We start from the raw sequence: 56,145 nt of genomic DNA, 5'->3' as shown, positions 1-56,145 counted from the left end.
ACCAAATATCCAACTCCTCGAGGCGTCGAGGAGTTTTTATTTTACTCCCAGTTAAATTCCTTAAAAATATAAAATGTCATGAAAAACAAATAAATTAAAAAAATAGACAGATATAAATTGTTTATTTCCATTAAATTCATTAAACTAAATATACAGAATTTTCGTTTAACTGTTTTATCAGTAGTACTACTATGGTTTTACAGAAAAGGGGAAAACGAACGCATGAAGAAGAAGATTGCACTTATGGCAGCCGTCTTAATGACGTCTTCCAATCTAGTCAGTGCGCAAGGTGCACTGTCGTCGCAAGACAAAGCAACGGGTCAAAAACCGCAAGCGCTCTCGCTGAAGAAATCGGGGCAAGAGAAGAACTACAAACAATCGGATAAAGTCCGTGTCGTCATCGAGATGGAAGAGAAGCCGGCGATTCAAATCGCCCAGGCTCAAAACAAGCGGTATAGCACATTGAGCAATGCCGAAAAAGAGTCGATCAAAGATCGCCTCGTCAACGTCCAAAAATCAGTCAAGTCAGCCATCGCTAAAAAGGCGATTCCCGTTACATATAAGGAAAGCTTCACAACCGTCATCAATGGATTCAGTGGTGAAGTCAAGTTCGGGGACATCGAAGACATTAAACAACTGAGCGGAGTCAAGAGCGTACATATCGCCCATGAATACGCGCGTCCGGAAGTTGCTAAAGGTGCAAAGCCAGACATGCTGTACAGCAAGGACATGGTCAATGCGAAGGAAACATGGCAGGACTATGGTTTTAAAGGGGAAGGAACGATCGTTGCCGTCATCGATACAGGAATCGATCCGTCGCATAAGGACATGGTCTTGAGCCCAGAGACGAAGATCGATTTGACTTCTTCAAAAGTCGATAGTGCGAAAGAAACAAAAGGCTTAAAAGGAAAGTACTTCACGGAAAAAGTACCGTATGGCTATAACTATGCCGATCACGATAGCGAAATCCGTGATTTAGGTGCGGGCGCATCGATGCACGGGATGCACGTCGCGGGTACGGTCGGAGCAAACGGCGATGAAGCAAACGGTGGTATCAAAGGGGTCGCACCGGAAACACAACTCCTCGCGATGAAAGTCTTCGGAAACGATCCAGGAATGCCATCGACATTCAGCGATATCTACATTAAAGCGATTGATGATGCGATTGCACTCGGAGCAGATGTCATCAACATGAGTCTCGGTTCGACGGCATCGTTCGTCAATGCAGATGATCCAGAACAACGCGCAATCGTCAACGCGATGAACAACGGCATCTTGTGTGCGATTTCTGCTGGTAACTCGGCATTCGCAGGTCATGGTGCAGGTAACCCGTACACAGCGAACCCGGATATCGGTGTCGTCGGTGCCCCAGGTTTAACAAGCCAAGCACTCCAAGTCGCATCACTCGAAAATACGAAATTGACACTCGAAGGCATGGCACTGACGATCGACGGTCAGGATGCTGGTTATTTGGCATACCAAAAACAAGATTCACCGAATCCGATTGCCGTCTTCGATAAAGAGAAGAAGGATGTCGTCTATGTCGGTGACGGTCAAGCTTCGAACTACGAAGGCAAAGACGTCAAAGGGAAAGTCGTCTTCGTCGTGCGTAACGGTGGTTTCAACTACGGTATGATCCAAGCAGAAGCTGAGAAGCAAGGGGCAGCAGGTGTCATCGTCCGCGGTCGAGTTGATCATGGGGATTACGTCAGTATGGCGCTCAACAATCCGACGATTCCACTCGTCACACTCAGCATCGCAGACGGAAACGATCTTGAAGCAAAAGCAAAAGAGGGCAAGGCAATCGCTGTCACGTTCGACGGAAAAGCAGTCTCAGCAGATAACCCGGTCGCAGGACAAATGTCTGACTTTACGTCTTGGGGTGTCACACCAAGCCTTGACTTCAAGCCAGAAATCACGGCACCAGGTGGAAAAATCTACTCAACGCTCAACGATAACGAGTATGGCGTCATGAGTGGGACATCGATGGCGGCACCACACGTTGCTGGTGGAACGGCACTCGTCATGCAACGAATCGCGAAGGACTTCAAAGTCGACGGTGCGACACGCGTTAAGCTCGCGAAGAACATCTTGATGAACACGTCGCGTCCGCAACTCGATCAAGGAAAATATAATGCGCAGCTAAAAACAGGCAACTTCTACTCTCCACGTCGTGAGGGTGCAGGGTTGATGGACCTTCGTGCTGCCATGAAGACACCAGTCGTCGTCACAGAGACGAAGTCGGGTGAAGGTAAGGCATCCTTGAAGGAAGTCGGCGAGAAGTTCACGTTCACACTTGATTTGAAAAACTACAGCAGTGAAAAAGTGACGTATAAGTTAGCCGGAACGGTTCAATCGGATCTCGGTGCAGAAGGATCGAACTTCCTCGAAGCAAACGGCATCTTTAAAAAGGGAACAATCGGTACAGTGGATGCAAACAAAGGCACATATCCGATCTCATTCGCAGTTGGCTCGAAGAAAGCAAGTTCGGTCTCGATTAATCCGAAGAGCTCAACGAAAGTCAGTGTATCGGTTGATCTGAAGGATACAACGGACTGGGCAAACGAACTTCCGCTCGAACAAGTCTTTGAGAACGGCTACTTCGTCGAAGGATTCGTCCGTCTGATCGATACGAAGAGTAAGAATCCAGAATTGACGGTTCCTTACGTTGGCTTTAAAGGGAAATGGGATCAAGCTCCGATTCTAGATGCCCCATTGTACGATGAAGATAACACATTCTACGGCTTGACAGGTCTAGCGACAGAAGTGAAGGATAACTTCGAATTCCTCGGCGCAAACGCTGCGGGAGATGTCGTCGCGAACAAAGTCTCGTTCTCACCAAACAACGATGGTAGCGCAGATGAAGCCTTCCCGATCATCTCGTTCCTCCGTAATGCGAAAAAAGTCGAGTACTCGATTCTTGACCGTAACAAAGCAACGCTTCAGAAGCTCGATACGCAAACGGACGTCGTCAAGAACTACTATGATAGCGGTTCAGAGGACGGATACACACCAGTCACAAGCGCAGCTTGGGACGGAACAATCAACGGGAAACCGGTCAAGGATGGTCTTTACTACTACAAAGTCAAATCCGTGATCGATTATCCGAATGCAAAATGGCAGTCGAACCTCTTCCCAGTCTATGTCGATACGAAAAAACCAGCTGCGACCGTGAAATGGGATGCGTCGAAATCCACGCTCTCGTGGACAGCAGGTGACCAAGGAACAGGTGTCGCGTCATACGATATCCTCGTCAATGGTAAGAGTGTCTTGAAACAACCACTTGCAGCAACAGAAAAAGCGTACACGTTGACGGATCTTCCAGAGCGCGCGAAGATTGCCTTCGTTGTGAAGGATTATGCTGGAAACAGTGTGAAAAAAGACGTCAACACGACAGGTGTCGATAAAGCAGTACCGAACGTTCAAATCGATACACCAGTCGCACTTGGTCTTGCGACATCAAAAGTCATCAACATCGCAGGTCACGTCTCTGATGAATCAGGTATCAAATCGTTCAAAATCAACGGTAAGTCTGTCAAACTTCGCTTCGATGCGGCGCAACAAAACTATGCCTTCAGCCACGACGTGACGTACACGACGGATGGCGTCAAGTCATTCAAGGTCGAAGCGTATGATGGTAAAGGGAACCGCGTTGCGTTCAATCGTCAAGTCATCATCGACACAGAACTACCGACGATTCGCGTCACTGCACCAAAAACCGTTTCAAGTAAAACAAAGACAGCTGAAATGAAGATCGTTCTTCGCGATAACTACAGCGAGTTACGTTTTGACTTCAACGGTAGCGCAGAATACCGCCGGACGTTCAAAGAGCCGTACGAGATGAAAGCCTTCAAAAAGACAATCACGAAAAAAGTGACGCTCAAGAAGGGGAAAAACACGTACAACTTGAAACTGAAGGACCTCGGTGGACACGTTGTTACGAAAACAGTCGTCATCACGAAAAAATAAGGAACAAAAGATATAGTCAGGCGGAAATCCGTCTGACTTTTCTTGCGTGCCGAAGCGCCTTGAAGGGTTTATGAGACGAGGAGAGGGGGAAATTTAAGAACAGAAACAAGTCAGAGGGGGAACAACCATGAATCCGTTCACGACCTTAATCGCCTTCATCGTAGGGTGTCTCGTCTTATATCTCGGTATCCGCGACAAAAACGGCTGGCTGATCGGTGTCGCGATGATACCGCTCGCGATTGTTGCCTATAGCGTCATCTATCTGATCATTCAGGTCAGTGCGTAGTCTCCACGGAAGATGTCTTACCCTAAGCGGTAGGACGTCTTTTTTTTCGAAAATCGTACTACAGATGAAACCGATCTAGTAAAATGTAAGTATATGACAGTATAGAGAGGTGGATGATCATGGAACACGTACATACACAAACGGATGCCTTAGCGGAGCTGTACGAAGAGATGCACCAGAAGACGAAGACGGGCATGTGGGTCATGCTTGCGGCATTCTTAGCGCTCAGTAACACACTCGAGAAACCAATCTATGCGATGATCGTCCCGTTATTGTATTTTGGCTATGACATGTTACTACAACGGAAGCGGTTCGCGCTTGTCGCGGAATATACATCAAAGGATTCAGCAAGACGGCTCTATCAGGTACATGTACTGATCGGCATCTTACAATACGGAGCACTCGCCGGTCTGATCGTCTGGGCAGCCAATCGACCGAACACGTCCTTTTTGATCGGTCTGATCATCGTCGTCATTCCGTTCTACTGGATCTGCCGAAAAACGTTAGAGTTCATTTCACGAAAGATTGATCCAACGTATATCACGGAAAAAGAAATTCAGAAAGCGCGCTAAAGGAGAAGGTACTATGCAAACGGCTCGTGAAGAACGTCTACAAAAACTTGCGCTCGCGTACCGGGACGTCGAATGGCTCGGTACACGTTGGTATTGGAACGTGCTCTTATTCATAACAGTCGGCATCTTAATTGAATGGACTGATATCCCCTTGTTGATTTTGACGATTCCAGCCCTTTTTCTCGGCTCTGATTTTCGCTACCAACTAAAAAAACGAAAAATTTTAGACGGCTACATCTCAAAAGCGCAGGTCCGTCGCCAATTTTTACTCCGCATTGGCAGTCACGTCCTGCTGTATGCGATCTTAACGATCGTCATCACCCAGACGATCGAGGGACCGTTCTGGCAGATGCTTGTGGCAATTTTTACGATTTTAACACCGCTCTATTTCATCAGCGAATGGATCATCCGACGCGACGGAGCGCGTGATCCCGATTATATCAGTGACGGAGAAGTAGCCCGCTTCGTCAGACAGAAAGGAACATCGCAATGGAACACCTATTCGAGCGACAAGCACGTCTGAATGTAATGAAACGACCGGTGCGTATCGTCACCTATTTCTTTTTGATTCCTGGATTGATTTTTGCAGTATCTGCTTGGTTTTTGCCGTCGATTGAATCCGTCTTCGGACAAGGGATGTTTTTCTGTCTTTGCGGGATTGGAGTCGTTCGGGAAATCGTTCGGCTCCGACTCATGAAGTCGTATTTAACACCGACTATCTATCAACAGACTGTTCAAAAAGTAGCCCGTCTGACAATCATCGGTTATGTTGTGGCGTGGCTGATTGCCTTCGTCATGCTGTCGATTCCAAATGCTCCCGGTTATTTATTCGTTCTCTTACTTGTCTGGAGCGGTGGAGTCGGTCTTGGCGTCACTCGAATGAACCGGTTAGCCAAACAAATCGATCCGGCGTACGTGACGATGGGGGAAATCGAACGTGCGTGGTGGAAACGTTAAAGCAAAAAGTCCGCATTAATCAGCGAAAGACGCTGATTGATGCGGACTTTTTGATTATTTCTTCAACAGTAGATAGATGAAGTATGGTGCTCCAATCAAGGCGACGACGATACCAGCCGGTACCCCGTCTGGTCCCGCGATGTTGCGTCCAATCGTATCAGCGAACGCAAGCAACCAGCCGCCGAGTAAAAGGGCGATCGGTAGGAAGAACTGATGGCGTGGTCCGACGAGCGCGCGGGCGATATGTGGCGCCATCAAACCGATGAAGGAAATCCCACCGGTGACAGAGACGGCAGCAGCGGCGAGCGCAACGGCAGTCAACAAGAGCTGGATGCGCTCTTTTTCAATCGCAACGCCGACACCGATTGCGACCGGTTCATTCAAGGCAAGCAGATTGAGCTTATTCGCTTTATAGAACGTCAGCGGAATCAAGACGAGTAACCACGGCAAGAGCGAGTAGACAAAGATCCAGTCCGTCCCCCAGATGTTACCGGCGAGCCACTTGGCGATGAAGTCGACCTTTTCACGACGCGTCGATGAAATCAGGATGACCATGATTCCGGACAGCGCCATCGAGAAGCCGACACCCGTCAAGATCAAGCGAATCGGTTGAAGTCCTTGGACACGGTCGTATGAGAATAGGTAGATCGCTGTCGCAGTGACGAGTGCACCGAGGAAAGCGGCAATCGGTAACAAGTAGATGAACGATCCGACATCAGTCGGGAAGTACAGGAAGAACAAGGCGACGGCGACGCCAGCTCCTGTGTTGATGCCGATGATACCAGGGTCAGCGAGTTCATTGCGTGTAATTCCTTGTAAGATTGCACCGGATAAAGCGAGTGCCATGCCTGCCATGACGGTGATGAGCAGTCGAGGCAAGCGGAGCGAATAGAGGACGAACTCCTCTTTGAACGATCCGTTTCCAAGTAATGTCGGCAGTAAACGATCATACGAGAGAGAAGCAGGTCCAAGACCGATGCTGACGACGAGTGTTGCGATCAATAGTGCCAGTAACGTCCAAAACGTCAGTTGCTGGCGACGGCGTAAACGAGATTCCATCATGAGAAAGCACGCCCTCCTTTCCGAACGATCAAGAGGAAGAACGGTAGCCCGAGCATCGAGACGATTGCGATGACTGGCGTCTCATACGGTGCGTATAGTGTCCGTCCAATTGTGTCAGCAAGCAACATGAATGTCGCACCAAAAATCGCGGTCATCGGCAGGATGAACCGATAGTCCGTCCCGACGATCGCACGGACGATATGCGGAATCATCAGCCCGATGAATGCCATGTTGCCGACGAGGGCAACAGCAGCACCGGCAAGCAGGATGACGACGACGTAAAGCACCGCCTTGATTCGCTGGATATTCTGTCCGAGTCCGAGCGCGACTTCTTCCGATAGACTGAGAATCGTCAATTGTCGTGAGAAGATGAACGCGATCACGATTCCAATTGCGATGACCGGAGCAATGATTTGTAGTTGTCCCCATGTCGACCCGACGAGTCCACCGGACGTCCATTGGGAGACATCTTGGGCAATCTTGAAGTAGATCCCGATTCCTTCTGCAATCGCGTATAGAAAAGCTGAGATCGCAGAACCGGCAAGGACGATCCGGAGCGGTGAGAAGCCACCTTTTTTTGAAGCCCCGATTCCAAAGACAAGTGCTGCCCCAAGCGCTGCTCCGACGAAACACGCGATCATGATGCCGAAGTAGTCAATTTTCGGGAACAGGACGATGACGAGCGCGAATGCCGCATTTGCACCTGCTGTCAGACCAAGCAGACCGGGATCCGCAAGTGGGTTACGAGTCATGGCTTGCATGATGGCACCTGAGACACCGAGTGCTGCACCGACGAGGATCGCTGCCAGTTCCCGTGGCAAGCGGATTTCCTGGACGATTTTTGCTTTTTCATTCAATGGTCCGAACGTCAAAGCGTTCCAGACTTCGCGCGTTGTCGTATCGGCAGCACCGAACGTCATCGCGATCCAGAACATCCCGAAAAAGAGGACGAGACCGAGTGTGATTTTAATGCCGAACGGAATTCGACCAGCTGACATGAATGTCGCCTCCATTTCTGATTCAGTGAGTGAGCCACAAAAAAAGGGAGGAATCCCGCAGGTTCCCTCCCTTATTCATTATGCGCCAAGGAAACTTTTCTTGAAGAACTCGAGTTGACGTTCGAGTGTGAGCGGATCGTTGAAGTAGAATTCCTTCGAATCGACTTCGAAGACACGATCGTTTTTGACGGCTGGAATGTTTTTGAACGTATCCGTTTTCGTGAATGAGTTGTCCGCTTCCGCACTCTTACTGAAGACGAGGTAGTCGCCTGCGTATTCAGGAAGGACTTCTGGTGACAATGCATAGTAGCCATCTTTTAATGCCATCTTCGTGACTTTATCCGGCATTTTCAATTTCATTTCCTGATAGAGAATCTCTGTTCCACGACCCCAGTTATCGCCGAAGACGTAGAGTTGTTTATCGAAGCTTTCGATGACAGAGACAGTAGCATCTTCACCGATTTTTGCTTTGATGTCTTTACCGGCAGCAGCAGCACGTGTTTTGAAGTCTTTGACCCAGTCGCGTGCTTCTTGCTCTTTGTTGAGCAATTTACCGATTTCGATATGTTGCGTCAAGTAGTCGACTTTTCCGTATGTGTACGTGACCGTCGGAGCAATCTTTTTGATTTTATCAAGGTTTTTCGTTGTCGAATAGCCGATGATCAAATCTGGTTCGAGTTCGATGATTTTTTCAACGTTCTCTTCAGATACTTCCGTTACATCTTTGAGCTTGTCGAACTTCGGATTCGCTTTTGACCACGAATCGACACCAACGACAGGTACGTCGAGCGCCATGACGTTGCCGGCAAAACCAGCGAGGACAACGACACGTTTTGGATTAGCCGGAACTTTGACGTCACCGTTCTCTGATTTGTACGTGATTGTCTCGTTTTTCGACCCAGATGCTGCGTCGTCTTTTTTCTCTGTATTTCCACACGCTGCGATGACGAGCGTGAGAATGAGTAGAACCGGTACAAGTAGTTTCTTCATGATTCAATCTCCCTTGATTAAGTTGTAGGTGATACACATCGGCTTGTTCGTCCGCGGATCGCGTCCGATTTCAGCATCGATATGGAATACTTCTTGTAAGACGTCTTTTGCGATGACTTCTTCACACGTCCCGGCTTTGACGACTTCGCCGTTTTTCATGGCGATGATATAGTCGGCGAACCGTGCCGCTTGATTCAAGTCATGCAGGACCATGACAATCGTTCGTCCTTCAGTCCGGTTGAGATGCTCGAGTAGCTCGAGCACCTCGAGTTGGTGGGCGAGATCAAGATAAGTCGTCGGTTCATCGAGGAAGATAATGTCCGTCTCTTGGGCAAGTGCCATCGCGATCCAGACCCGTTGACGTTGACCACCCGATAGCGCATCGACGGGACGATGTTTGAACGCCATCGTATCCGTTGCTTCAAGTGCCCAATCGATGATCTCATAATCGTGTTTCGTTAAGCGTCCGAATCCTTTTTGATAAGGGAAACGACCGTATGAGACGAGCTCTGCGACCGTCAGACCACTTGCACTCTCTGGAGTTTGTGGCAGAATAGCCATTTTCCGAGCAAGTAGCTTCGTGCTTTCCTTCGCGATATCGAGACCATCAAGCAACGCACGTCCCGATTGATGGGGAATGATCCGTGTCATCGCTTTCAATAAAGTCGATTTGCCACATCCGTTCGCCCCGATGATCGTCGTAATCTGACGATCGGGAATTTGGACGGACAAGTCTTTGACGATGGGACGATCACCGTAGCCGATATTGATTTCTTCTGTTGCTAGACGTACCATACGCGACGACTCCTTCGTTGTTCTCTCCGTTTTCAATGATAATGATTATCACTATCGTCTCATTAACCATACCAGTCCTGTAAAAACGCTGTCAACATTTTTTCTTGTGTTCAAGAGATGTTCACGTTATCATGAGGGAGTGAGAATGATAATCAATCGTAATCAAAGACGAGGAGTGAGTGAGATGAGGGAACAGGAGTTGTTCGACGTAACGATCATCGGCGGGGGACCTGCAGGGTTATATTCGACGTTCTATAGCGGTCTTCGGGGCATGAAGACGAAATTGATCGAGTATCAAGCAGAACTCGGAGGGAAACTACACGTCTATCCAGAAAAGATGATCTGGGACGTCGGTGGACAACCACCGATCACTGGTGAAAAACTCATGGCTCAACTCGTCGAACAGGGACTGACATTCCAACCGACTGTTCAATTGAATGAAAAGATCATCTCGATCGCAAAAGACGTCTTCGGCAACTTCGTCTTAGAAGCAGAATCGGGTCGGATCCATTATTCGAAGACGGTGATCGTCGCGGTCGGCGGCGGGATCCTCAATCCACAAAAATTAAAGGTCGAAGGTGCGGAGCGCTTTGAAGTGTCGAACCTGAACTATACGGTCAAATCGATTGAACGCTTTAAAGGAAAGACCGTCATCGTCTCAGGTGGTGGGAACTCTGCGATCGACTGGGCGAACGAGCTCGAACCGGTCGCAAAAAAAGTCTACGTCACGTATCGCCGGGATTGTTTCTCGGGGCACGAGGCGCAAGTCGATCAGCTCGTCAAAAGTTCTGCTGTTTGTCTCCTTAACACGACGATTCACAAGCTGATCGCAAGTCCTGATCATCAACGGATTGCATCAGTCGAATTGATCGACTGTCAAACAGACGAAATCGTCGAGATTCCAATTGATGAAGTCATCATCAATCATGGGTATGAACAGGATGCAGCACTGCTTGACGCGTGTGATCTCGATATCGCACGGGTCGATGACTTCTATATCGCGGGTAACGCGGCGAGCGAATCAAGTGTACCGGGACTATATGCTGCTGGAGATATTCTTTCGCACGACGGGAAGGTTCACTTGATCTCAGGTGCCTTCCAAGATGCAGCGAACGCCGTCAACCGGGCGAAACGCTTCATCGAGCCGGAAGCGCCAAAAGTAGCGATGGTCTCATCACACAATGAAGTCTTCAAAAAACGCAATCGAGCGTTGATTGAGGAACGCGTTAATCAACAATCTTGAATAATGTTTAAACGTCCAAAATGCTTGGAAACAAGCGGATTTTGGACGTTTTTTTGTATGAATTTCATTTTTGTACTATAACAGAACGATTTGACAACATACTGTATTTAGGACAAAATTCTACTTATGTTCCACTACATGTAGGATACAAGTAAGACGGATGTATAAGGAGGAAGGGTATGACAACTACGAAACGTAAGCCAATTGGCCTTGCCTGGCAAATTTTAATCGGCTTGATTCTCGGGATCACAGTCGGTGGTGTATTTTATGGGAATCCCCATGTCGCGGAGTGGCTTAAGCCAATCGGTGACATCTTTATCCGGATGATGAAAATGATCGTCGTTCCGATCGTCTTCACGACGATTGTTCTCGGTGTCTCATCAGTCGGTAGTCCGAAAAGTCTCGGACGTCTCGGCGTCAAGACGCTCGGTTACTTCACGATCGTGACGATGATCGCGATCTTCACGGGGCTGTTCGCAGCCAATCTCGTTGAACCGGGTGCTGGTATTAACATGTCGACACTCGACAAGACGGACATCTCGACGTATGTCGAAACAGAAGAGACGACACAAGATGCAGGACTCGTCGACAAGATCGTCAACATCGTCCCGACGAATATCTTGGACGCGATGGTCCGCGGTGATATGCTCGCAATCATTTTTTTCTCGGTCTTATTCGGACTCGGTGTCGGTTTTGCAGGAGAGAAAGGTCAACCGGTCGTTCGTTTCTTTGAAGGCGTCGCAGCAGCGATGTTTAATCTCGTCAATATCGTCATGAAATTCGCACCGATTGGTGTTTTCGCCTTGATCGGTGTCACGGTCTCGACGTTCGGAATTGAATCGCTCGGTTCATTGTTTAAACTGATTGCGACGTTATACGTCACAGCGCTTCTCTTCATGGTGATTGTCTTTGGCTCCATCATGAAATGGGTCGGCATTCGCGTTTCGGATTTCACGCGCATCTTTAAGGATGAACTCTTGTTGACGTATTCGACGGCGTCGTCTGAGACGGTACTGCCGCGCGTCATGGAAAAACTCGAACGGATGGGTGTTCCGAAATCAATCGTCAGCTTCGTCGTACCGACGGGTTATTCTTTTAACCTTGATGGATCAGCGCTTTATCAAGCGCTTGCTGCCTTGTTCATCGCACAGATGTACGGCATTGATCTCTCGATCGGAACACAACTGACGCTTGTCTTCGTCTTGATGCTGACATCAAAAGGGATGGCTGCCGTTCCTGGCGTCTCCTTCGTCGTCTTGCTCGCAACACTCGGTACGGTCGGTATCCCGGCAGAAGGACTTGCCTTCATCGCGGGGATTGACCGAATCATGGATATGATGCGCTCGGTCGTCAACGTGACAGGAAACACGCTCGCTTCACTCGTCATCGCGAAGTGGGAAGGTGTCCTGGATGAAGACCAACTCGAGACGTTCATGTCAACAGAAGGTAAAAAAGACGACGTCCGCAGTGCGTGATTGTCGTAAATACAAGGAAGGACTGAATCGTCAGTCCTTCTTTTTTTCGTCCCTGAAAATAGGTTAAAGTCGATTGTTTTTAAAGAAGACCTCTTATTTTTGATTATAGTTAAAATAATGTTGAATATTATTAATTTTAAAGTTAATATTATTGATATAATCATAGGGGAGAGGCGATAGGATGCAAACGGTAGGAATCGTCATTGGTATTGTCGCAGTCTGTATCGTACAATTTTACTTAGCAAGGCGTGGAAGAGTCTGGAGTTTCATCATTCCAGCCATCATCATCGGTCTCGGAATTTACTGGTATTTCGGAACAGGACCACACACGTCGGATCGAGAATCGGTGATTCGGATGGGAACGTTTGCCTGTTTATCACTCATGATCTCGATGGCCGAGATGGGAGTCAACTCACGCTGTAAGCAACTGAAGCGTGAAAAAGAACGAATGGAGATTCAAGATCTGTAAGAGAAGTGAGGGAACACGATGGAACGACAAGACGTGCCCGCTTGGGTACTGGCACTTGAACAGGAGCATCTCGAATTCATCCGGAAGTTCGTTTTGAGCTCCGGTTCGTTAAAGGATATGGCAACTGCCTATCAAGTGTCTTATCCGACCGTCCGGGCGAAGTTGAACCAGTTGATCGAGCGGATTGATTCGGTGCAACAGGAAGATGTCGAATTCGTCAACATGATCAAGAACTTAGTCTTAGATGAACGGTTGAGTCTCGATGTGGCGAAAACGATCATCGATTCCTACCGCAAAGGACAAGCGAAGGAATAAACCAAAAAAAGAGATTTCCGCATGACGGAAACCTCTTTTTTTTATTGCTTATCGTTCTTTTTGTCTTGTTCCTTCTTGATCATCTTCTTTGCTGCTGCGCGGAAGCGGAAGATCAAGTAGAGACGGTAGAAGTCGATCGCGGCGAACAACGTCAACAGGATCGTCCAGAAGTTGAAGACCGTTCCTGCCTCGACTGAATTGTTGTAAGCAAGGAACATGAAGAGAATACCGAATATGGCATAGAACACTGCCATGAAGTTCGAGCTTTGACGCATGAAAACACGACCTTTCGTAAATTAAGACATCGCGTAGATGGCGAGTACGACGATTCCGTTGTTAAAGACATGGATGGCGATCGGAGCAATGATCCGGCGCGTCTTGACGAAGACGAGTGAGAAGACGAAACTCATCGCGACATAGATTAAAAATTTGTTGTCTTGGTGAATCAGTCCGAACAAGGCACCCGTCAAGATGAAGCTGAAGAAGAAACCGAGCTTCGAGGAGAGATTCCCGAACAGGATATGCCGGAACAAGAACTCTTCCATGATCGGTCCGAGCAGGACGACCATGACTTGCAGGAGTGGGATGACTTGGATCGCTTGGATGATCTGATCCGTATTTTGCGATTTCGCGACATTCTCGATCCCGCCTGCCATCCAGGCATCGATCAAGTTGACACCGATCAAGAGCGCATACAAGAGCACGATCCCGATTCCGATCCATTTCAACGTATCCATCGGATCGGTTTGACGTCCCTCTGCCTTCCACTTCTGCCAATCGGGGCGCAAGCAGTAGTAGGAGACGATGACGGCGACCGTAAAGCCGATCGCAAGCCACCAACCGGCGACGTCAGCAATGATGTTCTTCGGAAGGAAGTACTGGAACGAACCCGGAACCAATTGGACGATCAGATAGATGATGATCGGGATGACGTGACGCTTTTGCCACTTCTCCGCCATCAGAAAAGGCAGACTGATTGGATTTTTCATCGTACAGGACACAACTCCTTTGTAATGAAGGTACTGTCCCGATTGTAACAAACAAACGGTCTTGGCGCACGATTGACGATGATTCAAAGGTGTCGATTTCGGGAAAACGGATAAAGGTTCAGGCTTGAATTCAGGAGAGAAAGCGTATAAGATAAAAATATGTTAGCACTCAATGAAAGTGAGTGCTAAAAAACAGTCATTTTCAAGGAGGATGTTTCGCATGTTAAAACCACTTGGTGATCGCATCGTGATCGAAGTCGTTAAAAAAGAAGAAACAACACTCGGAGGAATCGTTCTTCCTGGGTCAGCGAAAGAAAAACCACAAGAGGGTAAAGTCGTCGCTGTCGGTACAGGCCGTGTGACAGAGCAAGGCGTACGTGTACCACTTGAAGTGAGTGTCGGAGATCACGTCATCTATGCACAATATGCCGGTTCGGAAGTCAAAGTCGACGGCAATGAATACTTAATTTTACGCGAAAGCGATATTTTGGCAGTAGCCGAGTAATCTGTTCAATCATCTATAAGGGGGATTTTAGTCATGGCAAAAGAGATTTTATTCAGTGAAGAAGCACGTCGGGCAATGCTCCGCGGGGTCGACGCATTAGCGGATGCAGTCAAAGTCACGATCGGACCAAAAGGACGCAACGTCGTCCTCGAGCGGAAGTTCGGTTCACCGCTCATCACGAATGATGGTGTGACGATCGCGAAAGAAATCGAACTTGAAGATCACTTCGAAAACATGGGTGCAAAACTCGTCGCAGAAGTTGCCTCAAAAACGAATGAGATCGCAGGGGATGGTACGACAACAGCGACAGTCCTCGCACAAGCGATGATTCGCGAAGGTCTCAAAAACGTCACAGCGGGCGCAAACCCGATGGTCATCCGTAAAGGAATCGAAAAAGCGGTCCGTCGCGCTGTCGAAGAGTTGCATACGATCGCAAAACCAATTGAAGGTAAAGAAGCAATCGCTCAAGTCGCAGCGATCTCAGCAGCAGACGAAGAAGTCGGTCAATTGATCGCAGAAGCAATGGAACGTGTTGGTCAAGATGGTGTCATCACGATCGAAGAATCACGCGGCTTCACGACAGAACTCGACGTCGTCGAAGGGATGCAATTCGACCGTGGTTACGCATCACCATACATGATCACGGATTCAGACAAGATGGAAGCGGTCCTTGAGAACCCGTACATCCTCGTCACGGACAAAAAAATCTCGAACATCCAAGAGATTCTTCCGGTCCTCGAGCAAGTCGTTCAACAAAACAAACCACTCCTCATCATTGCAGAAGATGTTGAAGGCGAAGCACTCGCGACACTCGTCGTCAACAAACTCCGTGGTACGTTCAACGCGGTAGCAGTCAAAGCACCAGGCTTTGGTGACCGCCGGAAAGCGATGCTTGAGGACATCTCGATCGTCACAGGTGCAGAATTGATCACAGAAGACCTCGGTCTTGATCTGAAAGAAACACAAATCACGCAACTCGGTCGCGCGTCGAAAGTCGTTGTCTCAAAAGACAACACGACGATCGTCGAAGGACACGGACACGGCGATTCGATCGAAGCACGCGTCGGGACGATCCGTGCACAAATCGAAGAAACGACAAGCGACTTCGACCGTGAAAAATTACAAGAGCGTCTGGCGAAACTCGCAGGCGGCGTAGCCGTCGTCAAAGTCGGGGCAGCAACTGAAACAGAGCTTAAAGAACGTAAGCTCCGGATTGAAGATGCACTTAACGCGACACGCGCAGCCGTCGAAGAAGGTATCGTAGCAGGTGGGGGAACAGCCCTCATTCACGTCACGAAAGCCGTCGAATCGATTCTGTCGGTCTCAACGGGCGACGAAGCAACAGGTGTCAACATCGTGCTTCGCGCACTTGAAGCACCACTTCGTCAAATTGCGGAAAACGCAGGTCAAGAAGGTTCAGTCATCGTCGAACGTCTCAAACATGAAGCGCCAGGAATGGGCTACAATGCGGCAACAGATGAGTATGTCGACATGATTGAAACAGGAATCGTCGACCCAGCGAAAGTAACGCGTTCAGCACTTCAAAACGCAGCGTCGGTTTCAGCGATGTTCTTAACGACGGAAGCCGTCATCGCCGATAAACCAGAACCAGCCGGATCTGCTCCTGCAATGCCTGATATGGGCGGCATGGGTGGAATGGGCGGAATGATGTAAGCTATTTCATCTGTAAGTACCGAATCCTAATAAATAGGGTTCGGTACTTTTTATTTACGATAGTATACTTAATAGTTGAAAGAATTACATAAGCACCACTCATCAGTTTAGAAATAAAGATAATGAAAGAGGAGACGTCAAGTGAATGAAATTTTAAAAGGCATAGTAACATCAGGTACGCTTATCGTCGCAATCGGTGCTCAAAACGCTTTTGTCCTTAAACAAGGCTTATTAAGGAATAATATTTTCTGGGTAGCGCTAGTTTGTTTTTTATGCGATGTGTTGTTGATGTGCATGGGCGTACTAGGGATTGGTACCGTCATTAAGAATAATACGTTTGCAAATGTTGGTCTTGCGAGTGTTGGAGGACTGTTTCTTCTCTTGTATGGATTCAAATCTTTTCGTAGTGCATTTTCGTCATCACACACAATGGATGTTTCAACAGCTCCTAAAATCATGACCATTCCCAAAACAATCTTACTCACATTAGCGATTACACTTTTAAATCCACATGTGTATTTAGATACGGTCGTCATCATCGGTGGTATAGCTGGGACTTTGACATTTGATCAAAAAGTTAATTTCTTGATCGGAGCTTTGATTGCCTCCTTTGTCTGGTTTTTTGGTTTAGGATACGGGGCGAGATGGTTAATGCCTGTATTTAAAAAACCGATGGCTTGGAAAGTATTAGATTTTGGAATCGGTTGTTTGATGTTTTGGCTCTCGTATCAATTGATTCAGTTTGCACTAGAAGCAATTTAAAAAGACTTGAAGATTAATAATGAAACACAAATAGACCAACAAGCATGACTCCTCAAGAGACGTGAAAAAAGTCAGGCTTGTTGGCTTTTTAGAAAATTAGACACGATGCGATTACTTCAGCTCATTCTCTTCAATAATCTTATCCGATATCTTTAATTGTTCGCTCACATCTTTCACCTGATTGCGACAGAGCTTCATCTCGGTTTTTTTCTCAGTCGACACGTCATAGCAGGTGCCTTCACCGGATGCTTTCGTCAAATCCGCTTCATAATAATAGTCCTTATAGCGGAACGAACCATCGCGGAAACCCGTCAGATTCGGCTTGTCATCGACGAGGGATTGTCCCATCATATAGGACGTTTTGAGGTTCAACAAATCAATGATTGTTGGTGCAATATCGATTTGTCCGCCATTTTCTTTCATGACCCGACCAGTTTTCTGGTCGGGTTTTTTGATGAAGAGCGGAATGCGGCGCTCGAGCTCAAAGGCAGCAACCGGAGATGAGACATCCGCTTTTTTGCGCATCTCGCTTCCTTCATTGACGAGTCCACTATCGTGATCGCCATAAAAGATGACGAGGGACTGATCCCAAAGATCCCGTTGTTTCAACTCATCAATCATCTTTCCGACACCTATATCGACGTAATGGACGGTCTGGTAATACCGTTTCAACATCGGATCCTCATATCCGGACAGATCAAGCGTCTGATCTTCCTTGTCAATCTCATACGGTGTATGACTCGTCAGCGCAACTAAAAACGAGAAGAACGGTTCTTGTAACGTCTCCATGTGATCGATCGATTCGAGGAAGAACTGTTGATCGTTCAGCGCCATGCCGATTTTCTTCTCTTTTGAATAATCCTTTTGGCTGAAGAAGTGCTTAAAACCGATGTTCTTGTAGACATCGTCACGATTCCAAAAGCCTTTTTCGTAGGCATGCATCGCTGCCGTATCATATCCGTTTTTCTCAAGTAATGCAGGGAGCGGCTCGAATTCATTCGTCGGGTATTGTGTATAAACAGAGCCTGATTTTAATGGATAAAGTGAGGTGTTCGTAATGAACTCGGCGTCCGAAGTTCGTCCTTCATGCGTCTGGTGGTAGAGCGACGAGAAGTAGAGCGACTCCTTCTTCAGCTGATTTAGGTTCGGCGTCACTTCTTCGCCGTTGATGGTTTGGTCGATGACTGAAGCCTGGAACGACTCGAGCTGCACCAGAATGATATTCGGTGTCTGTTTCGGACCCGTCGGATTCGTCTGTTCCTTTTGATTGATGCGCTGTTGTTCCTGTGCGGTCAGTCCGTCACTCGGTCGTCCGGTCACACCTTTGAACACATCCCACCCGTGATAGCCCCAAAAGCCAAACAGATAGTAGTCACGCATATCGGAGATCGTTGCCGTCGGTTGACGATCTTCCGTTAGCGTCCGGTAGGTCAGCAGCGAGGCAGACAAGATGATGCCAATGACTGCAAGGATTCCAGCCGTCCGGCGGCGTGTTTGCTTCGTCGTCACTTCCGGTCGTTTGCGGAAAATAAAGAGCAGTAGGACGAAAATCAAACTATCGGCGAACAAAAGGAAGTCTTGCGGTACGATCAAAGCGGTGAAGCCGCTACTGACGTCACTCATCTGCGTCATCTGTGAGAGGAGCGAGACAGAGAGGAAGTCCTCGAAGTAACGGTAGTACCACATGTCGGAAGCCAGTAGAAAACTGTGCGCGAGCAGTAGACCGAGCCAGACCCAGCGGCGTTTATTCCACGGAATCAGTAACGTCCAGCTCGACAGGATCAGCATCCCGGCCAGGTTCATAAGTGTTAAATGGAGCGAAAGGTCAGTCTTTGTAAAGTAACTAAACAGCATGAACTTCAGCATGCCGAGTAACAGATAAAGGGTGTAGCGAATCGCCATTGTCAGTACTCCTTACGTGTGTCGTCACACGTTCTTTACCCTAAACGTTTGATGGTGGAACGCCCAGATGTGGACAGCCATGTGCGCTCGTTCCATGATGTAGTCGAAAAATTGGTCTAAATTTCCTCTTGAATTCAAACAATTGACGTTAATTTGCGCAGAAAGCGGGAATAGAAAGCGTGTACGTTCATCGTCCGTCACTGTCTTTTAAAAAAGGAGCGAAGTCATGTCAAACGTGAAACTAGCGGTCATTTATTACAGCGCAACCGGAACGAACCATCAACTTGCCTCATGGGCAAAAGAAGCGGGAGAAGCCGCAGGGGCAGAAGTCCGTCTTGCGAAAATCAAGGAGACAGCTCCAGCAGAAGCGATTGCTTCGAACCCATTGTGGCAAAAGCATGCAGATGCCACACGTGATATTGAAGAAGCGACACCGGATCTACTCGACTGGGCAGATGCGATCATCTTTAGTGTTCCGACACGTTATGGTCATGTCCCGGGACAATTCCAACAATTCCTCGACACGACAGGCGGACTGTGGGCACAAGGCAAACTCGTCAATAAAGTCGTCAGTGCGATGTCGTCGGCACAGAACCCGCATGGCGGTCAGGAAGCGACTGTTCTCGCGGTCTATACGACGATGTTCCACTGGGGCGCAATCGTTGCGGCACCTGGGTATTCGGATCCTGTTTTGTTCGCAGCAGGCGGAAATCCATACGGCACATCGGTCACGGTCGACCAAGAAGGCAACATGGTTGAATCGGTCGAACCAGCTGTTCGCCATCAAGCGAAACGGACGGTTGAAGTCGCGAGCCGTCTCAACTCATAAAATTACCTAATTTAAAAAGCGCCGGAATGCTGATTCGCATTCTGGCGCTTTTTCGTATGCATCATGTGTTTTGTGTTAACGGAAGTTCGACTGTGAACGTCGAGCCTTGTCCTTCGATCGACTCGACATGGATTTCTCCCTCATGTCCACGCGCAATTTCGCGACAAATCGAGAGCCCAAGACCAGTACCGCCGATTTGACGGGTGTCCGAATTGTCGACACGATAGAATTTTTGGAACAGGTTACTCATCGCAGAAGCTGGAATCCCGATACCCTCATCTTGAATCGCGACCGTGACACGTGACGCGTGTCGCGTCAGTTGAATATCGATCGTTCCACCAGCTGGTGAGTATTTGATCGCATTGTTGATCAGGTTACTGAACAATTGGCGAATCTTCTTCGCATCCCCTTCGACGATCAATGGTTCGACGTTTCGGAATATTTCAATCGCGTGGGAAGAAGACGACAGGCTATGCAACTGTTTCAAATCCCGAATCATCGCGACGATATCGAACGGTGCCATCTCATATTCCTGACGATTTGCTTCCATCCGTTGCAGGTCGAGGAAGTCATTGATCAACAGCGAAAGACGTTCTGTTTCCGAATGGACCGCTTCGAGATACTTCTTCTGTCGCTTCGGTGGCAGGTCACGCTGAATCATCAGCTCAGTAAAGCCATAGATCGACGAGAGTGGTGTCCGCAGTTCGTGCGAGATTGTCGAGACGAGTTCGTTTTTGATTCGATCAATCTCGACTTCGTTCGTCACGTCACGTAAGACGAGTAGAATCCCGCGGAACTGTCCACCATAATGAATGCTCTCGGAATACGTCTTGATGAAGCGTCGCTCGTGATCGATCGAGAAGGTGATTCCTTCACCGATTTCACGCTGAACGAACGTTTTTTTCAAGTAACGTTCGAATTCCGGTAGTTGGTCGACGCGATGCTTGAGTTGAACGACAGACGGAGTGATGTTCATCAGTCCGTTCTCATCGAGACTTTCATCAACCGGGTGATCGAACAGGTCAAGCAACGGTCGGTTGATCAATTGAATATCGCCTTCGGGTTCGATATAGACGATCGATTCACGAATCGAGTTCAATAGTCGCGCCGTTTTTTCCCGCTCGCGTTCAATCTCGTCGAACGTCCGCATCCGCAAGAGTGACAATGCCAGCTGGCGCGCGAAGGCGGCTAGTTCTTCCTGCTCGTAACGATCAAACCGATCCTGATCGCGGGACAAGAAGATATAGGCGATGATCTCATTTTGACTCGGATCAAGAACCGGTGTGACAGCGCGTGCGACTTCGTCCTCGAACTGTGTATGCGGTCGTTTATCTTGTCGCGACTCACGCAATAACGGCTCAATCGTTGGCATCCAATCCTCGACTGTGAGCGGTGTCTGTGGATAAAAGACGATATCGATGACTTTTGTTCCTTCTTTAAAAATCAGTGCGCCTTGATCAGACTGCGTGATCTCAACCATCTTTTGGATGACAGAAGGATAAGCACTGATGCTATCGCGCGATGCCAGTGTTTCGGTCAATTGGTTTCGCAGGCGCAAGTGGGACTCGTTCCGTTGCGTTAGTTTCAATGCATCTTCGAGATTGTTGTTCGTCGACATCAATTGGTGTTTATTTTCAATCAAGGCTGTCGCCATCTGATGGAACGATTTACTCAATTCACCGATCTCGTCAGCACGGTTGAGTGGAATGAGTGGTAACGTATGCTCACCGCTCGCAAGAAGCTTACTTTCTTTACTCAAGAGATGGATTTGTCGTGTCGTCCGTTCGATGAACGGGCGGACAATCAGCAAGATAACAAGGAACAATACGAGCAGATTGACGAGCCAAATCCACTCAGCGTACTTTGTCTGGGTGACAAGTTGTTCTTTTGCACCGAGTTCTTTCGCGCGAAGACTACTCCGATAGTTTGTGAATGTGCTCTCCATCGTGTTGACACTTTTACGCATCGTCTCACTGTTCGAGGCATTCATCTTGAATTTCCGATTCGGATCCCGTGGTACTTGTGGCATCATCGCCTTCAGACTGGGCATCTGCAAGAAACGTTCGTCAATCTTTCCTTCTTGTTTTGCTTGGACATATTTAATTAAGCTTGGCATGACGAAGTTCGTATAGGAGTTATAGAGCGACCGGATATCAGACGCATAGACCTCGTCCGCTTTATATAAGCGATTCTTCTCAAACCAAGCCGTTTGTTGTTCAAGTGATGCTTTTTTTTCATCAATCACGTCGAGCACGGCATCATCTCCGAAGACGATATAGCCCCGCATCTCGTATTGAAGGGACTGCCAATCATCCCAGAGTTTCGTCGCCCGATCTTCGCGCATGCTGATCGCATCGAGCTCTTGTTTGGCATCCATGACTTGGTGGTTCGTATAAAAATAAGCAGCCAAGGAGGAGACGGATAAGGTGATAAGAATGAGATAAAACGACGACATGATCTGTCGACTAATCTTTTGATTGAACCATTTTCGCATATGGATTATGGATGCTCCTTTGTATATGTGAGTCAAGCGTCGATTAGATGTATTACGTTGGAATATTTGTTACCGTAATCGTACATTTTTTAGACGAATAAATATAGTCATAATGCTTAAAATATCTTCAAAGTAAGAGATACAGGTTCACAAAGAAAACTTAGAACGACAAAAAAGCAGGACGGGATTTTACTCCCAACCTGCTCCGATGCCCATTAATGATGTTCGACGACAATCTTCCCAATCGTTTTTCCGCTCTCGACGAGACGGTGTGCTTCTTTCAGATTGTCAGCGTTCATGCCGATTAACGTCTGTGTCACCGTCGTCTCAAGTGTATGCTCTTCGATCCATGCTGCGACTTGCGTCAGAATCTCATGTTGGCGGATCATGTCCTCTGTCTCGAACAGCGGACGCGTGAACATGAACTCCCAGACGAACGTCGCACTCTTTTGTTGGAGCGCACTTAAATCGAGTTTTTGATCCGTCTCGACGATGCTACAGATTTTCCCTTGTGGTGCAATTACATCGACCATCGTCTCAAAATGTTGGTCCGTCGCATTGAGACAGAAGATATAGTCGACGTATTTGTAGCCGAGGGCTTCCAGCTGAGGACGGAATGCCTCGTGGTGATTGATCGTATGATGTGCACCGTGTTCCTTCGCCCAATCAATCGTCTCGTCACGCGACGCCGTTCCGATGACGGTCAGCCCAGCGTGATTCGCGAGTTGTGTCGCGATTGAACCGACACCACCAGCAGCTCCGATGATGAGGATCGTCTTCTCGAGATTCGACTTAGCATCAAACGTCAATCCGAGACGATCGGTCAATGCTTCGTAAGCTGTCAGCGTCGTCAACGGGAGAGCAGCGGCTTCGCTGAACGTCAACCGTTCCGGCTTTTTGGCGACGATCCGTTCATCGACGAGTTGGAAGTCACTGTTTGAACCGGGGCGCTGGATTGCACCGGCGTAATAAACTTCATCACCGACTTGGAAGAGGGAGGCATCATCGCCGACTTCAACGACGACTCCGGCTGCATCGTAACCGATAACCTTCGGGGCATCTTCGTCTTTCCCGTGAGCACGGACTTTCGTATCGACCGGGTTGACGGAGACAGCTTTAATCTCAACTAAGAGATCGTGTCCCGTTGCTTCCGGGCGTGGTAGTTCCAGGTCAATCAGACTTTCGTGTTCCGTTAGTGGTAAGTGTCGGTGGAAACCGACAGCGGACATATTCGACATCTACAATCATCCTTTCCAGATAGGAATCGCTTCTCTCCATCTGTTCCACGCCCGCTCGGTCTTAAAACCAGTTGCGAAACTTTGAAAACGGATTCCCCTTCTGTCGTCAACGGAAGAATGCTGGATAGATATGGTAGCATATGAGAGTAGCTATCATTTTTTGAGAAGGAGCGATTTTGTATGTATGACGTCATCTCTCTACCGGCAGGACCGACTCAAGTCACGATTGAACGTTACCTCGTCCATGCCCATCCGCATCCCCGTCCGTATCGACCTGCGCGTTTGATTGCCTTACGTCAAAGTGGTGGCGTCATGCATCGACTGTATCGTACGGAGCGGGAAATCGTGCTCTCTCCGCACGAGGCACTTGCGCCCCAAGTCCAGCGGCTCTCGTTCTCGCAACAGGAGCGTATCCTTGCGTATATTGAAGAACGGCGCGCGAGCTTCGGTTTTGATGAAGGGGAGGAATACAAGTTTTACTTACTCGAAGTGGCGTACGAACTCCGTCATCTACCACGAACAGATCGACCGATTCGGGCACATACGTACTATCAACTGGATGAACTGTTGTCGGGTCGACCGCTTGTCTTGCGAGCTAGAAGTCAAGAGCGCTCCACATGAGACAGAAAAACAGAACATGAAAAAGCAGTCCACCGTTTCTTGCGTCAATCGCGAGAACAGTGGACTGTTTTTTAGAGTGCCGGAGTTGGCGTCGGTGTGACACCAGTCTTTGCGTACGCTTGATCGATGGCAGTCCGGATTTCTTTGACGGAGCTACCTTTTTGATAAGCGACGATCGACTGTGCTGCGATATCGAGACACGTGCCGCACGTAATGCCGTGCGTCGTCCAAGTCGTGGAAGTAGCGGTCTGCTCTTCGATGAAGCAGTCGTAGTTGCTTGTATGACCAGCAGATGCACCGCAACCGCAATAGCACGGCATCTTCTTCAAGAGATCGGGATGTTTCGCGACGGAGCGATAAATCGTCTGGATCGACTCATCCTGTTCGTTCAGAAAAGCGGGTAACGTGTCTGGTCCTGCTGTCTTTTCGACTTGATCACCGGCACCGTGACTGGCATGGTCAGCATGATCTCCGTGATTCGCATGTTCTGTTTTTGGAGCACCTGTTTGATCAGCTGTTCCGCATGCAGCGAGCAACAGGCTGACACTTAGGGGAAAGGCGTAACGATAGAGTCGTGTTTGCATGATGTGCCTCTCTTTCATCTTCTTGCCTTCATTATAAGGAAAGACGTATCCAGAAGGCGTGACGATTTATTGACGCTTACTTGGCGAGTGCTTTCGTGATCGTCTCGATATTCACTTGCATCATGCTGTAATACGTATCGCCGTCCTTACCCGGTGCACCGAGTGAGTCGGTGAACAGTGTGCCACCGATTGGAACGCCCGTCTCCCTTGAGACAGTTTCCATGCTCCGCCGATCGACGCTCGTTTCGACGAATAAAACAGGGATATCTTGCTCCTTGATCGTATCGACGATCCGACGGACTTGTGCCGGAGTCCCTTGGTTATCCGAGTTGATTTCCCAGATGTAGTCGGCTTTGACGTCATAGGCAGTTCCGAAGTATTTGAAGGCCCCTTCGCTCGTGACGAGATGACGTTCTGCTTTCGGAATAGCAGCAAACTGCTTTTTCGCTTCCTGATCAAGTGTCTGCAATTTTTTAATATAGGCATCGGCATTTTTTTCGTAGTCGGCTTTATGCTTCGGATCTTCCTTGATAAATGCCTGCTTGACGTTTTCGACGTAGCGGATGCCATTGCTTACATCAAGCCACGCGTGCGGATCGGTTTCCGATTCCTTACCTTTCGTCGTCAGGTACTTCGGTTCGACGCCTTTGCTTAAACGATAGACCGGCGCGTCAGACGCGTCTTTGCCAGTCGTTGCCCGCAGTTTATCAAACCAGGCACCACCGGCTTCGAGGTTCAATCCGTTGTAGAAGACGACATCAGCATCTGCCATCGCTTGTACGTCTGCTGGAAGTGGATCATACTCGTGCGGGTTTGCCCCGATCTTGACCATGCTGTGGACATCGACGTGTTCACCACCGACCTCACGTGCGAGATCAGCGAGAATCGAATACGTCGCGACGACCTTCAGCTTTCCGTTATCTTCTGCTGGTGTCGAACAAGCAGCAAGCAATACCGTACTGAGGAGTACGAACAGAAAAAGTTTTAATTTCATACAGTAGACTCCTTTCGTTTCCGGTGACGCATCAGACCGTGACGTGGTGAGAAGACGAAGACGAGTGCGAACAACGTCGTCGCGACGAGGACGATCGACGCACCGGAAGATAGATTATAGGTGAAACTGAAATACAGTCCGACGATGGCGGACAACGTACCGAATCCAGCTGCTAGGAACAGCATCCGTGAGAGGCGGTTCGTCAGTAAATACGCGGTTGCTGCTGGTGTGATCAGCATCGCGACGACGAGGATGATGCCGACGGTTTGGAGTGAAGCGACGGTGACGAGTGTCAGTAACGTCATCAGTCCGTAATGAATCCAGCGCGTCGATAGTCCATAGGCTTGCGCCATCGTCGGATCAAACGAGCTGATCAATAACTCTTTGTAGAACAAGAAGATTCCGCCGAGGACAATCAGTCCGATGATGACGGTCATCCACATGTCGCTCGGACGGACCGCGAGGACGTTGCCGAACAGAATGTGATAGAGATCGCTGCTGCTACGCAAGAACGAAATCAGGATGATCCCGAGGGCGAAGGCGGACGTGAACATGATTCCGATTGCCGTATCGTTCTTGATGCGACTGTTCTGGCTAACGAAGCCGATTCCGAGCGCTGTCACGAGACCCGTCACGATAGCACCGATCAGGAAGTTGATCCCGAGTAGGTAGGAAATCGCAACACCAGGTAAAACGGCGTGCGAGATTGCATCCCCCATCAACGACATCCCGCGAAGGATGATGAAACAGCCGATCACACCACAGATGATGCCGACCATGACGGCGGTGATCATCGCTTTTTGTAAGAACTCATAATGAAGTAGTGCCTCGATGAACGTCATCCTTGTCCCTCCTTGCGTCGTTCGAATAGCGGTAAGCCATACGCTGGTTCGAGCCATTCCGGTGTCAAGATATCAGACGGTGGACCGACAGCGATCAGTTGTTTGTTCAACAGCATCAATGTGTCGAAGTAGTCCTCTGCTTTATGCAAATCATGGTGGACGACGACGATTGTCCGCCCTTCGGCTCGGAGTGTCCGTAAGAGTTCGATGATCATCTGCTCACTGGCGACATCGATGCCGACGAACGGTTCGTCCAGCAATAGCAGTTCTGCTTCTTGGGCAAGGGCACGTGCCAGAAAGACCCGTTGTTGCTGTCCACCTGACAGTTCACCGATTTGGCGTTCGGCATGATCCGCCATACCGACGCGCTCGAGGCACTCCATAGCGAACACTTTTTGTGCTTTCGATGGTCGTTTGAATAAGCCGAGCTTCGGATAACAGCCCATCAACACGACATCCTGCACACGAACCGGGAAGTCCCAATCAATTGCACTTCGTTGCGGTACGTAAGCGACGCGTGACCGGACGTCTTCGAGCGATTGGTCGAGCACGCGTAACTGCTCGATCCGAGCCGGAATCAGACCGAGGACAGCTTTTAAGAATGTGGATTTACCAGCGCCGTTCGGTCCGATGATGCCAATCAACGAAGCGACCGGGAGGCGAACGGACACTCCGTCGAGTGCATGCGTATCAAAATAAGAGACGGTGAGACGATCAACGTCAAGGGCGTACATGAATGATCACTCCTTTGATTTTGTGGTATATAGAAGGAAAGTTTCTTTAGGGCAAAAAACAGGGTAAAAAAATTAACTCCAGTCACTGGAAAAAGATTCGGTCTACAAATAATGTTTCCTTAAGGCAAACTTTAAAGCCGCGGGAAACAGATGTCAACTGTTTTTAGATATCGATTGCGAATCAACTCGTGCTAAGATGAAAAGGCAGAATGCAGGGGGTGAGGAGATTGCGTCAGACAGCAGAACAAGAATGGAAGTGGCTATTGCTCGATGCGCTCGCGAAGGAAAAACGGGAGCAAGCACAGCAAGTCATCGAAGAGGTCTATCCGTATGATATCGCGCAAGTGTATGAAGAGTTGGGCGAAGACGATCAGGCACGACTCCTCGACTATCTCGATCACGAGCGATTGGCAGATGTCCTCGAGGAGCTCGAAGGGGAGCAGCGTCTCGCCGTCTTACGTCGTTTAGACGTCGAGCGTGCCGGGCACGTCCTTGATTTAATGGAGAACGATGATGTCGCGGATGTACTTGAGGAACTGGGACCGGAAGAGACCGACCGTTTGCTTGGTAGCATGCGGACAGACGAGGCACTGATCGTCCGCAATCTCTTGACGTATCCACCGGAAACGGCAGGGCGCTTGATGACGAACCGGTTCATTTGGGTCGGAGAGGATTTCACGGTCGGTGAGACGGTCGAGAAGATGCGCGACTACATCGAATACTCGGAGACGATCAACTATGTCTACGTCGTCAATCAACTCAGTGAACTCGTTGGTGTCATCTCGTACCGGGATGTCATCTTAGCTGAAAACACGGAACGGATCAGTGACGTCATGGAGACGAAGGTGATCCGGGTCGCGGCGGAGACCGATCAGGAAGAGGTCGCGCAACTGTTCGAACGCTATGATCTCGTCTCGTTACCAGTTGTCGAGGGCGACATTCTCGTCGGACTGATCACGGTCGATGATGCGCTTGATGTCTTACGGGAAGAAGCGAACGAAGACATCGAGAAACTCTCAGCGTCCGGTAAATCAATCGATTTTGAGACGAAACCGTGGATTGCTGCGACTCGCCGTTTGCCATGGCTAGTCTTGCTACTCTTCATCGGGCTTGTCTCTGGATCGATCATCAGTCAGTTTGAAGAGACGCTTTCGAAAGTCGTCGCACTCGCCTTCTTCATGCCGATGATTGCTGGTATGACCGGAAATACAGGTACTCAATCGCTCGCAGTCGTCGTCCGGGGATTGATCACACGTGAAGTCGATAAGCGGGTTGCGACCCGATTGATCCTGCGGGAGCTCTGGGTCGGTTTGATCATTGGTGTCATTTGTGGCATCTTGATCGCGATCATCGCCTACGTCTGGCAAGGAAGTGCCGTCTTAGGTCTTGTCGTCGGCAGCTCGCTCGTCATTACGTTGATTTTCGGAACACTAGCTGGAACGATCATTCCGCTGATCTTACATCGTCTAAAGATCGACCCGGCAATCGCATCCGGACCATTGATCACGACATTGAACGATATCTTGTCGCTCCTCGTCTACTTCGGGATCGCAACGGCTTTCATTAGCCGTTTGATGTAAAAAAACCGAACCGATTCATCTTCGTCAAGAGGAAGGGAATCGGTTCGGTTTTTTCATGTGTGCTCATTCGCCGTGCGAATCCAGATCGCGAGTGGACCAACGTCGTCAAAGCCGGCTTCAAGCGCCGTGATTAGGTGATCGCCATACTCGTAACCGACGAGCGATTGACCGGGGAAATGTGCTGAACTCAAACGTGCGATATCATCCCATAAGCGCTCGTCGAGGTAATCGGAATTGACGTATGTCAGTCCAGTCGTCACTTGATTCGAGTAGGCGATGCAACTTGCTTGTTGCGCCTCCGAATAGAAGAAGCGAACAGCGGGATGTTGCCATAACGTTGTGGGCAACTCCGGTGTTGCCTGGATCGACTGGAAGCGAGCGAACTGATCGAGATCTGTCACGACGGACCAATCGACGGGAAGGGCACGACGATCGAGTATGGCAGGGCGGGTCATCCATTCCGCTGTGAACAGATGACTGAGACCGGCACTCGAGAAATCATAGCTTGCCGTGCAGTCCTTGATGCTGTAGATATCCGTGACACCAATTCGCTGATGGGGAAGTCGGACCATCAGTTCCGGATAATAGCTTGGTACGTTTCCCTGAGCATGCCAGGTTGAATCAGTTTCCGTCACCCGGCAACCGGCTGACTCACAGACGAGGCGACACCAATCGAAATTATTTTGGATGGCAGCTTGGCGCATGGATTTCCCCCCCTTATTCATCCTCCGGTTGTTTAATCAGAACGTACGATAACGTGGCAATCAGTGTTAAGAACAACCCGCAGCCAATTGTAATGTATGCCATCGTAAAGACCTTACCGAGCGTCGTCGTTGGAACGAATGTTGGATGCCCGACCGTACTTAGTGTCGTGATACAAAAGTAAAGTGCATCCACTATCGACAGGTTTTCTTCCGTGCTATAGAAGATCGTTCCAGAGACGAGCGTCAACAGGCAGAGAATCAATAGACCACGAAAGTAAGATAAGTGAAAGGCGCGGCGCAATCCCTTGAATAAGCGTGAAAAAATCGTCAGTACAGAAATCATGGAATCTCTCCTTTAGGATCGTTGCGTCGAGTCCATCGTATCATGAATGAAATAATCGTTCTTTCCGGCATGTTTGACGCGATACATCGCTTGGTCAGCATGCTGAATCAGCGTGTCGAGATCGACGCCATGATTGGGTGAGTAACTAAGTCCGATGCTCGTTCGGATTTCAATGGTTTCTTCAGCGAACCGGTAAGGGTTGTCTTGCAAGTACGTCAACAGATTCGCAGCATAGGCATGGAGTGTAGCGACAGACGGATGACGATAGAGTAAGAAGAATTCGTCGCCACCGACACGGGCAGCGAACCCATTTTGTTCCGCATGGTGTTCTAGTAGGCGAGCGATATGAATCAAGAAGGCGTCACCGATTTGATGTCCATACGTATCGTTGATGGCTTTGAAACCGTCGAGGTCGACGACGATGATCGCGATATGATCAAGCTCGAGTAACTCTTGTGCCGCTCGTTCGTAAAAGCTCCGGCGATTCGCAATCTTCGTCAACGGATCGTGGTAGGCGAAGAAACGAATCGTCTGCTCGGCTTCCTTGAAGGACTGGATATCACGAATCAACAGCATCCCGTGCAGCTCTTGTTCGATGAAGACGAAGTCGGCATCCATGACGACGTAGCGTTCTTGTTGTTGTGCTGTCAAAATCTTCGTTTCGAATTCGTTGAATTTGCGCTGTGATAAAAAGTGCGTCATATAATGCAGCGACCAATCGGCTTGTTTTTTATCCGGCAAGTAGGTCGAAAACGTACATGCCGTTAAGTCATCGGTCTCAAACAGGCGATGAGCGGCTGGGTTGGCACTCTCGATTCGTCCATCCCGGTCGAGCAGCAGGATTGCCGAAGGATTCAAATTGTAGAGCGTCGCGAAACGCTTTTGATAGGACGCGAGATAATCGAATCGGCGCATTGCGATCGCCAGTGCTCCTGCCCAGAACAAACCGCCATACATATAGGCATACGGTGGCATGATGGCGTAGAACGACCAGTAGCCGAAGACGATATCCCACGCGAGAACGAGAATCGCGACACTGAGTAAGACGTTGATGATGCCACGACGTGCATCTTTCAAGTGTGTCCGTGCGTACACGAGCAGACCGATGACGAGGAGATGGAAGATGTTCCCGACCGTCATCGTCACTAGATATTGTGTGTTGAATTCAGGGTAAATGAACTGTCCGACCTGTGTGAATTGCTGACTGTTGATGACGTTCGTCTGGAATACGTATGTCGTCAGCACGACGCCCATCGGAAGATAGAAGATCCATGGGTACAGTAAGCGTGGCATTCGTTTCCACAAATTCGAGACGCGAAAGATGAAGTGGAGCGATGTACTGAAGACGATCAGACCAGCATTTCCGAACCAGTAGGTCACGAATGCCGGACTCAACTCGATCGGGGAGGCATTCCGGAAAAATTCACCGAGGAACAACATCCCGTAAGCGAACGTGAATAAGCTAAGCAGTCGGTGTTGCGGACGTGATGGATTGCGTAAAAATATATCAATCGACATGTAGAACATGATGAAGGTCGGAATCAGATAGACGATCGTAAAAAGAAACAAGGATGGCATGGCGTTCCGCCCTTCTAGATAATTTTTAGGTAGATAGTCTCAGTATAGTGGGCGAAGATTGCTTAGGCGGATTGAAATTTCAAAAAAAGGGAAATCAGTCGAGATTTAATGTCAGCCGTCGTATTTTGGCAATCCCTTCGAGACCTGACGGATCATGATGCGTCTTATGGGCGACGAAATGTTCATCGGCTTCCGTCGTCCGGATTCGTAACGGACGTTCGTCACGGTGGACGACTTCGAAGATCACCTCAGCCAGAGCTTCTGCCGATTGGCGATCGGCATGTCGCGTCCGATAAGTCTGCAAATAAGCCGTGATGATTGGCTTGAAGTCGTCTTCGTGTAAGCCACCCGTCCGTTCAAGTTGATCGAGCACAGTTGCGGTAAAGTTCGTCTCGACGGCGGCTGGTTCAATCAGGGTGACGTCGATGTTGAAGTACGGTTTATAGTAGGTCGCAAGACTTTCGAACAGCCCTTCGATCGCAAACTTACTGGCACAATACAGTTCATTCATCGGTTGACCGACGAGACCACTGACGCTTGAAGTCGCAAGTAAGTGACTACCGTCCGGTGCTTGTTTGAGTAAGGGGAGACAAGCTTCGATCGTTCGGATGACACCGAAGACGTTCGTTTCGAAGAGTTGCTTGATTTCATAACTCGTCGCTTGACCGAGTGCGCGCAGCAAACCATGACCGGCATTGCAGAACACGACGTCGAGATGATCGATTTCTTGCTCGATTTGCCGGATGGCTGATTTGACGCTAGTTTCATCCGTCACGTCGAGCGGCAAGAAGGTGAGCGTCGGTAACGACACGGTTATTTCGTCCGGACTCCGGACACCGGCGTAGACGAACCATCCGGCTTCTGCAAATCGTTGCGCTGTCGCCAGACCGATACCGGAAGAAGCACCCGTGATTAATATCGTTTGCATATCAATTCCTCCGTTCTGAAAGTAGTTGTCTTCTATTATTTACCCGAATTGCCGTTGAACTATTTGCATTAAAATTGCACATTTTAATGAAAAAACTTAATATAAAGAAAAAGGAGGCAGGAATCGATGGGGCAAATGGAACGGTTGCAACAGATGCGGGAATGGATCAAGACGAGTCCTGAAATTTCGCTCGATCAATTGATGCAGGAGTATCAAATTTCACGAGATACTGCACGTCGTGACGTCATCGTCCTCGAACAAGAAGGGGAGATCATTCGCGTTAAAAATGGATTAGTCCGTGCTGGTGGAACACTTGCATATGAACAGCGGACAGAGAAACCGGAAAAACGGCGGATCGGGCAGCGTGCAGCGCGTCACGTCCATGCAAACGATCGCTTGTTGCTCGACGCTGCAACGACGGTATCTGAGATGGCACGAGCACTTCCGCCTTATCCATTACAAGTCATCACGAACTCCCTCGACATCGCAGACTATGTCGGAGCTCGCACGGATATTGAGCTGTATGTCACGGGAGGACGTTTCGACCGGCATGCGCGAAGCTTGAGTGGGATCAAGACGGCAGACGACATCCTGAACTATCAAGTCGATTGTGTTTTTCTTGGAGCATGTGGATTAACGGAAGAAGGACTTTTTGCGGAACAACTCGAAGAAGCGGTCGTAAAGACAGCGATGATTCGGAGCGCGACCCGTGTCATCGTCCTCGCAGACCATACGAAATTCAATAAACGTTTTTTGCATAAGGTCTGTGACTGGGAGCAAATCGATGTGCTCGTTACGGATCAAGTACCAGACGCAACGTGGCAAGAGCGACTACACCATTACAACGTTGAACTCGACGTGACAGAGGAGGAAACAACATGAAACCGATTCAAACGACGCTCGTCGGATTCGGCTTTTCAGCGGTGACGTTCCATGTCCCGTTCTTACAGGCATTACCGGCATTTGAAGTGACGCAAGTCGTCTCCAGTCGACCGGAACAGGTGGCACAACATTTCAGTAAGGCGACGGTCGTCACGACACTTACTGAAGCCTTGCAAGATGAGAACACAGAACTCGTCATCATCACGACACCAACGGCACTCCATTTCGAAATGGCAAAACAAGCGATTGAAGCAAAAAAGCACGTCCTACTCGAAAAGCCAGCCGTTGTAACGATCGAAGAAGCACTGGCGCTGCAAACATTAGCGAAACAACATGGCGTTCAGGTTGCCGTCTATCAGAACCGTCGCTTCGACGGGGACTTCCTGACACTTGAACAATTGATGGAAATGAACGAGATCGGCGACTGGCAAGTCATCGAATCACGGTTTGATCGCTATCGCCCGGTCGTTCGGGAACGCTGGCGTGAACAAGCGGGAAGTGGCGCCGGCATCCTGTTTGATCTCGGCTCACACTTACTCGATCAAGCACTTGCCTTGTTCGGAGAACCGGATGCATTGACGGGTGATGTTTACCTGCAACGTGATGGTGCTGTCGTCGATGATGGTTTCCATGTCACGCTTTATTACGGTACGCGTCGTGTCATTCTTCGTTCGACGTCTTTCATTCAAGGACCAACACCGCGTTTCGAGTTTCATGCGACACGTGGTAGTTACGTCAAATACGGAATGGACCCGCAAGAAGGTCGGCTTGCGAAAGGTCATCCTGTCGATGGACAGCTCGGTGAAGATGAAGTAGATTCCTACGGTTATCTCCAGATCGCCGATCAGCCAGTCGAGCGTCTCGCAACACTTCCGGGCAGTTATGCGACATTTTATGAACAGTTGGCGGAAGGACTTCGCGGGGGTCGAGTACCGGTCGATTTACGCGACGCTGAAAAAACAATGCGCTTGATTGAAGCAGTGCGCATCAGTAGTGATGAAGGACGACGCCTCTTACGAAAGGAATGGGATGCATGGAAGAATTAAAGGTATTGCTTGCGGAAGAGGAAGAACTCGTCCTAACGTCACTGACGAATACAGAAGCGATCGGAATGGGGCACGAATTGATCGGACGAGCGATGAAGGAGAACTTATCGATCGCCGTTGAAATCAAACGGAACGGACAACGCTTATATTACGCGGCGCTCGACGGTACGGCACCAGATCAGGAAGAATGGATTCGTCGGAAATCGAACGTCGTCTTACGGCACGGCTATAGCTCGCTCTATATGCGTCGGTATAATGAGAGTAAACATCGCTCGTATCATTCGATGTATGCGGTCTCGCCAGCCGATTATACCGATGCCGGTGGGTCGTTCCCGATTCGGATCGAAGGAGTCGGTGTCGTCGGTACGATCACCGTTTCCGGTCTATCGCAGGAAGCGGATCATCGCCTCGCGACGGAAGCGTTGCGCTTACTTAAGAGACAACAGCTGGAAAAGTGATATAGATACATGAGATGTCCTCACGATGTTCCACCCGCTTTTCTCGGGTCTTGTTCATCTCTGACAGCACGATAAATCGTGCTTTTTCCTGGAGGAGTCGTGTGGAGAAGTGAGGACTCTTTTATATAGACAATACCTTTGTAAAACCAAAAGCGTTAAACCTATCCCTTCATATCCTTGCACAGTGATGTATGATTTTATGTGAAAATCAGAAAGAACGAGAGGATGCATAAAAATAATGGACAAACGGTTCATCCTTAAATCAAAACAGCACTTAAGTGGTGGCATTATCAAGATTGTCGTAGACACTGAAACAGGCGTCAATTATTTAATGACAAGCGGGCTCGGATTGAACGGAATGACACCGTTATTAGACAAAGAAGGTAAAGTTGTTGTAGATAAGCCGGTGGGCTGAAAACGTACAATTTTTCTAGTTTGAGCGTTGCGCCTACGGAATCTAATCTATTCTACTTTGTCCGCAGGAGTCTTCGTCTTATACGTTCATCAACGGATCGTACGATAAGAAAAAACCGAGATGCTGAAGTAGATTCACTTCAGCATCTCGGTTTTTCTCTTTATTGCTGGATTCCGAGAAGTGCTAGGACTCACGTTGTTCACGCGACTCCTACAGGAAAAAGCGCAAGATTTTGCGCTGTCAGAGACAAACAAGACCCGTGTCGGCTGTCACTGACAGTCGAGACTGGCTTGTGTCTCGCCTGAGGAAAGCGCGTGAACGAATCGTGAGGACAATCGTCACGATGCCATCGAATCAGATGAAGCCGACACGTCTTTACGTGTGTTCCCGCGATAGACGAAGTAAAGCGCAACCAGCATCGCAAGCAGACCGAGCAGACGTTTTCCGTCGAGCGGGACGACGACGCCACCGAACGCACCGATGTGGTCGATGACCATTCCTGCTGCGAGTTGACCGATGACGGTCGCGATACTAGCTGCCGTGACACCGATTTGCGGGACAGCAAGAATCGTTAAGAATAGATAACTGACACCGAATAGGACGGCACTGAGTTGCCAACGTGGTGCTTCGAGCAAGAGTAAGACGTTTCCTTGACCAAAGAACAAAATGGCGAGTGCGAGAATCAGCATTCCGGTGAAGAATGTCAGGAACGTACTTTCCAGAGCCCCTGCCTTTTGACTGAAGGCACCGTTGATCGATGACTGCGCGCTCAGCATCACACCGCCAAGTAATGTAAAACCGAGTAATAGAATATTCATGAGCGAACCTCCTTAAAAGATGAGAAATAGAGCGACGAGCATCAAAGCTGAAGCCGTCAGCTTGTCACGATTGATTGGACGTTTCGGACTACCGAGCCAGCCGTAATGTTCGATGACCATGCTGGCAATCATCTGTCCGATGATGACACTGATCATCGCGAGACCGACACCGACGAGCGGGATGCTGATGATCAAGATCGTTAAGTAGATGCTACCGAGCAGACCACCGAGCAAGGTCCATTTCGGTGCGCGGAATGTATAGCCGAGTGAGCCTTTTCCGAAGAAGAGGACGATCAGTCCGATGATGATCGTACCGGCGAAGAAATTATAAAAGCTACTTTCGAGTTTTCCGACGAAGTTCCCGAGCTCACCATAGATGGCTCCTTCGACACTTAAAGCGATACCCGCAAGTAACGCGAGTACGTAATACACGATTTTCAACAGAATTCATCCTTTCACGAATCTAAATATCGAGAAATGTCGATATGTAAGGCAAGGAGAACGGATCAAAGTTCTCCTTTGAGGTACGTTGCGAGCTCTTGGATTTTTTCTTCATTTCGCCGGTAATACGTCCATTTGCCGTGACGTTCGGATTCGAGCAATCCGACTTTTTGCAACATCGCAAGATATTGGGAGACGGTCGATTGAGATAAGTTCGCCTTCTCTTGGATATCTCCGACGCAAATGCCTCCCTTGTCCGACAGATTCGTCGCGAGATGGGCCGTCGGCTTATTGAAATGAGTCTCGGGATCCTTGAGCCAGCGTAAGATATCAAGACGTACCTCGTTCGATAATGCCTTGAATAGATCCACTTGATTTGTCATATGCTTAAACTAATCGATGATTCCCGATATGTCAATTCAAGGCACTTATGGTTGAACAAACGCATGCTTGAGAAGACGATGTGTCACTTTGGTTGCCGTATAAGGCTCAAAGCCGAATCGTTCATAAAAGATACCGGCGTCATCCGTGTAAAGCCAAAGCTCGGAATACGTCAACAGCGCTTCCGGTACGATTTTTTCAAGCAGTTGTGTGCCGACGCCGTGATGTCGCATTTCCGGTAAGACATAGACATGACGGATGCGACCGACGTCATCTGTACCGGTTTGTTTCATATAACCACCGCAGGCGATGACGTGTCCGGAAAGGGATAGGGCGACGAACAATGCTTCGCCGTCCTCTTGGAACGTCTCGTCCCGTCGTTCGCGCAGCATCCGTTCAATGAAGGGATAGCCTTCTTGTGTACTCTTTGATAAGATCGGTAACCAGTTGAAGTCATCAAAATCGTTGACCCGTTCGATTGTCATCTCCATCTGTCATTCCTCCTTCTTCTCCCTTGGATATTCCTTTTTCGGGAGTGGGAAAAACACGAATCGAGAATCAATTCGAGCTTTTTTTAAATAGAGACTGGATTTTTAAAAGACGTTTTGCGTATAATGAGAAGTAATGGATTGAACGCAAATGAAAGGAAGTGGCCGTCACAATGAGCCTCAGCCGTTTAAGTAAAGAAGAGATTACTGATCTTTCGCTGATCGAATTCGTCAACGAAATGTTGCAAGAAGCTGGCGAACAGCCAATCACGTTCGATGACATCACGTCAGAAATCGAAAAGTATCATACGTTTACAGATGAAGAAGACAAGTTCGAGAAACTTGCTCAACTCTATACAGACATGAACATCGACGGAAACTTCGTCAACGTCGGAGCAAACCGTTGGTCACTCCGCGCTTGGTATCCGTTCGATAAGTCGGATGAGGATCTCGTCATCGAAGCGCGTCAACGTGGAGAACTCGATGAGTTTGAAGAAGAGTTCAACTATGATGCAGAAGAAGATGAGTTCGAGACGATTGAAGATGATCTCGATACATTCGCGAAGACAGCGGACTATGATTCAGCTGACGACAGCGAAGACGATGATACGTTCAAAAAAGTCGCAGCCATCGATGATCTCGATGACGATCTCGACGAAGAAGACTTAGAAGACTTCGAAGAAGAAGAGGAAGTCTAAGCACGATCAACCACAACTGTACAGCTGCTATTTCCCTATAGAAATGGCAGTTTTTTCGTTGACGGCTGACGAACGAGCACGGAAATTTTTCTTTGAAAAATTAGGCTTGACGAAGTTTTCCGAATGACGTAAGTTAGTCATGGGCTTCTTTAAGCAACGTGCTTATTTCAGCAAAAGTGTCTCCTATTCCAATGGGGGCACTTTTGCTTTTTTGTTTTTACCACCTCTGTATTGTTGAGATGTGAATTAGAGAAGGGAGCAATATTTAACATGACAAAGTATATTTTCGTAACAGGTGGCGTCGTATCGTCACTCGGTAAAGGGATCACCGCTGCATCGCTCGCTCGTCTCTTGAAAAACCGTGGTCTTAACGTCACGATCCAAAAATTCGACCCGTACATCAATATCGACCCGGGTACAATGAGCCCGTACCAACACGGGGAAGTATTCGTCACGGATGACGGCGCGGAGACAGACCTTGACCTTGGTCACTACGAGCGCTTCATCGATATCAACTTGAGCCAGAACGCGAACGTCACGTCTGGTCGTATCTACTCGACGATCCTCAAGAAGGAACGCCGCGGGGATTACAACGGTGGAACGGTCCAAGTCATTCCACACATCACGAACGAAATCAAAGATCGCGTCTTCCGTGCGGGCAAAGAAACGGGCGCTGACGTCGTTATCACAGAGATTGGTGGAACAGTAGGGGATATCGAATCGCTTCCGTTCATCGAAGCCATTCGTCAGGTGAAAAACGATATCGGGAAAGAAAACGTCATGTACGTCCACTGTACGCTCGTTCCGTATCTTGCAGCGGCAGGTGAGCTCAAGACGAAACCGACACAACACAGTGTCAAAGAACTCCGTAGCTACGGTATTCAACCAGACATCATCGTCTTACGTGCGGAGCACCCAGTCCCACAAGAGATGAAAGATAAAATCGCTCTCTTCTGTGACACACGTCCGGAAGCAGTCATCGAAGCACAAGATGCATCGACACTCTACGAAGTACCACTCAACTTGCAACGTCAAGGCATGGACCAACTCGTCTGTGATTACTTCAAGTTCGATACACCAGCTGCTGACATGACGGCTTGGAAACAACTCGTCCACACAGTGACACACCTCGAGAAGACGACGAAGATTGCACTCGTCGGGAAATACGTCGAATTGCGTGATGCGTACATCTCGGTCGCAGAAGCACTGAAACACGCTGGGTTTGCCTTCAACAGTGACATCGAAATCGACTGGATCAACGCAGAAGACGTGACGCGTGAAAACGTCAACGAATTGCTTGGTTCAGCAGACGGAATCCTCGTTCCTGGTGGATTTGGAGAACGCGGCATCGAAGGAAAAATCGAAGCGACACGTTTCGCCCGTGAAAACAACGTACCGTTCTTCGGTATTTGTCTCGGGATGCAACTCGCGACAGTCGAATTCGCACGTAACGTCCTTAACCTTGAAGGCGCACACTCAGCGGAAATCGACCCAGCGACACCATACCCGATCATCGACTTGTTGCCGGAGCAAAAAGACATCGAGGATCTCGGTGGTACGCTCCGTCTCGGACTTTACCCATGTAAACTCGAAGACGGAACGAAAGCACGTGCCGCGTATTCAAGCGAGCTCGTCTACGAACGTCACCGTCACCGTTATGAGTTCGGTAACGAATTCCGTGAGCAGTTCGAAGCAAACGGCATGGTCTTCTCAGGTACGAGCCCAGACGGTCGTCTCGTTGAGATCATCGAAATTCCAGAACACAAATGGTTCGTCGCGTGTCAATTCCACCCAGAATTGATCTCACGTCCGGAACGCCCACAAGCGCTCTTCCATGACTTCATCCAAGCATCACTCGGAGAGTAAGTCGTATCCAAATAAACCTGTCTTCTTCAAGAAGACGGGTTTATTTTCATTTATTCCTATCGTCAAAATACATATCTGCTATAATGGTAGCGGATTCATTCCTACAAATTTTAGATAGAGGGGGGAATATCATTGATTCCGAAGTATAAACATGTCGCTGAACAAATCGAGATCGAGATCAATGAGCACGTCTATCAACATACGAATAAACTGTTGACGGAAGACGAATACGCCCAAAAATTCGATGTCAGCCGGAACACGATCCGGAAGGCGATTGAGATTCTCGTCAATAAAGGGTACGTTTACCAAGTACAAGGGAGCGGCGTCTTCGTCCGTGATCATTATAAGAGTGATTACGTCAATCTTGAAAAACTACAAGGATTGACGAGTGACTTCAGTGGACGGAAGGTCGAGACACGCGTCCTTGCCTTCGAACAGACGAAAGCAGACGAAGAAGTCGCGGAACGCATGAAATGTCCAGTCGGTACACCGGTCTATTACGTCAAACGACTACGTCTCGTCGATGATCATCCGTTTTCGATCGAAGCGTCCTATTTCCGGAAAAATCTCGTCAAGTATCTCGATGAGAACATCGTTCAAAAATCGATCTATACGTATTTACGCAACGATCAAAATCTGTCGATTGGATTTGCGGATCGTGTCATCTATGCTGATTATTTGAACAGCAATGACGCCGAGTTGCTTGGATTAAAAGAGAACGATCCATCCTTACTCGTCGACAATACAGTCTATTTGACGAATGGAAAAATCTTCGACGTCTCGCGAGCGACGCATCATTTTCGCCACGTGAAGATGCTGAAGGTCTCGAATATTAAATAAGAAGGAAACACACGAAGCGAATTTCGTGTGTTTTTTTATTTAAATTTTTTAAAAAGAAAGGGTTTACACATTATGAAAGCGCATGCTATTATCGAACTGTAGAATTTGTACCTATGAATTCGAGTTATCCATACAACAAAGGAGTGACAACATGACTTCTGAGACGATTGAAATTACCCCGGAAGATATTTTTGGCTTAATCGCCTTGTCTGGCGACGCTAAAGCAAGCTACCACCAAGCAATGTTACTGATGCAAGAAGGCAAAGTTGATGAGGCACAAGCTGCTGTTACAGAAGGTGACGCGACACTCAAGGATGCCCATAGCATTCAGACGAAGTTCGTCACACTCGAAGCACAAGGCAAGACAGCAACCGTCGGTGTCCTGATGGTACACGCGCAGGATCACCTTATGAACACGATCCTCGTCAAGGAAATGCTCGGATATATGATGAACATGCAAAACGAAATCAACCAATTGAAGGGAATGGATCAATAATGATGAAAATCGGACTTTTTTGTGCGGCAGGTATGTCAACTAGTATGTTAGTAGAAAAAATGAAAGCGGTTGCCTCGGAGCGTGGCTTAGAAGCAGATATCGCAGCATACCCGGAATCAGAGATGGAAACATACGTCAACGAGCTTGACGTCGCTCTCCTCGGACCACAGGTGAAATACCTTCTCGCAAAAGGGAAACAAATCTGTGAACCAAAAGGTGTACCGATCGATGTCATCAACACGATCGATTACGGCATGATGAACGGAACAAAAGTACTCGACCAAGCAATCAAACTCGCAAACAAATAAGAGGTGAAGACGATGAAAATGCCAAAAGATTTTCTATTCGGCGCTGCTTCTGCTTCTTATCAAGTAGAGGGTGCTTGGAACGTAGACGGAAAAGGCGTCTCAAACTGGGATGTCTTCTCGAAGATTCCTGGAAAGACGTTTGAAGCGACGAACGGGGATGTCGCAATTGATCATTACCACCGTTACAAAGAAGATATCGGTCTGATGGCAGAGATGGGTCTTGAATCGTATCGTTTCTCGATCTCATGGCCACGCATCTTCCCGAACGGTACAGGTGAAGTGAACGAAAAAGGACTTGAGTTCTACAATAATGTGATCGATGAGTGCCTCAAGCACGGGATCGTCCCGTTCGTGACGCTTTACCACTGGGATTTGCCACAAGTTCTTGAAGAACAGGGCGGCTGGCGGAGTCCTGAAACAGCAGATGCGTTCGTGCATTTTGCGAAGACGTGTTTCGAAGCGTTCGGCGATCGTGTCCGCAACTGGATCACTTTCAACGAGACGGTCATCTTCTGTTCGCTCGGCTACTTGACAGGCGCACACCCACCAGGGATCACAGGTGATGCAAAAGCATACTTCCAAACGACGCACAACGTCTTCGTCGCTCACGCTCGCGCCGTCGAAGCGTTCAAGAAAGCGGGATATGAAGGAGAAATCGGAATCACGCACGTCTTCAACCCGGCGTTCAGCATCGATGAAGCGCCAGAAAACAAACAAGCCGAAGTACATGCGAATGAATACGCGACACACTGGTTCTATGATCCGATTTTAAAAGGTGAATACCCAGCATATGTCGTGAAGGATTTAGAAAAGCAGGGCTTGTTACCGGAATGGACAGAAGAAGAGCTTGATCTATTGAAACGGACAGCACCGCTGAACGACTTCATCGGACTGAACTACTATTGCCCACAACGTGTCATGAAGAATGATTCGGCACTCGTCATGGCAGGTGGTCGCGAAAACTCAACAGGACGTCCGGGGAACCCATCGTTTGATGGCGTCTACAAGACAGTCTTGATGGACGATAAAGTCTACACGAAGTGGGGCTGGGAAATCGCACCGGATGCCTTCCTTGAAGGAATGCGGATGCTCCAGGCACGATACGGCGATATCAAGATCTACATCACGGAGAACGGTCTCGGTGACGAGGATCCGATTGTCGGCGAAGAAATCATGGATACACCACGAATCGAGTACATCGAAAGTCACCTTCGTGCCGTTAAGCGTGCCGTCGAAGAGGGCATCAATGTCTCTGGTTATTATGCATGGTCCGTCATCGATCTACTCAGCTGGTTGAACGGATATAAAAAGCAGTACGGATTCATCTATGTCGATCATGCGAATGGTCTGGCACGGAAGAAGAAACAGTCGTTCCATTGGTATCAGGAAATCATCGCGACACGTGCTGCTGAACTATAAGGAGGAGTCGGAATGAACCGATTAGAAACCGTATTTGAAAAAGTCACTCCTGCCTTCGCACGATTCGCGAACGCTAAGCCCGTCCTTGCGATCAAGGACGGCTTCATCTTAACGATGCCGATGACGATCATCGGCTCGTTATTCCTATTGATTCTCGCGTTACCAATCCCAGGCTGGGAGAAGTTCATGACGGGACTATTCGGTGCCGACTGGACATTACCGCTGACGCAGGTCGTCGGTGCGACGTTTGATATCCTCGCGTTGATCGGTGTCTTCGGTATTGCCTATTCGTACGTTAAAAACGAGAAGATCGAAGGGGTTCCAGCCGGAATTCTTGGAATCATCGCCTTTTTGATCATCACACAATCATCTGTCCTGTCGAAGTCAGGGGAAGTCGTCACGGGTGTCGTACCGAAAGTATGGACGGGCGGACAAGGGGTCCTTGCCTCGATCGTCGTCGGACTCGTCGTTGGTTTCATCTACTCGCAGTTCATCAAACGGGGCATCCGGATCAAGATGCCAGACGGTGTACCACCGGGCGTTTCAAACTCGTTCTCGGCCCTTATTCCGGGACTTGCGATCATCACATTGTCTGTCGTCACGTTTGCCGTCTTCCAAGCGTTCGCTGACCGGACGTTCACGGAAGTCGTCTATGACGTCTTACAAGCACCGATTCAAAACTTGACGGATACGCTCGCGGGAGCAGTCTTGATCATGATCTTGATGTCTGTCATGTGGTGGTGTGGGATTCACGGTGCAGCAATCATCATGGGTATCATGGGACCGTTGCTGACAGCGAACGCTTTACAAAACCAAGCGATCATCGACTCCGGGAAAGAACTTGTCGTCGGTGACAACGCGAAGATCGTTACGATTCAATTCCTCGATGTCTTTACGAAGCTCGGTGGAACAGGGATCACGGTTGGCTTCATCATCGCGACATTGATCGTTGCCCGATCGGCTCACTTGAAGCAACTCGGGAAGCTATCACTCGCGCCAAGTTTGTTCAACATCAACGAACCGGTCATCTTCGGGATGCCGATCGTCTTCAACCCGATCATGTTCGTTCCGTTCGTCATCGTACCAGCGATTGCATCCTTCATGGTCTACTTCTCGATCCTCTGGGGTTGGGTCGAACCATTCAATGCGCTTCAAGTACCATGGACGACACCACCCGTCATCTCTGGCTTCTTGATCAGCGGATGGCAGGGAGCCTTGCTCCAGTTGGCGACGATTGCGATGTCGGTCGCGATCTATCTTCCGTTCGTCCGCATGCAGGATCAGCTGTCTTACGGTGAAGAACTAAAAGCACAAGAAGAACATGCTTCGGCATGATCAAAAAAAGGAAGCGCGAATGGCGCTTCCTTTGAGACTGAAGACAAAGTGCAATTTTTCTCTAACGAGAAGGATTGCGCTTTTTTGTTCGTTTCGAATCGTTTTCCTGGGACAAGCATCGCGCCGCTCTTGCTTGTGTCTCGCCTGAGGAAAGGGTGTGAAAAGACGCGTCATTTTTTGAGTCAGCCCTTTTTGTATAACGGTCATGAACGGTTTCGCTTTGATTCAATGAAGCTCGTAAGCTTAGTCAGACGCGGACACGTATCCAGTGAGCTTTATATTATAGAAGAAAAACGTCAATCCCACTCTTCCGTCATCTCTTGTAATTGCGTCAAGATATGCGTCAAGAGGAACGCACAAAGGGCAAGGCTCGGCAGGCCGTGGCGTGAACCGTCCTCTGCCGGAAGCAGCCCTTTATTGAACTTCAATGCGAGCGGAGCAATCGAACGCTCGAGCGTCTCCGTCACGTCACTGAGTGTGACGATCGCATAAGGCGTATGCCATGCATCGTAACGGGCAAGAGAAGCGAGGAGATCCGAGCGTTCCGTATCCGGCGTGAAGATCAAGATACGATCGACAGCGTGCAGGGTCTTTCGATCCTTGATCTTAGTAACGCGTTTCATCTGGTCCGGTCCTTCTGAGAGCATCGGATAGAGTCCTTCACATTCACCATAGGCGTCGACGTAGACCGTACCTTCCCCGACGAGCGCCTGTGCAAGTAAGCGGACGACATCGAATAGTTCTTCTTCCTGTTTTGCGAGCGTTTGCAATTTTCCGTTGAATTGTGTAGCTAAGATTTTCATCATTTTTCTTCATCCTTTCTATGTTTCTCTCAAGGACAGTATAAAGCAAGTTTTGCTTTAGTGTAGAATGGAAATAACTAGAGGGGGAGTGGCAGAGATGAAAGGCAGATTGTTGATCGTCGAGGATGAGCCGGGAATCCGGAACTTACTTGCACAATTGTTCCGGGCAGAAGGGTATGAAACGGACGTCGCCGTCGATGGAGAGGAAGCGATCGTCTACTTACAGGAAGCGGCATACGATTTATTATTGATGGATGTCAACATGCCGGGGCGGACCGGGATTGAGGTCTTGCGTCATCAGGACCGAATCGGACGACGTGTCCGGACGATCCTAATGACGGCACTCGGTGAAAAAGAAGCGATGGAAGAAGCGAAACGATTAGGGGTCGTCGCCTTCTTCGGGAAGCCATTTGACATCTTTGAATTAAAAAAAGAAGTGACTGTGCAAATTTCTCACGATGTAAGCGGTTAATCTTTCACGTCGCCGTCACAAACCAAAAAACCGAGCGAAATGCTGTACGTTCCGATGAATCAGTATGTTATAATCAGTCTGAAATTGCACGAGTTCGTGTAAGCAGCGATCAAAACAGAGGAGGATGTCATTATGCCATTAGTATCTATGACAGACATGTTAAACAAAGCTCTCGAAGGTAAGTATGCAGTAGGTCAATTCAACATCAACAACCTCGAGTGGACACAAGCGATTCTCGGTGCGGCTCAAGAAGAGCAGTCACCAGTCATCCTTGGAGTATCTGAAGGTGCAGCACGCCACATGGGCGGATTCTACACTGTCGTGAAAATGGTTGAAGGTCTCGTACACGACATGAAAATCACAGTTCCAGTTGCAATCCACCTCGACCACGGTTCGAGCGTTGAAAAATGTAAAGAAGCGATCGACGCTGGATTTACATCTGTCATGATCGATGATTCGCACAGCCCGATCGACACAAACATCGAAACAACTAAAGCAGTCGTTGAATACGCTCATTCTAAAGGCGTTTCAGTAGAAGCGGAAGTTGGTACAGTTGGCGGACAAGAAGACGACGTCATCGGTGATGTCATGTACGCGAAACTTGACGAGTGTGTACGCATCGTCAAAGAAACTGGAATCGACACGCTTGCTCCTGCACTCGGTTCTGTTCACGGACCATACAAAGGTGAACCAAACCTCGGATTCAAAGAGATGGAAGAAATCCGTGACGCTACAAACCTTCCACTCGTTCTTCACGGTGGAACTGGAATTCCGACACACGATATCGAAAAAGCGATCTCACTCGGAACTTCAAAAATCAACGTTAACACAGAGAACCAAATCTCATTCGCGAAAGTCGTTCGTGAAGTGTTAGCTGAGAAACCAGAAGCGTATGACCCACGCGTATTCATCGCACCAGGTCGTGAAGCAATCAAACAAACTGTCATCGGTAAGATGCGTGAGTTCGGTTCAAGCAACAAAGCTTAATCGACTCCTCTTTAAAGTGCGGTAGACTTCGGTCTACCGTGCTTTTTTCATATCATGTGAACGCGTATTCAATGGAAAACAGTAGGACTTCTCGTGAAAAAAACCTATAATAGAGTCGTAAGCGATTTCAAGGGATGAAAGGGGAACGAGAAAGATGAGATTTTTCATTGACACAGCAAACGTAGAGGACATCAAGAAAGCACATAAAATGGGGATTTTAGATGGTGTCACGACGAATCCGTCGCTCGTCGCTAAGGAAGGCGTCGATTTCCATACACGACTTCGTGAGATTTGTGAAATCGTCGGGGACGTCTCTGTCAGCGCTGAAGTCATCGCGCTTGATGCAGAAGGAATGATTCGTGAAGGGAAGGAACTTGCCCAGATCGCACCGAACATTACGGTTAAGGTTCCAATGACTCCGGCCGGACTCGAAGCGGTCGCAGCACTTTCAAAAGAAAAGATCACGACAAACGTCACATTGATCTTCAACCCGAACCAAGCATTACTCGCAGCACGTGCTGGTGCGACATATGTATCACCATTCCTCGGTCGTCTAGACGATATCGGACAAGATGGAATGGGACTCGTCGAGACGATTGCTCAAATTTTCGTCGTCCATGATATTCCGACACAAATTATCGCGGCATCGGTCCGGAATCCGGTACACGTGACGAACGCTGCTCTTGCGGGCGCAGACATCGCGACGATTCCATTCTCGGTCATCGAGTCACTCACACACCACCCACTCACGACGCAAGGAATTGAAAAGTTCCTCGCGGACTGGGAAAAAACGCAGCAATAATCGTAGCGAAGAGAAAGGTTGATGGAACGTGGACATTTTGCATATCGTAGGGCAACAACGCCTAGAAGGAACCGTATCAATCAGTGGTTCGAAGCAAAGCGCCATCCCGTGTCTTGCTGCAGCCCTCCTGACGGATCAGACGGTCGTTCTTGAAGGCGTGCCGGAGATTGGCGACGTCGCGACGATGATCGAGATTTTGGAGACGCTCGGCGCGGTCGTGACACGTCAAGGCGATATGGTGACGATTGATCCAAGTCGGGTCGAATCGATGCCGTTGACTGGTGCGGAGACGCGCAAGTTACGCGGATCGATCTACCTCATGAGCGTTCTGGCAGCCAGATTCAAACAAGGAGTCGTCGGTCTGCCTGGAGGTTATGCCATCGGACCACGACCGATCGATTTACACATCAAAGCACTAGAGCGTCTCGGTGTTTCTGTACGTAACGAGCAAGGCGTCCATTACATGCGCGTCGATCGTCTCGTCGGCAACCGGATTTACCTCGATCTCCCGTCTTTCGGAGCGACGATCAGTGCGTTACTCGTCGCTGTCTTCGCTGAAGGAACGACTGTCATCGAAAACGCTGCCTATGACCCGGAAGTCATCGACGTCAGTACGATGTTGACGAACATGGGGGCAAGCGTCAAAGGGGCAGGAACGGACGAGATTCGAATCAAGGGCGTATCGCAACTAAGTGGTTGCCGGCATACCTTGATTCCGGACCGGATGGAAGCAGGGACATTCTTGACGATGGGGGCGGCACTTGGACGCGTCACCGTCGACAACGTCATTCCGCTTCATCTCGAGAGCGTCATCCAAAAACTCGAGCGGTACGGTGCGTTGATCGAAGCAACGGATGATTCCGTCACGGCGACGTTTCAGGAGGCGAAGCCGGTCGATATTCGTGTCTTCCACTATGGTGGATTCCCAAGCGATCTACAACCTGTCATCTCGGCAGCATTGTTGCAAGCAAAAGGAGCGAGTATCGTCGTCGATAAATTGTATCCGCAACGTTTCCGACATGTACAGGAGCTACGGCGCTTGAACGCTCGGATCACGCATGAAGACGCCTCAATCATCATTCGTGGTGGAGAAACCTTACTTGGTACGGAAATCGAGGCACCGGACCCACGCGGTGGCGCAGCACTTGTCTTGGCGGGACTTCTCGCTTCAGGGGAGACGACGTTGCACCACGCAGAAGTGCTTGACCAGAGTTACGAACGATTTGATCAGAAGTTGAAGGAACTAGGCGCCCTCGTATGGCGTGAAACGATTTGACCGATTTGTAACAAGGGAGAGGGGACATACACATGGAGAGAAGTCTATCAATGGAACTTGTACGCGTTACGGAGGCAGCAGCGCTTGCCTCTGCGCGTTGGATGGGAAAAGGATTGAAGAACGAAGCGGATGATGCGGCAACAAGCGCAATGCGTGACGTCTTTGATACGATTCCGATGAAAGGAACCGTCGTCATCGGGGAAGGCGAGATGGATGAAGCACCGATGCTTTATATTGGAGAAAAGCTAGGAAATGGGTATGGACCACGACTCGACGTCGCCGTCGATCCGCTTGAAGGAACGAACATCGTCGCAAAAGGAACATGGGGCGCACTTGCTGTCCTCGCGGTCGCGGATGCAGGCGATTTGCTTCACGCACCGGACATGTACATGGATAAGATCGCAGTTGGTCCGGAAGCAGCAGGACACATCAGTCTGGATGCGACAATCGAAGAAAACATCGCAGCAGTCGCGAAGGCGAAGAACAAGGAAATCGAAGACGTCGTCGTCTCGATCCTTGATCGTGAACGTCATGAAGAGATCATTCAACGAATTCGGGCAACAGGGGCGCGGATTCGCTTGATTGGTGACGGTGACGTCGCTGCTGCGATTAATACGGCATTCCCGCACACAGGGATCGATATCTTACTCGGTTCAGGTGGTGCACCGGAAGGCGTTCTTGCTGCCGTCGCCTTGAAATGTCTCGGTGGTGAGCTCCAAGGACGCTTGTTACCAGCAGACGAGGCGGAAGTCGCACGCTGCAAGAAGATGGGCATCGAAGATCCATCGAAAATCCTCATGATGGACGACCTCGTTGCCGGAGATGACTGTATCTTTGCTGCGACAGGCGTCACGGACAGTGAATTGATGAAAGGTGTTCAGTTCACGGCGCAAGGCGGTCAGACGCACTCTGTCGTCATGCGTGCGAAATCCGGAACGGTTCGTTTTGTCGAGGGTATCCACTCGTTCAAGAAGAAACCGAAGCTTGTCATTAAGTAAAACAGACCGATTCCCCAAACAGGACGTCTGAATCCACATAAAAAGAGTTGGCGTTCCGGAGATAATCCAAAACGCCAACTCTTTTTTGCTATGTTTCAGGGAATCAAGACGTTCGTCTTCAACTTCTACAGGAAAGTGAGGATTTGAACATTGAGTGGTAAATGAATCGTTATTTGACGATTACCGCGGACGCTGGACTTCTCCTGCTTGTCGGGTGACGTACCGACGCGGTAGAAAACGCGTCGAAAAGATGTACCAGGCATTGCCGAAGCCAGGCACGATGAACGTTTTCCCCTTCATATAGCCGCGGTAGGCGATACGCGCAACCGTCGGAGCATCCATGACACCCGGTCGCAGGAACAGCCGAGATTGTTCAAGGTTTGCTGCCGATTCGAAACCGGTATGTGTCGCGCCCGGACAGACGACGCTGACTTGAATTCCGTCGTGTGCGAGCTCTTCTGTCAAGCCTTCCGAGAAATGAAGGACATAGGCTTTCGTCGCGTAATAGACACTCAGCCATGGACCACCTTCAAATGCAGCCGTTGACGCGAGATGGACGATCCGTCCTTTGATTCCCTGTTCTTTCATGCGAGAGGCATAGACCTTCGTTACGTGTGTTAATGCTTCGATGTTCAAGGCAATCATCCGAGACTCGTCTTCAAACGAGGTCTCAAGGAAAGAACCGAAGACACCAATCCCAGCGTTATTGATGACACAGTCGACCGGAATCTGTTCCGTTGCCCGAAACAGTGCCAGTCGATGCGTTCGCTTCGTTAAGTCATACGGAAAGACGGTTGCCGTTCCACCGAGTCGCTCGACATGGAACTTCGTTTCGAATAGAGCTGTCGCATCGCGTCCGACGAGCAGGACGTGATCACCTTGCATTGCGTGCAGATAAGCGAATTCGCGACCAAGACCTCTTGAAGCACCTGTGATTAAGACATGCATCTTGTTTCCTCCTTATGAATGAGATGAAAAAAAGCGATCGAGCCAATGCTCAACCGCTTTGAGATGATGAATTATAGGTAAGATCCAGCGCCGACAAGGCGTGAACCCCAGTACCCTGATTTGAAGCTTGAGTATTTAACGCCACCTGTTTCTGAGTTAACCATGCTTGACTTGCTCGTTGCGATCCCGACGTGTTGAATGCCGCTACCGTGTGAGAAGAAGACAAGATCTCCTGGTTGTACTTTTGAAACGCTGACTTTCTTAGAAGAAGAATATTGTGAAGAAGACGTACGTGGCAATGTTTTACCAGCCGCTTTCTTGTACACGTAGCTTGTGAAACCAGAGCAGTCGAATCCACGAGTCGTTGTTCCGCCCCATACATAAGGTGTACCTTTATGTTTTGCTGCTTCGTTCAGGATTTTCGTCCGTTTAGAAGAAGAGCTTGTTGATTTTTTAACGCTTGAAGATGATTTGTATGTCTTTGTGTACTGTGAGTAGACATAGCGTGTTTTACCGCCGTATGAGATTTTTGTCCAGCTGCCTGATTTGCCTTTGTATGTAAAGACTTGACCAGCGTTGACTTTCCCGACGATGCTTGCTTTCGTAGAAGGTGCTGTCCGAACACGAAGACCGTTGTCCGTGATCTTGACTTTCGTGACTGTCGCTGCTTCAACTTTACCTGTACCCACTGATGTAAAACCTGAAACCACTAAGGCTGCTGTCGCGATCGATGCTAGAAAACGTTTCATGTTAAGAATTCCTCCGTTTAATGTAGTGTGTTGCGTCCGTAAGTTATATGATGAAATCATTAAGTGTGTGATTAAGCAGTCTACCTTACAACTGTGTAAGAATTTTGTCTGCAGGAATATCTTAGCACGAGCACACTTGAAAACGTTTTTTCAGTTAGAAGACAAAACAGATGTTTTTGTAACATAACTGAAATAATATCTTTGAATATTACAAAGTAAGAAACGCAAAGGATTGTTGACGACGAATCAAAAAAAATATGATACCTTTAGTTCACGAATAAAATTACATACCTCCTGCTGTATGTATGGAAGTATGCTGAATGCAGTTGAATTTATAAAGAATAGGTGAAGAACATGCCAACAACTGATAAAAAAGATAAACCAGAACGTTCCTATACACTGGCTCAATTGAGTCAACTGACATTAAAAGAACTCTATGAAATCGCAAAGACAAAAAATGTCCCACAATACCGGGAAGCCCGTAAACGCGAGCTGATGTTCAAGATTTTAAAAGCACAGGCTGAATCGACTGGTCTTTATTTCCTCGAAGGGGTACTCGAAGTCATCCCTGGCAACCCACAAATGCAAAACGATGGTGGCTTTGGCTTCCTTCGTCCTATCAATTATTCCCAATCCTCTGAAGATATTTATATCGCAGCATCTCAAATCCGACGCTTTAATCTACGTAATGGTGATGTCGTCACAGGTAAAGTCCGTCCACCGAAGGAAAACGAACGGTTCCAAGGATTACTTAGCGTGGAAGCCGTTAACGGTGAAGCACCGGATACAGCCCGTAATCGTTTGTTCTTCCCGGCATTGACACCGATTTATCCGGATCGTTTGATGCGTCTAGAGACAGAGCCGCGCCATTTATCCGTTCGTGTCATGGATATGATTGCACCGGTTGGGTTTGGTCAACGTGGTTTGATCGTCGCACCACCAAAAGCAGGGAAGACATCACTCCTCAAAGAAATCGCAAACTCGATTCAGGAGAATCATCCGGATGTCGAACTGATCATTCTCTTGATTGATGAGCGTCCTGAGGAAGTCACGGACATCGAGCGTTCAGTTCCGGGAGCAGACGTTGTCAGCTCGACGTTTGACGAAACACCAGACAACCACGTCCGGATTTCTGAACTGGTCCTCGAGCGGGCGATGCGACTCGTCGAACACAAGAAGGATGTCGTCATCCTGATGGATTCGATCACGCGTCTGACACGGGCCTATAACTTAACGGTGCCGCAAAGCGGACGAACGCTCTCAGGCGGGATTGACCCAGCTGCATTCCATAAACCAAAACGGTTCTTTGGGGCGGCGCGAAACATCGAGCACGGTGGTAGTTTAACGATTCTTGCGACGGCGCTTGTCGAGACGGGATCGCGCATGGATGACGTCATCTATGAAGAATTCAAAGGAACCGGCAACATGGAACTGCATCTTGATCGGAAGTTGTCAGAGCGTCGAATCTTCCCAGCGATTGACATCCGAAAATCGGGTACGCGGAAGGAAGAACTGTTGCTTCCAAAAGAGCAGCTCGATGCGCTCTGGACGATTCGCCGGACGATGAACGAGTCGAACGAGTTCGTCGATACGTTCCTGCGTAAGATTCGTGACACGAAAAACAATGAAGAATTTTTCGTTGAACTCGAGAAAGAAAAGAAGAAGGCGGTCCGACGCGCACCAGCAAAACCGCGTACCGTCAAGAAGGAAACACCGAGCGAAAAATAACTATTGCGACGCATAAAAAAATCGTTTAGTATAGGAAGGTAACTTACTCTGGCTCAGCAAATGAACCAGGGCGGAAGGAGAGAAATCAACCATGAAACAAGGAATTCACCCTAACTACAACAAAGTAGTATTTATGGATTCAACGACTGAGTACAAATTCTTAAGCGGTTCTACTCGTTCTTCGAACGAAACAATCACTTGGGAAGATGGCAACGAGTACCCACTCATCCGTGTGGATGTGTCTTCAGACTCGCACCCATTCTACACAGGTCGTCAAAAGTTCAACGCGGCAGATGGTCGTGTCGATCGCTTCAACAAAAAATACGGCCGCAAGTAATTTCTTGTCGGTTCTTAAAAAACAGCCTGCCTCCATTACGGAAGCAGGCTGTTTTTGTATAGACTGAATTGTGAACGGTAAGCGAGATACGTCTTCAAGACGAACGAGAAGGCGATTCCACCAGCAATCCCGATTAGGTACGGCATGACTTCAGGATGTGCCAAAATATAATCCATGACTTTGTGGAACGAGAGATGACGACCGACGAAATAACCGGCACCTAAGAACACGCTGATCCAAATCAACGCACCTGTATACGCGTAACTTGCAAACACGCGAAATGGCATTTTCGAGACACCTGCAAAAAAGGCAGATAGTTGGCGGAGACCGGGTATGTAGTAACCGATGATCAAGACCGATTTTCCGTAACGACGAAATCCGGCTTCAGCGGAAAGAATATGTTTTTCTGAGATGCGCATTTTCGGTCCGACACGATGCAGTAGTGGCATACCGAGTTTTAAACCAAGTAAATAACTGATCGTCATCCCGATACAACTACCGGCGTAAGCGGCGAGAATCGTACCGACAAGTGGTAGATTGCCTTGATGCATCCAAAAACCGGACAGAACGAGCAGGGTCTCATCAGGAACCGGCAATCCCACGATACCACCTGCGAGAAGGACGGAGAGACCAAGGGCACCATATTGGTGCAGGATATCATGTAAGAGATGATGAATCGGGGACACCTTCTTTCGTGAGAATCTTCTTCTTCAGTGTACAGGAAATAGGGGACGGTTGGAATGAAAGGACAAAAATTCTAGGGAAAGAAAAAATGAATTTTGATTTCCGGAAGTCAACCCTTTTTCTCGATACCGTTTCGAGCTATACTCGTTAAAGTGACTATTTTTAGAGGACGGTGTCGGACGATGATGCATGTAATAAATCAGTACGGCTGGATCGAAGTAATTTGTGGCAGTATGTTTTCCGGGAAATCGGAAGAGTTGATTCGTCGTGTCAGACGGGCGCAGTACGGCAAACTGCCCGTTCAAGTATTCAAGCCGGCAATCGACGACCGGTACCATGAAGAGCATGTCGTCTCTCATATCGGCAACTCCGTCGTGGCGATTCCGATGGCGACGAGTCGTGATCTCTACGCAGCAGTAGCGGAGGAAACACAAATCGTTGGAATCGATGAAGTTCAATTCTTTGATGATGAGATCGTACAAGTCATCGAAGCACTTGCACAAGACGGAAAACGTGTCATTTGTGCGGGTCTTGATCAAGATTTCCGGGCAGAGCCATTCGGCAAGATGCCGGAATTACTGGCGCGCGCAGAATTCGTAACGAAGCTGCAAGCCATCTGTCTTTCGTGTGGTGATCCGGCTTCCCGGACACAACGGTTGATTGATGGAAAACCAGCGAACTACGATGATCCGATCATCCTAGTCGGCGCTTCAGAGTCGTATGAGCCACGGTGCCGCCATTGTCATGAGGTGCCTGGAAAACCGAAGCCGCTCCAATCGGTGCAGCATCAAGAAAGATAAATAAAAAGACGAGCCGATGATGGTCGTCCTTTGATCTCACAGCTATTCGCTTCTACTTGGAAACGAATAGCTGTTTTTTTTATTATCCTGTTTCCTGTGAGAATCGGCTTGAGCGTTCGATGAAGCGGATCGTCTCACGAACGATCAAATCCTGATCATGATCAAGGGTTGCGACGTGATACGAGTTGAGTAAACAGTAGCTGCGTTTATCATTCGTTCCGATATGTTGATGCAGATAATCCGAGCTCGACGGTGGAACAACGTGATCGGTCGCTGAGTAAAGAATCAATGTCGGAAGAAGGATCGATCCAAGGCGTCCTTTCGTCTCATCCATCAGACGGACGAGTTCGAACGCACAACGGCTCGGAACGAGATCATAGATGATTTCAAAAGCAGACCGCTTGATGTCCGGTGCCCCTTCCGGTAAATACTGTGGACCGTCCTCGAACGAAAGTGCTTCATAGGATGGAACGGAGAGTGCAGCATTGATCGTAATGATGCCGGCAAACGGAATCCTGTCAGCGGCGAGCGACAGTGCGAGCGTTGCTCCCATTGATTGACCGATGACGAAGACTTGGTCGCATGTTTCTTGTAAACGTTCATAGCCGTCTTGCAGGCTTTGCTTCCAACATCGAGCAGTCGATTGTTCGAACTCGCGGACGTTTGTTCCATGTCCACGTAAGCGCGGGGCATAGACGGTAAAACCTTCAGCGGCGAATGCCTCACCGACGTCCCGGACACTTTGTGGGGTCGCGTTAAAACCATGACAGATTAGAATACCAATCGGTCCACCTTGAAGATAAAACGCTTCGGCACCAGTCAATACAGGATAGTTCATCATTACTCTTTTTCCTCCATTCATGAAAAAAACTCGTCGACGTCACTGCTTGGACGCCCACGAGTTTTTCACCGTATCATCCAAAGCCGCGCTTTGCTGGTCGGAGCACCTTACAAATTGCAGGTTGCCGTGAAGTCATAGAGCCAGGTCTCTCGTTCACTCTTGATAAATATCATATTGGAATTGTCGGATTAATCATTGAAACGATGGTAGCACGTTCGAAAATGACTTGTCAAATCGTTCTTGACGAATCACGATTCGTTCATTAAGCTAATCCATAACTTGTCAATCAATCGATATGCGACAAATGGATTATTTTTGCAAAGTTGGTTGACTTTTAAAGGTTCGACCCGTAATGTAAAAATTAGTTTTACGACATAAGCAACAACGCAACACCACA

60 protein-coding genes and 1 riboswitch are annotated in these 56,145 nt (G+C 48.7%); of the genes, 34 read left to right on the top strand and 26 right to left on the bottom strand.

The features are described from left to right. Positions 1-222: 222 nt before the first annotated feature. The 5 genes from ACZGCQ_RS11665 to ACZGCQ_RS11645 all read left to right on the top strand — a co-directional run bounded on the left by ACZGCQ_RS11665 (position 223) and on the right by ACZGCQ_RS11645 (position 5,784). Entirely contained in the window at positions 223-3,969 is a 3,747-nt protein-coding gene (locus ACZGCQ_RS11665; RefSeq protein WP_481266352.1) for a S8 family serine peptidase, read from the top strand. A 127-nt stretch (positions 3,970-4,096) separates the two neighbouring features. Further along, positions 4,097-4,255 carry a hypothetical protein gene (locus tag ACZGCQ_RS11660; protein ID WP_014971497.1) on the top strand — a complete coding sequence of 53 codons (159 nt, stop codon included), beginning with the start codon at positions 4,097-4,099 and terminating at the stop codon, positions 4,253-4,255. A gap of 119 nt (positions 4,256-4,374) precedes the next feature. Continuing rightward, entirely contained in the window at positions 4,375-4,827 is a 453-nt protein-coding gene (locus ACZGCQ_RS11655) for a hypothetical protein (protein ID WP_481266351.1), read from the top strand. Positions 4,828-4,840: 13 nt separating this feature from the next. Continuing rightward, positions 4,841-5,350: a hypothetical protein gene (locus tag ACZGCQ_RS11650; protein WP_290721724.1), complete on the top strand. Its 510-nt coding sequence runs from the start codon at positions 4,841-4,843 to the stop codon at positions 5,348-5,350. Next, positions 5,317-5,784 carry a hypothetical protein gene (locus ACZGCQ_RS11645; protein ID WP_481266350.1) on the top strand — a complete coding sequence of 156 codons (468 nt, stop codon included), beginning with the start codon at positions 5,317-5,319 and terminating at the stop codon, positions 5,782-5,784. Before ACZGCQ_RS11650 ends, ACZGCQ_RS11645 begins: the two co-directional genes overlap by 34 nt. A 54-nt stretch (positions 5,785-5,838) precedes the next feature. Here ACZGCQ_RS11645 and ACZGCQ_RS11640 read toward each other — a convergent pair whose 3' ends face one another. The 4 genes from ACZGCQ_RS11640 to ACZGCQ_RS11625 all read right to left on the bottom strand — a co-directional run bounded on the left by ACZGCQ_RS11640 (position 5,839) and on the right by ACZGCQ_RS11625 (position 9,629). After that, positions 5,839-6,843: a FecCD family ABC transporter permease gene (locus ACZGCQ_RS11640; RefSeq protein ID WP_029342818.1), complete on the bottom strand. Its 1,005-nt coding sequence runs from the start codon at positions 6,841-6,843 to the stop codon at positions 5,839-5,841. Beyond that, positions 6,843-7,844 carry a FecCD family ABC transporter permease gene (locus ACZGCQ_RS11635; RefSeq protein ID WP_481266349.1) on the bottom strand — a complete coding sequence of 334 codons (1,002 nt, stop codon included), beginning with the start codon at positions 7,842-7,844 and terminating at the stop codon, positions 6,843-6,845. The genes ACZGCQ_RS11640 and ACZGCQ_RS11635 overlap by 1 nt, the downstream gene beginning before the upstream one ends. A gap of 78 nt (positions 7,845-7,922) precedes the next feature. Continuing rightward, positions 7,923-8,834: an iron-hydroxamate ABC transporter substrate-binding protein gene (locus tag ACZGCQ_RS11630; protein ID WP_481266348.1), complete on the bottom strand. Its 912-nt coding sequence runs from the start codon at positions 8,832-8,834 to the stop codon at positions 7,923-7,925. 3 nt (positions 8,835-8,837) lie between these two features. Next, positions 8,838-9,629: an ABC transporter ATP-binding protein gene (locus ACZGCQ_RS11625; protein ID WP_023469594.1), complete on the bottom strand. Its 792-nt coding sequence runs from the start codon at positions 9,627-9,629 to the stop codon at positions 8,838-8,840. Positions 9,630-9,813: 184 nt separating this feature from the next. On the opposite strand from ACZGCQ_RS11625, the gene ACZGCQ_RS11620 reads away from it, so the two are divergent. From ACZGCQ_RS11620 to ACZGCQ_RS11605, 4 genes are all read left to right on the top strand, one after another. After that, the gene (locus tag ACZGCQ_RS11620; protein ID WP_029342814.1) at positions 9,814-10,872 is read left to right on the top strand and encodes an NAD(P)/FAD-dependent oxidoreductase; all 1,059 of its coding nucleotides are present in this window, start codon (positions 9,814-9,816) and stop codon (positions 10,870-10,872) included. Between the two features lie 179 nt (positions 10,873-11,051). Then, entirely contained in the window at positions 11,052-12,347 is a 1,296-nt protein-coding gene (locus ACZGCQ_RS11615; protein WP_481266347.1) for a cation:dicarboxylate symporter family transporter, read from the top strand. Between the two features lie 181 nt (positions 12,348-12,528). Next, positions 12,529-12,816, top strand: coding sequence for a hypothetical protein (locus ACZGCQ_RS11610; RefSeq protein ID WP_481266346.1), 288 nt, complete (start codon positions 12,529-12,531; stop codon positions 12,814-12,816). 18 nt (positions 12,817-12,834) lie between these two features. Continuing rightward, positions 12,835-13,131, top strand: a complete 297-nt coding sequence (locus ACZGCQ_RS11605) for a DUF2089 family protein (protein ID WP_023469590.1) — start codon at positions 12,835-12,837, stop codon at positions 13,129-13,131. 41 nt (positions 13,132-13,172) lie between these two features. Here the strand turns inward: ACZGCQ_RS11605 and ACZGCQ_RS11600 are convergent, their stop codons facing one another. Further along, positions 13,173-13,406, bottom strand: coding sequence for a DUF4305 domain-containing protein (locus ACZGCQ_RS11600; protein WP_023469589.1), 234 nt, complete (start codon positions 13,404-13,406; stop codon positions 13,173-13,175). 21 nt (positions 13,407-13,427) lie between these two features. Further along, positions 13,428-14,120 (bottom strand): CPBP family intramembrane glutamic endopeptidase, encoded by a 693-nt coding sequence (locus ACZGCQ_RS11595; protein WP_481266345.1) that lies wholly within the window; start codon positions 14,118-14,120, stop codon positions 13,428-13,430. A 220-nt stretch (positions 14,121-14,340) separates the two neighbouring features. Here ACZGCQ_RS11595 and groES point away from each other — a divergent pair, with 220 nt between their 5' ends. From groES to ACZGCQ_RS11580, 3 genes are all read left to right on the top strand, one after another. Further along, the gene (groES, locus tag ACZGCQ_RS11590; protein WP_023469587.1) at positions 14,341-14,625 is read left to right on the top strand and encodes a co-chaperone GroES; all 285 of its coding nucleotides are present in this window, start codon (positions 14,341-14,343) and stop codon (positions 14,623-14,625) included. A 33-nt stretch (positions 14,626-14,658) separates the two neighbouring features. Then, positions 14,659-16,299: a chaperonin GroEL gene (gene groL, locus ACZGCQ_RS11585; RefSeq protein WP_029342811.1), complete on the top strand. Its 1,641-nt coding sequence runs from the start codon at positions 14,659-14,661 to the stop codon at positions 16,297-16,299. A 141-nt stretch (positions 16,300-16,440) separates the two neighbouring features. Next, positions 16,441-17,061: a LysE/ArgO family amino acid transporter gene (locus ACZGCQ_RS11580; protein WP_214728429.1), complete on the top strand. Its 621-nt coding sequence runs from the start codon at positions 16,441-16,443 to the stop codon at positions 17,059-17,061. Between the two features lie 111 nt (positions 17,062-17,172). Here the strand turns inward: ACZGCQ_RS11580 and ACZGCQ_RS11575 are convergent, their stop codons facing one another. Further along, complete coding sequence (locus ACZGCQ_RS11575) at positions 17,173-18,963, bottom strand: LTA synthase family protein (protein ID WP_481266344.1); 1,791 nt, start codon at positions 18,961-18,963, stop codon at positions 17,173-17,175. Positions 18,964-19,189: 226 nt separating this feature from the next. Between ACZGCQ_RS11575 and wrbA the strand changes: the two genes are divergently transcribed. Next, a complete protein-coding gene (wrbA, locus tag ACZGCQ_RS11570; protein ID WP_456125681.1) occupies positions 19,190-19,792 on the top strand; it encodes an NAD(P)H:quinone oxidoreductase in 603 nt (200 codons plus the stop codon). Between the two features lie 61 nt (positions 19,793-19,853). Here the strand turns inward: wrbA and ACZGCQ_RS11565 are convergent, their stop codons facing one another. Both ACZGCQ_RS11565 and ACZGCQ_RS11560 read right to left on the bottom strand, forming a co-directional pair. Further along, positions 19,854-22,286, bottom strand: a complete 2,433-nt coding sequence (locus tag ACZGCQ_RS11565; RefSeq protein WP_481266343.1) for a HAMP domain-containing sensor histidine kinase — start codon at positions 22,284-22,286, stop codon at positions 19,854-19,856. A 215-nt stretch (positions 22,287-22,501) separates the two neighbouring features. Then, positions 22,502-23,515 carry a zinc-binding alcohol dehydrogenase family protein gene (locus ACZGCQ_RS11560; RefSeq protein ID WP_197484509.1) on the bottom strand — a complete coding sequence of 338 codons (1,014 nt, stop codon included), beginning with the start codon at positions 23,513-23,515 and terminating at the stop codon, positions 22,502-22,504. 189 nt (positions 23,516-23,704) lie between these two features. Between ACZGCQ_RS11560 and ACZGCQ_RS11555 the strand changes: the two genes are divergently transcribed. Beyond that, complete coding sequence (locus ACZGCQ_RS11555) at positions 23,705-24,145, top strand: hypothetical protein (protein WP_214805644.1); 441 nt, start codon at positions 23,705-23,707, stop codon at positions 24,143-24,145. Between the two features lie 71 nt (positions 24,146-24,216). On the opposite strand, the gene ACZGCQ_RS11550 is transcribed toward ACZGCQ_RS11555, so the two are convergent. The 4 genes from ACZGCQ_RS11550 to ACZGCQ_RS11535 form a co-directional block, all read right to left on the bottom strand. Further along, positions 24,217-24,729: a PCYCGC motif-containing (lipo)protein gene (locus tag ACZGCQ_RS11550; protein ID WP_481266342.1), complete on the bottom strand. Its 513-nt coding sequence runs from the start codon at positions 24,727-24,729 to the stop codon at positions 24,217-24,219. A gap of 76 nt (positions 24,730-24,805) precedes the next feature. Then, positions 24,806-25,723 carry a metal ABC transporter substrate-binding protein gene (locus ACZGCQ_RS11545; RefSeq protein ID WP_481266341.1) on the bottom strand — a complete coding sequence of 306 codons (918 nt, stop codon included), beginning with the start codon at positions 25,721-25,723 and terminating at the stop codon, positions 24,806-24,808. Further along, positions 25,720-26,565 carry a metal ABC transporter permease gene (locus ACZGCQ_RS11540; RefSeq protein ID WP_481266340.1) on the bottom strand — a complete coding sequence of 282 codons (846 nt, stop codon included), beginning with the start codon at positions 26,563-26,565 and terminating at the stop codon, positions 25,720-25,722. The genes ACZGCQ_RS11545 and ACZGCQ_RS11540 overlap by 4 nt, the downstream gene beginning before the upstream one ends. After that, positions 26,562-27,299: a metal ABC transporter ATP-binding protein gene (locus ACZGCQ_RS11535; protein WP_481266339.1), complete on the bottom strand. Its 738-nt coding sequence runs from the start codon at positions 27,297-27,299 to the stop codon at positions 26,562-26,564. The genes ACZGCQ_RS11540 and ACZGCQ_RS11535 overlap by 4 nt, the downstream gene beginning before the upstream one ends. A gap of 227 nt (positions 27,300-27,526) precedes the next feature. Here ACZGCQ_RS11535 and mgtE point away from each other — a divergent pair, with 227 nt between their 5' ends. Continuing rightward, a complete protein-coding gene (gene mgtE / locus ACZGCQ_RS11530) occupies positions 27,527-28,879 on the top strand; it encodes a magnesium transporter (RefSeq protein WP_481266338.1) in 1,353 nt (450 codons plus the stop codon). A gap of 53 nt (positions 28,880-28,932) precedes the next feature. Here mgtE and ACZGCQ_RS11525 read toward each other — a convergent pair whose 3' ends face one another. The 4 genes from ACZGCQ_RS11525 to ACZGCQ_RS11510 all read right to left on the bottom strand — a co-directional run bounded on the left by ACZGCQ_RS11525 (position 28,933) and on the right by ACZGCQ_RS11510 (position 32,432). Continuing rightward, complete coding sequence (locus ACZGCQ_RS11525; RefSeq protein WP_481266337.1) at positions 28,933-29,583, bottom strand: hypothetical protein; 651 nt, start codon at positions 29,581-29,583, stop codon at positions 28,933-28,935. Positions 29,584-29,596: 13 nt separating this feature from the next. After that, positions 29,597-29,926, bottom strand: a complete 330-nt coding sequence (locus ACZGCQ_RS11520; RefSeq protein WP_023469572.1) for a potassium channel family protein — start codon at positions 29,924-29,926, stop codon at positions 29,597-29,599. A 12-nt stretch (positions 29,927-29,938) separates the two neighbouring features. Next, positions 29,939-31,504, bottom strand: a complete 1,566-nt coding sequence (locus ACZGCQ_RS11515; RefSeq protein ID WP_481266336.1) for a GGDEF domain-containing protein — start codon at positions 31,502-31,504, stop codon at positions 29,939-29,941. Positions 31,505-31,598: 94 nt separating this feature from the next. Next, the gene (locus tag ACZGCQ_RS11510; RefSeq protein WP_481266335.1) at positions 31,599-32,432 is read right to left on the bottom strand and encodes an SDR family oxidoreductase; all 834 of its coding nucleotides are present in this window, start codon (positions 32,430-32,432) and stop codon (positions 31,599-31,601) included. 126 nt (positions 32,433-32,558) lie between these two features. Here ACZGCQ_RS11510 and ACZGCQ_RS11505 point away from each other — a divergent pair, with 126 nt between their 5' ends. From ACZGCQ_RS11505 to ACZGCQ_RS11490, 4 genes are all read left to right on the top strand, one after another. Further along, a complete protein-coding gene (locus ACZGCQ_RS11505) occupies positions 32,559-33,314 on the top strand; it encodes a DeoR/GlpR family DNA-binding transcription regulator (RefSeq protein WP_481266334.1) in 756 nt (251 codons plus the stop codon). After that, entirely contained in the window at positions 33,311-34,360 is a 1,050-nt protein-coding gene (locus ACZGCQ_RS11500; RefSeq protein WP_481266333.1) for a Gfo/Idh/MocA family oxidoreductase, read from the top strand. Before ACZGCQ_RS11505 ends, ACZGCQ_RS11500 begins: the two co-directional genes overlap by 4 nt. Further along, a complete protein-coding gene (locus ACZGCQ_RS11495; protein ID WP_481266332.1) occupies positions 34,348-34,818 on the top strand; it encodes a heme-degrading domain-containing protein in 471 nt (156 codons plus the stop codon). The genes ACZGCQ_RS11500 and ACZGCQ_RS11495 overlap by 13 nt, the downstream gene beginning before the upstream one ends. Before the next feature lie 238 nt (positions 34,819-35,056). Further along, entirely contained in the window at positions 35,057-35,233 is a 177-nt protein-coding gene (locus tag ACZGCQ_RS11490) for a DUF6440 family protein (protein WP_286949549.1), read from the top strand. 338 nt (positions 35,234-35,571) lie between these two features. Here the strand turns inward: ACZGCQ_RS11490 and ACZGCQ_RS11485 are convergent, their stop codons facing one another. From ACZGCQ_RS11485 to ACZGCQ_RS11470, 4 genes are all read right to left on the bottom strand, one after another. Next, positions 35,572-36,051, bottom strand: coding sequence for a DMT family transporter (locus ACZGCQ_RS11485; protein WP_481266331.1), 480 nt, complete (start codon positions 36,049-36,051; stop codon positions 35,572-35,574). 12 nt (positions 36,052-36,063) lie between these two features. Next, a complete protein-coding gene (locus tag ACZGCQ_RS11480) occupies positions 36,064-36,492 on the bottom strand; it encodes a DMT family transporter (protein ID WP_023469565.1) in 429 nt (142 codons plus the stop codon). Between the two features lie 65 nt (positions 36,493-36,557). Further along, entirely contained in the window at positions 36,558-36,875 is a 318-nt protein-coding gene (locus tag ACZGCQ_RS11475; RefSeq protein WP_294740202.1) for an ArsR/SmtB family transcription factor, read from the bottom strand. 45 nt (positions 36,876-36,920) lie between these two features. Continuing rightward, positions 36,921-37,364: a GNAT family N-acetyltransferase gene (locus ACZGCQ_RS11470; RefSeq protein ID WP_029342792.1), complete on the bottom strand. Its 444-nt coding sequence runs from the start codon at positions 37,362-37,364 to the stop codon at positions 36,921-36,923. Positions 37,365-37,522: 158 nt separating this feature from the next. On the opposite strand from ACZGCQ_RS11470, the gene rpoE reads away from it, so the two are divergent. The 7 genes from rpoE to ACZGCQ_RS11435 all read left to right on the top strand — a co-directional run bounded on the left by rpoE (position 37,523) and on the right by ACZGCQ_RS11435 (position 44,323). Further along, positions 37,523-38,059: a DNA-directed RNA polymerase subunit delta gene (rpoE, locus tag ACZGCQ_RS11465; RefSeq protein ID WP_235609843.1), complete on the top strand. Its 537-nt coding sequence runs from the start codon at positions 37,523-37,525 to the stop codon at positions 38,057-38,059. Between the two features lie 270 nt (positions 38,060-38,329). Next, positions 38,330-39,925: a CTP synthase gene (locus ACZGCQ_RS11460; protein WP_023469561.1), complete on the top strand. Its 1,596-nt coding sequence runs from the start codon at positions 38,330-38,332 to the stop codon at positions 39,923-39,925. 132 nt (positions 39,926-40,057) lie between these two features. Beyond that, positions 40,058-40,765, top strand: coding sequence for a GntR family transcriptional regulator (locus ACZGCQ_RS11455; RefSeq protein WP_481266330.1), 708 nt, complete (start codon positions 40,058-40,060; stop codon positions 40,763-40,765). Positions 40,766-40,916: 151 nt separating this feature from the next. Then, the gene (locus tag ACZGCQ_RS11450) at positions 40,917-41,261 is read left to right on the top strand and encodes a PTS lactose/cellobiose transporter subunit IIA (RefSeq protein WP_481266329.1); all 345 of its coding nucleotides are present in this window, start codon (positions 40,917-40,919) and stop codon (positions 41,259-41,261) included. Beyond that, complete coding sequence (locus tag ACZGCQ_RS11445) at positions 41,261-41,569, top strand: PTS sugar transporter subunit IIB (protein ID WP_023469558.1); 309 nt, start codon at positions 41,261-41,263, stop codon at positions 41,567-41,569. Before ACZGCQ_RS11450 ends, ACZGCQ_RS11445 begins: the two co-directional genes overlap by 1 nt. A 12-nt stretch (positions 41,570-41,581) precedes the next feature. Continuing rightward, entirely contained in the window at positions 41,582-42,988 is a 1,407-nt protein-coding gene (locus tag ACZGCQ_RS11440) for a GH1 family beta-glucosidase (RefSeq protein WP_481266328.1), read from the top strand. A 12-nt stretch (positions 42,989-43,000) separates the two neighbouring features. After that, positions 43,001-44,323 (top strand): PTS sugar transporter subunit IIC, encoded by a 1,323-nt coding sequence (locus ACZGCQ_RS11435; protein WP_023469556.1) that lies wholly within the window; start codon positions 43,001-43,003, stop codon positions 44,321-44,323. Between the two features lie 296 nt (positions 44,324-44,619). Here ACZGCQ_RS11435 and ACZGCQ_RS11430 read toward each other — a convergent pair whose 3' ends face one another. Continuing rightward, positions 44,620-45,129 (bottom strand): DUF2529 family protein, encoded by a 510-nt coding sequence (locus tag ACZGCQ_RS11430; protein ID WP_481266327.1) that lies wholly within the window; start codon positions 45,127-45,129, stop codon positions 44,620-44,622. Positions 45,130-45,223: 94 nt separating this feature from the next. On the opposite strand from ACZGCQ_RS11430, the gene ACZGCQ_RS11425 reads away from it, so the two are divergent. From ACZGCQ_RS11425 to glpX, 5 genes are all read left to right on the top strand, one after another. Continuing rightward, positions 45,224-45,598: a response regulator gene (locus ACZGCQ_RS11425; RefSeq protein WP_029342784.1), complete on the top strand. Its 375-nt coding sequence runs from the start codon at positions 45,224-45,226 to the stop codon at positions 45,596-45,598. Between the two features lie 132 nt (positions 45,599-45,730). Then, positions 45,731-46,585, top strand: a complete 855-nt coding sequence (gene fba / locus ACZGCQ_RS11420) for a class II fructose-1,6-bisphosphate aldolase (RefSeq protein WP_023469553.1) — start codon at positions 45,731-45,733, stop codon at positions 46,583-46,585. Between the two features lie 154 nt (positions 46,586-46,739). Next, on the top strand, positions 46,740-47,387 hold the full coding sequence (fsa, locus tag ACZGCQ_RS11415; protein WP_023469552.1) for a fructose-6-phosphate aldolase: 648 nt from the start codon (positions 46,740-46,742) through the stop codon (positions 47,385-47,387). Between the two features lie 28 nt (positions 47,388-47,415). Then, positions 47,416-48,663 carry a UDP-N-acetylglucosamine 1-carboxyvinyltransferase gene (murA, locus tag ACZGCQ_RS11410; RefSeq protein WP_047394432.1) on the top strand — a complete coding sequence of 416 codons (1,248 nt, stop codon included), beginning with the start codon at positions 47,416-47,418 and terminating at the stop codon, positions 48,661-48,663. Between the two features lie 32 nt (positions 48,664-48,695). After that, complete coding sequence (gene glpX / locus ACZGCQ_RS11405; RefSeq protein WP_294749767.1) at positions 48,696-49,661, top strand: class II fructose-bisphosphatase; 966 nt, start codon at positions 48,696-48,698, stop codon at positions 49,659-49,661. 180 nt (positions 49,662-49,841) lie between these two features. On the opposite strand, the gene ACZGCQ_RS11400 is transcribed toward glpX, so the two are convergent. Continuing rightward, a complete protein-coding gene (locus tag ACZGCQ_RS11400; RefSeq protein WP_481266326.1) occupies positions 49,842-50,609 on the bottom strand; it encodes an SDR family NAD(P)-dependent oxidoreductase in 768 nt (255 codons plus the stop codon). Positions 50,610-50,680: 71 nt separating this feature from the next. Next, on the bottom strand, positions 50,681-51,358 hold the full coding sequence (locus ACZGCQ_RS11395; RefSeq protein WP_481266325.1) for a C40 family peptidase: 678 nt from the start codon (positions 51,356-51,358) through the stop codon (positions 50,681-50,683). A gap of 354 nt (positions 51,359-51,712) precedes the next feature. Here ACZGCQ_RS11395 and rho point away from each other — a divergent pair, with 354 nt between their 5' ends. Beyond that, on the top strand, positions 51,713-53,086 hold the full coding sequence (gene rho / locus ACZGCQ_RS11390; protein WP_481266324.1) for a transcription termination factor Rho: 1,374 nt from the start codon (positions 51,713-51,715) through the stop codon (positions 53,084-53,086). 91 nt (positions 53,087-53,177) lie between these two features. Then, on the top strand, positions 53,178-53,423 hold the full coding sequence (locus ACZGCQ_RS11385) for a type B 50S ribosomal protein L31 (RefSeq protein ID WP_023469546.1): 246 nt from the start codon (positions 53,178-53,180) through the stop codon (positions 53,421-53,423). Positions 53,424-53,458: 35 nt separating this feature from the next. On the opposite strand, the gene ACZGCQ_RS11380 is transcribed toward ACZGCQ_RS11385, so the two are convergent. Continuing rightward, positions 53,459-54,109 carry a DedA family protein gene (locus tag ACZGCQ_RS11380; protein WP_050676976.1) on the bottom strand — a complete coding sequence of 217 codons (651 nt, stop codon included), beginning with the start codon at positions 54,107-54,109 and terminating at the stop codon, positions 53,459-53,461. 183 nt (positions 54,110-54,292) lie between these two features. Between ACZGCQ_RS11380 and ACZGCQ_RS11375 the strand changes: the two genes are divergently transcribed. Beyond that, positions 54,293-54,907: a thymidine kinase gene (locus tag ACZGCQ_RS11375; RefSeq protein ID WP_069941005.1), complete on the top strand. Its 615-nt coding sequence runs from the start codon at positions 54,293-54,295 to the stop codon at positions 54,905-54,907. An 82-nt stretch (positions 54,908-54,989) separates the two neighbouring features. Here the strand turns inward: ACZGCQ_RS11375 and ACZGCQ_RS11370 are convergent, their stop codons facing one another. Next, positions 54,990-55,748 carry an alpha/beta hydrolase gene (locus ACZGCQ_RS11370; RefSeq protein WP_481266323.1) on the bottom strand — a complete coding sequence of 253 codons (759 nt, stop codon included), beginning with the start codon at positions 55,746-55,748 and terminating at the stop codon, positions 54,990-54,992. Between the two features lie 67 nt (positions 55,749-55,815). Next, a riboswitch (SAM riboswitch) is annotated at positions 55,816-55,917 on the bottom strand. Positions 55,918-56,145 lie beyond the last annotated feature (228 nt).

The sequence above is a fragment of the Exiguobacterium sp. HSB13 genome (genome assembly GCF_056764755.1).
Note: the sequence above shows the minus strand (reverse complement) of the source record. Positions and strands in the feature narration are given on the sequence as shown.

Excerpts from the sequence above, each read along its gene's own strand:
- ACZGCQ_RS11460 (WP_023469561.1), top strand. The coding sequence starts at position 38,330 with ATGACAAAGTATATTTTCGTAACAGGTGGCGTCGTATCGTCACTCGGT.
- ACZGCQ_RS11635 (WP_481266349.1), bottom strand. The coding sequence starts at position 7,844 with ATGTCAGCTGGTCGAATTCCGTTCGGCATTAAAATCACACTCGGTCTC.
- ACZGCQ_RS11540 (WP_481266340.1), bottom strand. The coding sequence starts at position 26,565 with ATGACGTTCATCGAGGCACTACTTCATTATGAGTTCTTACAAAAAGCG.
- ACZGCQ_RS11400 (WP_481266326.1), bottom strand. The coding sequence starts at position 50,609 with ATGCATGTCTTAATCACAGGTGCTTCAAGAGGTCTTGGTCGCGAATTC.
- ACZGCQ_RS11375 (WP_069941005.1), top strand. The coding sequence starts at position 54,293 with ATGCATGTAATAAATCAGTACGGCTGGATCGAAGTAATTTGTGGCAGT.
- ACZGCQ_RS11495 (WP_481266332.1), top strand. The coding sequence starts at position 34,348 with ATGGAAGAATTAAAGGTATTGCTTGCGGAAGAGGAAGAACTCGTCCTA.
- ACZGCQ_RS11545 (WP_481266341.1), bottom strand. The coding sequence starts at position 25,723 with ATGAAATTAAAACTTTTTCTGTTCGTACTCCTCAGTACGGTATTGCTT.
- glpX (WP_294749767.1), top strand. The coding sequence starts at position 48,696 with ATGGAGAGAAGTCTATCAATGGAACTTGTACGCGTTACGGAGGCAGCA.
- ACZGCQ_RS11605 (WP_023469590.1), top strand. The coding sequence starts at position 12,835 with ATGGAACGACAAGACGTGCCCGCTTGGGTACTGGCACTTGAACAGGAG.
- ACZGCQ_RS11610 (WP_481266346.1), top strand. The coding sequence starts at position 12,529 with ATGCAAACGGTAGGAATCGTCATTGGTATTGTCGCAGTCTGTATCGTA.
- ACZGCQ_RS11505 (WP_481266334.1), top strand. The coding sequence starts at position 32,559 with ATGGGGCAAATGGAACGGTTGCAACAGATGCGGGAATGGATCAAGACG.
- ACZGCQ_RS11445 (WP_023469558.1), top strand. The coding sequence starts at position 41,261 with ATGATGAAAATCGGACTTTTTTGTGCGGCAGGTATGTCAACTAGTATG.
- ACZGCQ_RS11510 (WP_481266335.1), bottom strand. The coding sequence starts at position 32,432 with ATGCAAACGATATTAATCACGGGTGCTTCTTCCGGTATCGGTCTGGCG.
- ACZGCQ_RS11425 (WP_029342784.1), top strand. The coding sequence starts at position 45,224 with ATGAAAGGCAGATTGTTGATCGTCGAGGATGAGCCGGGAATCCGGAAC.
- ACZGCQ_RS11665 (WP_481266352.1), top strand. The coding sequence starts at position 223 with ATGAAGAAGAAGATTGCACTTATGGCAGCCGTCTTAATGACGTCTTCC.
- ACZGCQ_RS11560 (WP_197484509.1), bottom strand. The coding sequence starts at position 23,515 with ATGTCCGCTGTCGGTTTCCACCGACACTTACCACTAACGGAACACGAA.
- ACZGCQ_RS11550 (WP_481266342.1), bottom strand. The coding sequence starts at position 24,729 with ATGCAAACACGACTCTATCGTTACGCCTTTCCCCTAAGTGTCAGCCTG.
- ACZGCQ_RS11565 (WP_481266343.1), bottom strand. The coding sequence starts at position 22,286 with ATGCGAAAATGGTTCAATCAAAAGATTAGTCGACAGATCATGTCGTCG.
- ACZGCQ_RS11475 (WP_294740202.1), bottom strand. The coding sequence starts at position 36,875 with ATGACAAATCAAGTGGATCTATTCAAGGCATTATCGAACGAGGTACGT.
- groL (WP_029342811.1), top strand. The coding sequence starts at position 14,659 with ATGGCAAAAGAGATTTTATTCAGTGAAGAAGCACGTCGGGCAATGCTC.
- ACZGCQ_RS11520 (WP_023469572.1), bottom strand. The coding sequence starts at position 29,926 with ATGATTTCTGTACTGACGATTTTTTCACGCTTATTCAAGGGATTGCGC.
- rho (WP_481266324.1), top strand. The coding sequence starts at position 51,713 with ATGCCAACAACTGATAAAAAAGATAAACCAGAACGTTCCTATACACTG.
- ACZGCQ_RS11535 (WP_481266339.1), bottom strand. The coding sequence starts at position 27,299 with ATGTACGCCCTTGACGTTGATCGTCTCACCGTCTCTTATTTTGATACG.
- ACZGCQ_RS11575 (WP_481266344.1), bottom strand. The coding sequence starts at position 18,963 with ATGGCGATTCGCTACACCCTTTATCTGTTACTCGGCATGCTGAAGTTC.
- ACZGCQ_RS11595 (WP_481266345.1), bottom strand. The coding sequence starts at position 14,120 with ATGAAAAATCCAATCAGTCTGCCTTTTCTGATGGCGGAGAAGTGGCAA.
- ACZGCQ_RS11620 (WP_029342814.1), top strand. The coding sequence starts at position 9,814 with ATGAGGGAACAGGAGTTGTTCGACGTAACGATCATCGGCGGGGGACCT.
- ACZGCQ_RS11525 (WP_481266337.1), bottom strand. The coding sequence starts at position 29,583 with ATGCGCCAAGCTGCCATCCAAAATAATTTCGATTGGTGTCGCCTCGTC.
- groES (WP_023469587.1), top strand. The coding sequence starts at position 14,341 with ATGTTAAAACCACTTGGTGATCGCATCGTGATCGAAGTCGTTAAAAAA.
- ACZGCQ_RS11440 (WP_481266328.1), top strand. The coding sequence starts at position 41,582 with ATGAAAATGCCAAAAGATTTTCTATTCGGCGCTGCTTCTGCTTCTTAT.
- fsa (WP_023469552.1), top strand. The coding sequence starts at position 46,740 with ATGAGATTTTTCATTGACACAGCAAACGTAGAGGACATCAAGAAAGCA.
- ACZGCQ_RS11655 (WP_481266351.1), top strand. The coding sequence starts at position 4,375 with ATGGAACACGTACATACACAAACGGATGCCTTAGCGGAGCTGTACGAA.
- ACZGCQ_RS11645 (WP_481266350.1), top strand. The coding sequence starts at position 5,317 with ATGGAACACCTATTCGAGCGACAAGCACGTCTGAATGTAATGAAACGA.
- ACZGCQ_RS11630 (WP_481266348.1), bottom strand. The coding sequence starts at position 8,834 with ATGAAGAAACTACTTGTACCGGTTCTACTCATTCTCACGCTCGTCATC.
- ACZGCQ_RS11450 (WP_481266329.1), top strand. The coding sequence starts at position 40,917 with ATGACTTCTGAGACGATTGAAATTACCCCGGAAGATATTTTTGGCTTA.
- ACZGCQ_RS11555 (WP_214805644.1), top strand. The coding sequence starts at position 23,705 with ATGTATGACGTCATCTCTCTACCGGCAGGACCGACTCAAGTCACGATT.
- ACZGCQ_RS11500 (WP_481266333.1), top strand. The coding sequence starts at position 33,311 with ATGAAACCGATTCAAACGACGCTCGTCGGATTCGGCTTTTCAGCGGTG.
- ACZGCQ_RS11485 (WP_481266331.1), bottom strand. The coding sequence starts at position 36,051 with ATGAATATTCTATTACTCGGTTTTACATTACTTGGCGGTGTGATGCTG.
- ACZGCQ_RS11615 (WP_481266347.1), top strand. The coding sequence starts at position 11,052 with ATGACAACTACGAAACGTAAGCCAATTGGCCTTGCCTGGCAAATTTTA.
- ACZGCQ_RS11640 (WP_029342818.1), bottom strand. The coding sequence starts at position 6,843 with ATGGAATCTCGTTTACGCCGTCGCCAGCAACTGACGTTTTGGACGTTA.
- ACZGCQ_RS11660 (WP_014971497.1), top strand. The coding sequence starts at position 4,097 with ATGAATCCGTTCACGACCTTAATCGCCTTCATCGTAGGGTGTCTCGTC.
- ACZGCQ_RS11370 (WP_481266323.1), bottom strand. The coding sequence starts at position 55,748 with ATGATGAACTATCCTGTATTGACTGGTGCCGAAGCGTTTTATCTTCAA.
- ACZGCQ_RS11470 (WP_029342792.1), bottom strand. The coding sequence starts at position 37,364 with ATGGAGATGACAATCGAACGGGTCAACGATTTTGATGACTTCAACTGG.
- ACZGCQ_RS11430 (WP_481266327.1), bottom strand. The coding sequence starts at position 45,129 with ATGATGAAAATCTTAGCTACACAATTCAACGGAAAATTGCAAACGCTC.
- fba (WP_023469553.1), top strand. The coding sequence starts at position 45,731 with ATGCCATTAGTATCTATGACAGACATGTTAAACAAAGCTCTCGAAGGT.
- ACZGCQ_RS11515 (WP_481266336.1), bottom strand. The coding sequence starts at position 31,504 with ATGCCATCCTTGTTTCTTTTTACGATCGTCTATCTGATTCCGACCTTC.
- ACZGCQ_RS11385 (WP_023469546.1), top strand. The coding sequence starts at position 53,178 with ATGAAACAAGGAATTCACCCTAACTACAACAAAGTAGTATTTATGGAT.
- ACZGCQ_RS11435 (WP_023469556.1), top strand. The coding sequence starts at position 43,001 with ATGAACCGATTAGAAACCGTATTTGAAAAAGTCACTCCTGCCTTCGCA.
- ACZGCQ_RS11490 (WP_286949549.1), top strand. The coding sequence starts at position 35,057 with ATGGACAAACGGTTCATCCTTAAATCAAAACAGCACTTAAGTGGTGGC.
- ACZGCQ_RS11600 (WP_023469589.1), bottom strand. The coding sequence starts at position 13,406 with ATGCGTCAAAGCTCGAACTTCATGGCAGTGTTCTATGCCATATTCGGT.
- ACZGCQ_RS11650 (WP_290721724.1), top strand. The coding sequence starts at position 4,841 with ATGCAAACGGCTCGTGAAGAACGTCTACAAAAACTTGCGCTCGCGTAC.
- wrbA (WP_456125681.1), top strand. The coding sequence starts at position 19,190 with ATGTCAAACGTGAAACTAGCGGTCATTTATTACAGCGCAACCGGAACG.
- ACZGCQ_RS11395 (WP_481266325.1), bottom strand. The coding sequence starts at position 51,358 with ATGAAACGTTTTCTAGCATCGATCGCGACAGCAGCCTTAGTGGTTTCA.
- ACZGCQ_RS11625 (WP_023469594.1), bottom strand. The coding sequence starts at position 9,629 with ATGGTACGTCTAGCAACAGAAGAAATCAATATCGGCTACGGTGATCGT.